General features: G+C 31.5%; 37 protein-coding genes, 1 tRNA gene and 3 pseudogenes (1 of these 41 only partly in view). 11 read left to right on the top strand and 30 right to left on the bottom strand.

The features are described from left to right. Positions 1–261 precede the first annotated feature (261 nt). The 5 genes from DT250_RS28475 to DT250_RS28450 all read right to left on the bottom strand — a co-directional run bounded on the left by DT250_RS28475 (position 262) and on the right by DT250_RS28450 (position 3,814). Positions 262–543: a hypothetical protein gene (locus tag DT250_RS28475; protein WP_179952870.1), complete on the bottom strand. Its 282-nt coding sequence runs from the start codon at positions 541–543 to the stop codon at positions 262–264. 64 nt (positions 544–607) lie between these two features. Further along, positions 608–681 (bottom strand) — tRNA-Ile (locus DT250_RS28470). A 235-nt stretch (positions 682–916) separates the two neighbouring features. After that, positions 917–1,903: a type II toxin-antitoxin system antitoxin SocA domain-containing protein gene (locus DT250_RS28465; protein WP_149214121.1), complete on the bottom strand. Its 987-nt coding sequence runs from the start codon at positions 1,901–1,903 to the stop codon at positions 917–919. 40 nt (positions 1,904–1,943) lie between these two features. Further along, on the bottom strand, positions 1,944–2,375 hold the full coding sequence (locus DT250_RS28460; RefSeq protein ID WP_176535829.1) for a hypothetical protein: 432 nt from the start codon (positions 2,373–2,375) through the stop codon (positions 1,944–1,946). 971 nt (positions 2,376–3,346) lie between these two features. Then, complete coding sequence (locus DT250_RS28450) at positions 3,347–3,814, bottom strand: GNAT family N-acetyltransferase (protein ID WP_149214120.1); 468 nt, start codon at positions 3,812–3,814, stop codon at positions 3,347–3,349. 183 nt (positions 3,815–3,997) lie between these two features. Here DT250_RS28450 and DT250_RS32445 point away from each other — a divergent pair. Further along, positions 3,998–4,178 (top strand): annotated as a pseudogene (locus DT250_RS32445) (ABC transporter substrate-binding protein); the annotation flags it as partial. 502 nt (positions 4,179–4,680) lie between these two features. Here DT250_RS32445 and DT250_RS28440 read toward each other — a convergent pair. From DT250_RS28440 to DT250_RS28415, 6 genes are all read right to left on the bottom strand, one after another. Beyond that, a complete protein-coding gene (locus DT250_RS28440) occupies positions 4,681–6,363 on the bottom strand; it encodes a DNA/RNA helicase domain-containing protein (RefSeq protein WP_149214119.1) in 1,683 nt (560 codons plus the stop codon). A gap of 147 nt (positions 6,364–6,510) precedes the next feature. Further along, positions 6,511–6,840 carry a nucleotide pyrophosphohydrolase gene (locus DT250_RS28435; protein ID WP_149214118.1) on the bottom strand — a complete coding sequence of 110 codons (330 nt, stop codon included), beginning with the start codon at positions 6,838–6,840 and terminating at the stop codon, positions 6,511–6,513. Between the two features lie 68 nt (positions 6,841–6,908). After that, on the bottom strand, positions 6,909–7,271 hold the full coding sequence (locus tag DT250_RS28430; protein ID WP_149214117.1) for a hypothetical protein: 363 nt from the start codon (positions 7,269–7,271) through the stop codon (positions 6,909–6,911). A 57-nt stretch (positions 7,272–7,328) separates the two neighbouring features. Beyond that, positions 7,329–8,252 (bottom strand): HNH endonuclease, encoded by a 924-nt coding sequence (locus tag DT250_RS28425; RefSeq protein WP_149214116.1) that lies wholly within the window; start codon positions 8,250–8,252, stop codon positions 7,329–7,331. Positions 8,253–8,859: 607 nt separating this feature from the next. Continuing rightward, on the bottom strand, positions 8,860–9,606 hold the full coding sequence (locus tag DT250_RS28420) for a zeta toxin family protein (protein WP_149214115.1): 747 nt from the start codon (positions 9,604–9,606) through the stop codon (positions 8,860–8,862). A gap of 462 nt (positions 9,607–10,068) precedes the next feature. Then, positions 10,069–10,452, bottom strand: coding sequence for a (deoxy)nucleoside triphosphate pyrophosphohydrolase (locus DT250_RS28415; protein WP_149214114.1), 384 nt, complete (start codon positions 10,450–10,452; stop codon positions 10,069–10,071). A 122-nt stretch (positions 10,453–10,574) separates the two neighbouring features. On the opposite strand from DT250_RS28415, the pseudogene DT250_RS32745 reads away from it, so the two are divergent. Continuing rightward, positions 10,575–10,799 (top strand): annotated as a pseudogene (locus DT250_RS32745) (aminopeptidase P family N-terminal domain-containing protein); the annotation flags it as partial. A gap of 302 nt (positions 10,800–11,101) precedes the next feature. After that, positions 11,102–11,572 carry a hypothetical protein gene (locus DT250_RS28405; protein ID WP_087983702.1) on the top strand — a complete coding sequence of 157 codons (471 nt, stop codon included), beginning with the start codon at positions 11,102–11,104 and terminating at the stop codon, positions 11,570–11,572. 346 nt (positions 11,573–11,918) lie between these two features. Here DT250_RS28405 and DT250_RS28400 read toward each other — a convergent pair whose 3' ends face one another. Together DT250_RS28400 and DT250_RS28395 are read right to left on the bottom strand one after the other, a co-directional pair. Then, positions 11,919–12,212, bottom strand: coding sequence for an ArsR/SmtB family transcription factor (locus tag DT250_RS28400; protein WP_087983701.1), 294 nt, complete (start codon positions 12,210–12,212; stop codon positions 11,919–11,921). Between the two features lie 1,027 nt (positions 12,213–13,239). Beyond that, the gene (locus DT250_RS28395) at positions 13,240–14,337 is read right to left on the bottom strand and encodes an S-layer homology domain-containing protein (RefSeq protein WP_149214113.1); all 1,098 of its coding nucleotides are present in this window, start codon (positions 14,335–14,337) and stop codon (positions 13,240–13,242) included. A gap of 747 nt (positions 14,338–15,084) precedes the next feature. Here DT250_RS28395 and DT250_RS28390 point away from each other — a divergent pair. Then, entirely contained in the window at positions 15,085–15,552 is a 468-nt protein-coding gene (locus DT250_RS28390; protein WP_149214112.1) for a hypothetical protein, read from the top strand. Positions 15,553–15,797: 245 nt separating this feature from the next. On the opposite strand, the gene DT250_RS28385 is transcribed toward DT250_RS28390, so the two are convergent. Together DT250_RS28385 and DT250_RS28380 are read right to left on the bottom strand one after the other, a co-directional pair. Further along, positions 15,798–17,168 carry a lytic polysaccharide monooxygenase gene (locus DT250_RS28385; protein ID WP_149214111.1) on the bottom strand — a complete coding sequence of 457 codons (1,371 nt, stop codon included), beginning with the start codon at positions 17,166–17,168 and terminating at the stop codon, positions 15,798–15,800. 165 nt (positions 17,169–17,333) lie between these two features. Next, positions 17,334–17,621: a hypothetical protein gene (locus DT250_RS28380; RefSeq protein WP_149214110.1), complete on the bottom strand. Its 288-nt coding sequence runs from the start codon at positions 17,619–17,621 to the stop codon at positions 17,334–17,336. A 484-nt stretch (positions 17,622–18,105) separates the two neighbouring features. Here DT250_RS28380 and DT250_RS28375 point away from each other — a divergent pair, with 484 nt between their 5' ends. After that, positions 18,106–18,519 carry a hypothetical protein gene (locus DT250_RS28375; RefSeq protein ID WP_087995131.1) on the top strand — a complete coding sequence of 138 codons (414 nt, stop codon included), beginning with the start codon at positions 18,106–18,108 and terminating at the stop codon, positions 18,517–18,519. 75 nt (positions 18,520–18,594) lie between these two features. Here the strand turns inward: DT250_RS28375 and DT250_RS28370 are convergent, their stop codons facing one another. Beyond that, complete coding sequence (locus DT250_RS28370; protein ID WP_001167047.1) at positions 18,595–18,810, bottom strand: alpha/beta-type small acid-soluble spore protein; 216 nt, start codon at positions 18,808–18,810, stop codon at positions 18,595–18,597. Between the two features lie 165 nt (positions 18,811–18,975). After that, the gene (locus tag DT250_RS28365) at positions 18,976–20,733 is read right to left on the bottom strand and encodes a methyl-accepting chemotaxis protein (protein WP_149214109.1); all 1,758 of its coding nucleotides are present in this window, start codon (positions 20,731–20,733) and stop codon (positions 18,976–18,978) included. A 1,104-nt stretch (positions 20,734–21,837) separates the two neighbouring features. On the opposite strand from DT250_RS28365, the gene DT250_RS28355 reads away from it, so the two are divergent. Then, positions 21,838–22,317, top strand: coding sequence for a CPBP family intramembrane glutamic endopeptidase (locus DT250_RS28355; protein ID WP_149214108.1), 480 nt, complete (start codon positions 21,838–21,840; stop codon positions 22,315–22,317). A 424-nt stretch (positions 22,318–22,741) separates the two neighbouring features. Here DT250_RS28355 and DT250_RS28350 read toward each other — a convergent pair whose 3' ends face one another. The 5 genes from DT250_RS28350 to DT250_RS28330 all read right to left on the bottom strand — a co-directional run bounded on the left by DT250_RS28350 (position 22,742) and on the right by DT250_RS28330 (position 26,927). Beyond that, complete coding sequence (locus tag DT250_RS28350; RefSeq protein WP_149214107.1) at positions 22,742–23,152, bottom strand: hypothetical protein; 411 nt, start codon at positions 23,150–23,152, stop codon at positions 22,742–22,744. A 416-nt stretch (positions 23,153–23,568) separates the two neighbouring features. Then, positions 23,569–23,982 (bottom strand): type VII toxin-antitoxin system HepT family RNase toxin, encoded by a 414-nt coding sequence (hepT, locus tag DT250_RS28345; RefSeq protein WP_046956013.1) that lies wholly within the window; start codon positions 23,980–23,982, stop codon positions 23,569–23,571. Further along, positions 23,972–24,379, bottom strand: coding sequence for a type VII toxin-antitoxin system MntA family adenylyltransferase antitoxin (gene mntA, locus DT250_RS28340; protein ID WP_046956012.1), 408 nt, complete (start codon positions 24,377–24,379; stop codon positions 23,972–23,974). The genes hepT and mntA overlap by 11 nt, the downstream gene beginning before the upstream one ends. A 368-nt stretch (positions 24,380–24,747) precedes the next feature. Beyond that, the gene (locus tag DT250_RS28335; RefSeq protein ID WP_046956011.1) at positions 24,748–25,095 is read right to left on the bottom strand and encodes a YxeA family protein; all 348 of its coding nucleotides are present in this window, start codon (positions 25,093–25,095) and stop codon (positions 24,748–24,750) included. A 191-nt stretch (positions 25,096–25,286) separates the two neighbouring features. Beyond that, on the bottom strand, positions 25,287–26,927 hold the full coding sequence (locus DT250_RS28330; RefSeq protein WP_149214106.1) for a S8 family peptidase: 1,641 nt from the start codon (positions 26,925–26,927) through the stop codon (positions 25,287–25,289). Positions 26,928–27,279: 352 nt separating this feature from the next. Here DT250_RS28330 and DT250_RS28325 point away from each other — a divergent pair, with 352 nt between their 5' ends. Beyond that, the gene (locus DT250_RS28325) at positions 27,280–27,747 is read left to right on the top strand and encodes an RsfA family transcriptional regulator (RefSeq protein WP_149214105.1); all 468 of its coding nucleotides are present in this window, start codon (positions 27,280–27,282) and stop codon (positions 27,745–27,747) included. Positions 27,748–27,908: 161 nt separating this feature from the next. Here the strand turns inward: DT250_RS28325 and DT250_RS28320 are convergent, their stop codons facing one another. Then, complete coding sequence (locus DT250_RS28320; RefSeq protein WP_149214104.1) at positions 27,909–29,606, bottom strand: helix-turn-helix domain-containing protein; 1,698 nt, start codon at positions 29,604–29,606, stop codon at positions 27,909–27,911. A gap of 1,599 nt (positions 29,607–31,205) precedes the next feature. Here DT250_RS28320 and DT250_RS28310 point away from each other — a divergent pair. The 3 genes and pseudogenes from DT250_RS28310 to DT250_RS32440 form a co-directional block, all read left to right on the top strand. After that, positions 31,206–32,915, top strand: coding sequence for a hypothetical protein (locus DT250_RS28310; protein WP_087983684.1), 1,710 nt, complete (start codon positions 31,206–31,208; stop codon positions 32,913–32,915). Between the two features lie 942 nt (positions 32,916–33,857). Then, complete coding sequence (locus tag DT250_RS31895) at positions 33,858–34,001, top strand: hypothetical protein (protein ID WP_179865899.1); 144 nt, start codon at positions 33,858–33,860, stop codon at positions 33,999–34,001. Between the two features lie 133 nt (positions 34,002–34,134). Next, positions 34,135–34,483 (top strand): annotated as a pseudogene (locus DT250_RS32440) (integrase); the annotation flags it as partial. 340 nt (positions 34,484–34,823) lie between these two features. Here DT250_RS32440 and DT250_RS28300 read toward each other — a convergent pair. From DT250_RS28300 to DT250_RS28270, 6 genes are all read right to left on the bottom strand, one after another. Next, complete coding sequence (locus DT250_RS28300; RefSeq protein WP_149214102.1) at positions 34,824–35,717, bottom strand: helix-turn-helix domain-containing protein; 894 nt, start codon at positions 35,715–35,717, stop codon at positions 34,824–34,826. 291 nt (positions 35,718–36,008) lie between these two features. Next, positions 36,009–36,293 carry a hypothetical protein gene (locus DT250_RS28295; protein WP_087983682.1) on the bottom strand — a complete coding sequence of 95 codons (285 nt, stop codon included), beginning with the start codon at positions 36,291–36,293 and terminating at the stop codon, positions 36,009–36,011. Between the two features lie 680 nt (positions 36,294–36,973). Beyond that, entirely contained in the window at positions 36,974–37,261 is a 288-nt protein-coding gene (locus tag DT250_RS28290; protein WP_087983681.1) for a hypothetical protein, read from the bottom strand. 223 nt (positions 37,262–37,484) lie between these two features. Continuing rightward, complete coding sequence (locus DT250_RS28285; protein ID WP_149214123.1) at positions 37,485–38,411, bottom strand: hypothetical protein; 927 nt, start codon at positions 38,409–38,411, stop codon at positions 37,485–37,487. 9 nt (positions 38,412–38,420) lie between these two features. Further along, positions 38,421–39,404 carry an RNA-binding protein gene (locus tag DT250_RS28280; RefSeq protein ID WP_149214101.1) on the bottom strand — a complete coding sequence of 328 codons (984 nt, stop codon included), beginning with the start codon at positions 39,402–39,404 and terminating at the stop codon, positions 38,421–38,423. A gap of 679 nt (positions 39,405–40,083) precedes the next feature. Continuing rightward, positions 40,084–40,575, bottom strand: coding sequence for an excalibur calcium-binding domain-containing protein (locus DT250_RS28270; RefSeq protein ID WP_149214100.1), 492 nt, complete (start codon positions 40,573–40,575; stop codon positions 40,084–40,086). A 566-nt stretch (positions 40,576–41,141) separates the two neighbouring features. Here DT250_RS28270 and DT250_RS28265 point away from each other — a divergent pair. Then, positions 41,142–42,221 (top strand): hypothetical protein, encoded by a 1,080-nt coding sequence (locus tag DT250_RS28265; RefSeq protein WP_149214099.1) that lies wholly within the window; start codon positions 41,142–41,144, stop codon positions 42,219–42,221. A 155-nt stretch (positions 42,222–42,376) separates the two neighbouring features. Here DT250_RS28265 and DT250_RS28260 read toward each other — a convergent pair whose 3' ends face one another. Continuing rightward, positions 42,377–45,293, bottom strand: the 3' portion of a protein-coding gene (locus DT250_RS28260; RefSeq protein ID WP_149214098.1) for a DNA translocase FtsK. It continues 395 nt past the right edge of the window; only the last 2,917 of its 3,312 coding nucleotides appear in the window; its start codon lies off the right edge, out of view; the stop codon is at positions 42,377–42,379.

Genomic DNA, 45,293 nt, shown 5'->3' with positions numbered 1-45,293 from the left:
TGAAAAATGAGAAGATGTTTTCATATTCCTTTAATATGTTTTCTTTTAGTTCTATCCTAATTTTCGTTTTATATTTTCCTAAGGTAAATAAATCAAATATTTTGAAATAGAAATGTGTAAAATTTTTATACAACACAAAAGAAATTTATCTTTTAACCTTAGGAACTACAGGGATAGCCTAATCAATTAGAATCCACGAGGTTTCCGTACTTAGAAATCTCCCACTTAACGACCTTACAGCCTATAAGAATTGAAAGTAGTTTAATTCTCTAACATGGATTGTGGAACAACCTTTTTTCCCACTACTTTAAATTCAATTTCCCCTTTTTCTCCATATATTAGTTCTATAATTGGAATATTTACCATTAATTTTTCCTTCTTTTTTCTTTCTGTCTCTAAATCAATTATTTTCATGTCACAATCCCCTTTATTTATTATAAACAAGGAGAAAGCACTCATTTGAGTGCTTTCTCCTTGTTTATAAGTGGACCTTGTAGGACTCGAACCTACGACCGAACGGTTCTGTGCATCAATTATTTTCATGTCACAATCCCCTTTATTTATTATAAACAAGGAGAAAGCACTGTGCTTTCTCCTTGTTTATAAGTGGACCTTGTAGGACTCGAACCTACGACCGAACGGTTATGAGCCGTTTGCTCTAACCAGCTGAGCTAAAGGTCCAAAGCATAAAATGTACTTCAAAAGGCGTATTCACATATATCATTTTACCATATAATGTATCAATTCACTTTACTTTTTAGTTAATATGCATATTTACATCGTGTTAATAATGTTTATATTCTACACGCCTTATCCCTTTATAATTAGTACTATCTTTTAATACATTTACATAAGTGCAATTAACAGTAAAACAATTCATATATCAATCATATTAAAAATGATATAGTTACAACACTTAATTGTTTATTTTATCAAATACTCTTATGCTATATTGTCTAATATCAGAAATAGTTACTAAATTATATGCCTGTTTTATTGTGTTAAAGCAATTATTTATCTTTTCTTTTTCTAAGATAGGTTTACACAAATCATTATCTTCTAATTCTAGATCAGCTACTGCCCATGGTAAGTCAAATAGAATCATTTTCTCTAAACTCTTCCCACTATAACACCCTAAAGTATTAACTACACACTCTAATAGTTCCTTTTCTATTTGAGTTAACTGATTTGTACTATCATAATTAACTTCAAGATTGTCGTACTGATATCCTTTGTATTTATCAAAAATAACTCGATATACCGGGCCGTGACTTCCTACTTCACAATCATCTTCAAATAAATATGTTCCAGTAAACACCCTACAAAATCCTTGCGAGTAGTATAAAAGCTTTTGAAGAGCTAAAGGAGTAACATCATCATTTTTATATAACAAATAGTTAGCAACTTCCTCGATTTTTGTAGAAGTAAAATCCTCATTTTCTTGTAGCTTTGCAATTGCTTCTTTAGAGACCCTATATGCTTTTGGAGTAATTAAGTCTTTATTTCTTTCCAAAGTATCTAGCATAAAAGATTGATCCCTACCTAATCTTTTCAATATATCCGAGTACTGCTTTGTCGGAATATCTCCATTTACATACCTTGTTAGGGTAACCTCCCCCCAACCTAAAAGCAAAGACAATGGACGTTTTCCAATCTTATATTTTTCTAAAATCTCTCTTATCTCAGAAATAGTAACTAACTGTTCCTGTTGTCTATAGGCATGATCTAATTGTTCTAAATTATAATCATGAATGTTAGGAACAAATATTTCAGATTTACACTCCTCGCAATTTGCTTCTTTACCTACGTAATGATATTGCTTCCCTCTAATGACTGTCACTTTTGGAACATCTTTAGTAGAATACTTTACCATATCACGACAAAACTCACATAAAACCATCATAAAAATCCTCCCTTATTCTAAAACCATTAGTCACTTATCTTTACCTAAAAAGATAAGTGACTGGTTTATTCCTTTTATGAAAGGAAACAATAATCATGTATTTGTTCCTATCCTTATTTTCAATCAGATTCGTCTTAATATATATGTCTACCGACTTCTTTTGTCCCCAATCATCTAGCTCATATTGTGGACAAAAGATATACAATTTTTCATGAGCAAAATTTGGATTTTTATTATCAACCGCATAACAAAAATCACGCACTCCTATATTAAGAAGAATCTCTTTCACTTTACTAGCGTTAATCTTATTTGCCTCTAAAAATTCACTATTCTCTTTCCTTTTTTCATTTCGAGAAACCGTAAATCGATTATTTTTAATTAACTTTTTAAACTCTAATATGTACTGCTCAATCTCCCCGATTGTAAAATTAGTGTGCTTTTTTGTCTCCCTATTTTGAAAGCTAATATGCATTAAAATTCTTTCCCCTTTCAAATCGTACCTCATATTCACTAGAATTACAACAAAAAAACGTATCAATTGATACGTTTTTTAAGAGAACCCACGTAAACTTCTATTTATCCTTCTAATAATGAGTACGTTTATGTCGTCTACGAAACATCTTTATAATTATTTTTACTGTGACTCGCAAATCAATTATGTATCTATTTTAAAATCACAGTTTCAAGTATCCATGTATACATTTAACGTTAAAAAACTACATATCCCTCCAATTTCCCTGATAAACAAATTAATTACTCATATATATTCTCCCCCTTTATAAACTTCTTATTTTAATCTATCGTTTTATACAGAAATATATATTTATACCTGTTTAAACCTAAACAAAAAAGGCCTCCTCAAGTCGATTAATTGTGCATAGCAAAATAAGCTAAATACACTAATCGGCTCAAAGAAGCCCTTTCAAAATTAAAGTAAGAAAAACACTTACTTCTACAACTCAACCACAACACTTAAGGTGTGGGAATAAACGGAATCAAATAAACTAACAATATACCTATATATTACAAAATACATAGGTTTATATCAAGATATTTTAAATCTATTTCCAAATGATGATTTTTAACGTATTCCCCGAAAGAATTCTCCTTCCTCAAGCTTGTGAAGGACTTAGCCCAACGATAGGTGGGAGATGAATTTCGGTTTGGCATAGCCAAAAACTTTTTGATAAGCTAGCTATATGAAGTTCTTTGATAACTTGATATAGAAGGTTGTAGGAAGAAAATAGAGTGCGAAAGCGAAGCCATTCGGTTCCTGCGTAAAATATCAACCGTACCAAAAGAGCGTCCATACGTTGGACATCTAGGGGTGGAACACCCCGAAGTAACGCTCAGGGAGACGAAAGGTTACTTTCGTCGCGGAACTGAGAAGCTCCCACTTCAAGCTTTGCTAAGTGGTGAGTAGTTCACACTTCATTATATAGTTTAACTATTTGATAAAAGAAAAAATTCTTTTTCAAATCCTGTATTCTCCCAAAAATCCAATGCTAATTTATTATCTAAGTCTACATAGACATGAATCAGAGAGACATTTTCTTGATTCAACCAATTTCTCAAATTTCCGACTAAACTTTGCGCAATTTGCTGTCTCCTATATTCTAATTTTACATAAACTTCCTCTATTTGACCATATAACATATCTGTAACAAGATCTTGTTTTATTGATCCAATTCCATAACCAATTAGATTATTACTTTCATCAGTTACTACAAAAACTGCACCATATCTGGATTGAATCAGTTCCACTAATTGCTCTTCAATTCCTTTTTTATCTCTTTCCTCTAATTTACAATCTGCAGTTTCTATAGCATTTTGATTCCATAATTCTATTATTTCTTTAATACACTCTCGATTACCTATTTTTCCATCTAGTTTTTGGATACTAATTTTCATTTAAAACCCTCCTTTTTTCGTAATAGTCTAATAAATTTCCCATGCGTTTTTACTCCCTTAAAATTATATATTATACCATTTAATACCAATTATAAACAAAAAAGGTTTCCTGCCATGTACTAGGAAACCCTTTACGTGTTATTAACCTAAAAATCTAAAATTCTAACAATCTGACGGACTTTATTAAATAAGAATCTTGAAAAAGGACTGATAGAATCCTCTATTATAATTCCCTTATACTATGATACACGTCAAATTCCTTTTTCATCAAATTTAACGGAATATTAAGATTAAATATTTTGGGTATGTGGATTTTTCTCAACTTTGGATAAGACCTTTAATTCAAAATTCACAAGAAACCTAATCTACTTGTAATCATTATCACCCTATTTAATTTCCCTAATGCCAAAGGGATGTTTTTTAGGAATACCGATACAGCACTATCAGGTCAATTAAACTGGTATCCTAGCGTCAACAAATTAAGAAATAAATAACATTATCTTCATTTTTCCAATATTTTGAAGGACTCACAAAACAAAATGATCATCTCCCCACAGTTATCTATGAGAAGTTAGCCCGTTTTTTGTTTTGGGAAACCACCAATTTATCAGTAGTCATATCTAGAAACGCAAAAAAAATCCATTTAGATGATCTAAATGGACTTTTTTACTTATATAACACTATTTAAAGTTAAACAAATACGTTTGAATAAATATAGACCTCAAGTTTCTTAGTTAGGCTTTTTAAATGCCTTCTAATTGACAGGGATTACTGCATTAAGTTGACACTCTCCCCTAAAGGGGCCAGCTGACTAAAGTCTTGTGTAGTCTTTCCCATATTGTAAATTCTGTAACCTCTTTTCATAATTATTGACTTACTTTTACTATTTCTTTTAAATATCTTTGCATATTTTGATTTACTGCATAGACATAACATCCATTTATCCCTCTTGATAATAATACGTAATAAATACGTTTAATATAGGATGTTAACTCTTCATTATTTAAATCCGTTCCCTTAATCGGAAGGCCGTTTCGATCTTTATACTCTTTTGGATTGACGATGATTTTTGCTTTATTCAAATCATAGTCTCTATTTTCTTCACCTGTGTAATAACAATCAATTTCTGCTCCTAAGATCACTCCAACATAATTTAAATCAGCACCTTGAGTAGTATGAATACACCCTATTTCCTCTACACTGTTTTTAAAATTAATCCAATCTTTTACCTTTGAGTTCCATATAAATGTATTACCTGTAACAGGATCTTTTATATCATATAGATTCTTATCCTTTTGTGTAGCCCATTTCCAAGAATAGCCTGCGACTACACGACATAATTCATATTCTTTATTTAAAGATTTGATAGAATCATTTAATTCTGTAATAGAGTCCATTACTTTAAAGTCATAACCCTGTAATAATCCTTCCTCATAAACACCTACATTATTTGCTATTTGTAGATATTTACGCAGCCATGCTAGATATTGCTCTCCAGATTTTAAACGGAATTGTTTATGTAAGGGATGCCTCTTATAATTCGCTGTCAACCGTTGGAATGCATCTGTATCTATATCTGCAGGTCGAATTGTTTGGTATGGATCATAAACCACAGTTAAGTGATACGCAAATGTTTCTATTAACTCCAACTCAGTTGTATAACCATTATCAGTGACTAAATGTTTTAAATCACGTGCTTGTTTACCAAAATATTGTTTCAGACGATGCGCTTCGTCCACAAAAACATATTTATATTTTTTGTCCCTACTTTTTGCTTGCTTAATAAATTGTGAAGGTGACAGTACTGTAATACTTTGTAGACCTAGTTTGTTCATTAAGCCCTTATATAAATTTAATGAATGATTTTGCGGAACAACAAGTGCTATATCTTCAAAATTTAATCCCTCTCGCGCTTTACCAGTTTCATTGTCATAGGCAAGCGCATATAAGATGTTTGTTAATACAATTGTTTTGCCGGTACCCGGGTCCCCTGTAATCAAATGTCTACTATTTGATGTGCTAATCATTGTATTAAAAATGTCTTTACAGACTTCAATTTGATTAGCCGATAGCTCTTTAAATGGTGAATATTTATAAATAAATTTATTATGTATCTCACCTAACTTCTCACTAGCTACCCCTTCTTCAATTAACTGATTCCAAATTCCCTTAAACATACTCTGAACATTTTCAATCCCGTTATAAGAATGAATCTTTTGGCCCCTTACTTTATTCAGTAAATTAAATTTATCATCTGCAGATAAATATTCAATTAACAATGTTTCAATATGCTTAATTGAACTTTCATTAAATAATTCGCTTTTTATTACAATAACTTCATTGAATGTTTTACTTTCATCACATAAATGTGCAACGAAACGCTCATATATATCTGTGGACTTACCTACATATAAATTTTTCTTATCTCGTTGAATATAGACTACTGGTACTGTATCAATTTCAAAATCTTTCGTACAGCCTTTCTCAAAATCTTTTCGCTTCTTCTGAATTATTTCAAATGAAGATAATTTTGCTGCAACTGATATCAATTAAATGCCCCCAATTTTTAAGTTAAAGAATATTTGAGAGTAATGAATATTGTCTACTATTTAAATCTAATACACACATAATACTCAAAATCCCATCCCTCTTCTTTTACATATTTTTTTCAAAAAAACTGTAAAACAATAATCGTTTTACAGTTCATTATATTTTTTATTTTTCCCAAATGCCTTTTCTACTGGATATTTCTCTGCGTTCTTGAGTAACTTAGCATGTACTGCCTCTTCTAAATCAATATTTAAATTATCACTTAACATCAACAAATAAATCATTACATCAGCAATTTCTTCTTTCATTTCCTGCATTTTAGTTTCTGTTGCTTCTTCACTAGACTTCCATTGAAAAGTCTCAAGTAATTCTGCTGCCTCTAAATTTAATGAAATTGCTAGATCCTTTGCATTATGAAACTGACCCCAATTTCTCTCATCTCGAAATTTTATTACTGCCTTTTGTAAATCTTGCATCACTATTAATCTCCTCTCTTTTTCATACTACCTTTTCAAAATACCAAGCACTATATATAGAACCTTAACTAATCCACCTTAATCCAGATATAATCGTCTTCATATTTAACGTTTAATTTTAATCGGATTCCCTTCATATATTCCTCTAGTTGCTTTGAAAGGCTCTCATCACCGACTTGCTCATATCTATCTACATCTAAATATAATTTAAATACACTTCCATTCGTTAACTCAAATTCCCACTTTAGAAAGTTATGTAACATACTTTCCCTACTCATGTATTCATTTGCTTCCATATATTCAAGTAGCTCATGTAAATTATAATATACTAAGCTACTTGGCCTGAGTTCATGACATTTTGGACAATATTCTCTATACCTATCTTGCAATTGCATAATCATTTCTGTACCACATTGATTACAGTTATACATGTAGCAATCTCCTTCAATTCTCTTATGTTCTTCATACACTTGAGATGATAAATTCTACTATTTTATTTTAAAAATGTTCTTCTTATGCCACTTAAAGTATAATTTATTTTCTGAGTGAATTTCTATCTTAGCTTTGGGGGTTAATCCAAATGTTAAATAATCTGTTTCTACTATCAATGGAGAAATATGCAGTCGGCCTTGTCCATCAAATGTAATAAACCCTTTATCATACAAGGCATCATGATTACAGCAAAGTAACACACCATTATAAGAATTTAATCGTTCCATACTTGTGCTATCTTTCCATGGCTTTGAATGACTCGCTCTTAACAACTCTGGCAAATTTATTCCACATAATGCACATTTTCCGTTCCATAATTCCATTAATGCTTTCCTGAATTTTTGCTGTCCAATTCGAATTGTAGCTTTTACCTCTGATTCCGTTTCAGATATCACAGGGATTAATGTGTTATTATCAGTCCTTCTTACCTCATCAACTGATAATTCTAATTGCTCATTTTTCTTCTCATAAATATTTAAATCACTAATTAGTTCAATTAATTTAAGGGCTAATTCTTCATTACATGGATATAAATATCCTTGATTTCCTTTCGCATCTGATTGAAAAGGTGAATATTTAATTGGCAACAGCTGCGATATCTCCTCAAATTTCTCACGTATGTTAATTGGCTTTTCTAACTCATGATATTTTAAAGATACCAAATAGCCCTCATCATTCCATTGATCATGGCTTTTCATAATCGATGGTTTATTCGATTCCTTACAATCTTCTTCAGCGATACTAATTGCTACAATATTCCCTTTTACATAATGAAAGATTCGATCTCCCTCTTTTACATCCATCATTCTTTTCCATGAATGTGGTACATTACCGCCTCTATCCTTTTTAGGTGACCAAATAATTTCTAATTCTTTTTCCTCTTGATACGTATGTCCTTGCATAACAATAAAATGATTCATATATTCTCTCCTAAAGCGTTTATTTACTACGCTGTATTCTAATTAATATAATACTAAAAAAACTCTTCTATGATTAGCAAATAGCCTGCTTAAATGTATATTACTCATCTATCATACATTTCTTAATTTATAAGATTTTTTCTACTGTTACACTTCATAATTTAAATCCCCTACACAATGGTGTTAATATGTATCACAGAAATATCTACGAAAGTAGCACATACGCTATTATTAAATCACGTGATATAAGTTCTATTTTAATCCTATACTATTCACTCCTGTAACCACTATAAAACTTTGTAAATCCTTTTACTCAAAAATTGAGATTTTTAACTAAATACTCACTTATGAAAGCAAAAGAGTTGACCTAAAAGGTCAACTCTTTTGTTGCAAATTCTTTATTTCTCTTCTTCCTTTTTTTCCAATTCCCGTTCATTTTTAGCGATTAAATCATGAAAATGCTCTTCTTTGTTTTCTTCTATATACTTCATAAGTTCTTTAAATTCCATTCATATCGCCTCCTATACTCATTATATCATAAGCTGTCAGGAGAATATAGAATTTAAATCTTATTATTCTTTTATAAAACTTTTTAGATGTAAATCCTCTAAAAAACAAGAGCTGATTTTTCGTAAAATTGATTATTTCGAGGTTCATCAACAATAATTTCTTTTGCCTGTTTTGATTCTTTAAAGGCAAAAATTTCTGGTTGCTGACCTGTATTATCATATAAGGTATAACAATCTATCAAATCTTTAATTTTACAAAATGTAATTGCTACTTTCATATGGCTTTCTTCAATAATATATTCCGGAACCAATCTTCCTGTTAGTTTAAAACGTATGTTTGATCGTTCTAAAGCAACCTTTATTGGAACATCCACAATGATTGCGTTAATACTAAATTCAGCTTGTCTTAATTGTTGAATCAATTTTTTATATTTCTCTACATTTTTCATTGTACCATCATACATAAAGCTTATTCTTCTCTTTATACAGATTTTTAAAAGTTTCATGGTAATATCACTACTTTCATCATGAACCAAAAAAGCTGCTTTTTTTATTAATTCTGTATCCCCAGTTCCCATTAATTGTTGATATTCTGGTATTTTTTCTTTGACCTTATCAGAATCTATCCAAATCAAATGTTTCTTCTTAAGTCTATACCCCTTACTCACTAACTCTCCTATTGAGCTTTTTCCAGCAGCAGAACCACCACCAAGTAATATGGCTTCCGGTTCTTTTTCTTGCTGTGAATATTTATTTAAAAATGATTCAATAATCTCATTATGTAGAGCCTCACGTTCTATTACATACTCCCCATTAATTACGTATCTTTCTTGAGTTGTTCTCAATTGACCTTCTCCCCTTCTATAAATAAATATTAGGTTCTCTTCAAAGTTAGAGAATTTAGTTTCCTATGTACTTATACCTTTTCTCTCTTGTCTCTACTTAAGATCATTCTTACTGTGATTTCATATAGCTCTTTTAGTTAGATGCTATATGTATTAATTCGTCATTACACATTCTTTCTAAACAACCATATTTCTCTTTAACTTAATACCTACTTTATATATCCACTTAAACAAATAAAAAAGGACTCCTTTAAGTCGATTAATTGTGCATAGCAAAATAAGCTATATACACTAATCGGCTCAAAGAAGCCCTTTCAAAATTGAAACAAGAACACAACTTGCTTCTACAACTCAACCACAACACATAAGGTGTGGGAATAAACGGAATCAAATAAACTAACAATATAATTATATATTACATAATAAAATTATAATTCTCAAGAGTATTTCATTCAAACATTCCTACAGTGCTTCTACAGTAGGAATATCAGCTGGTGCCCACTTTAAATGCTTTAAATCTTTAATACTCATCCATTTTAGCTCTGCATGCTCAAGAGCTTTAGGTTCACCTGCCATGATACTTGCTTTATATGTAGTAAGATGAACAACAATAGTTTCATACTCGTACTCGATCTCCTCCACCTTCTCATCTACAACAATTTTACACCCAAGCTCCTCTTTAATCTCACGAATTAATGCAACTTGTGGCTTTTCTCCCTTGTTTATCTTACCACCCGGAAATTCCCAATAGTTCGGTAACGTCATTTTAGGAGAACGTAATGCACATAAAACTTCATTATTTTCATTAACAATTACCGCACCAACAACTGATATTTTTCTCTTCATACTTACTCACTTCCTTATACAGATTAATTAATACTTACTATCTTATATTAATTCATTTTTTAACACCAAATTTTCCGTCTAATTGATGATTAAACTATCAACTATAAAATCGCTTAAAAACGTTACGAAAAAATATGAAACAAAACAATTTCAATTCTTACATCCTCTCTTCAAAAGGGGATATTTTGTATTTCACAAATATTAAGTATAGCCCTGAGGAGCGACCATTTTTTATTATTGTATCGCAAAGTGATCTTTCCATTTTCATTGTACCTAAATTAGAAGTAAAAACGTATTTTCTATTTTTTCTTATAGAATTCATTTACTCTCTTTTCTACATAATGTGAACTGACTGATCTTTTAATTTTAAAAATCAAGCTTTACTTCCGTAAGGCATAAGAAAAATTATTATTTTAGTAATATATCTATTTTTTGTAAGTCACCTATTTAGATACAAATTTTTAACAGTTCCCCTTCACTTTCTTATTTATAATTAAACCGTTTTCATCAAATTAATTATATATAGATAATAAATCCCTTCAAAAAATTTCTTTCTTTTTATAAAAACTTATATACTTCATTTACCTTTCATGCTAATATACAAATATCGCAATTTTATTATTAACAATTTATAACAGGAGATGAAAAGATGAAAGGACTTGAATTTTCGACTAGCTTATTATTCTTTTGGATAAAAGGTAGAGTAGACGTTGATAATAGGTTTATAAAAACTAATTTATCAAACACATTATTAGGATTTATTCCTGCTGGTAAAGACCAACAAAACATTCCTCTAAAAAATATTTCTGGAGCTATGTTATCTACCAAGTATTTTTTCAAACCAATTATTTTAGGAATTCTAATCTTCTTATTTGGATTAGGTACCTTAAGTGATAGTTTTATTGGTGGGTTAATTTTTCTACTAATAGGTATTGGAATTGCAGGTAGTGGCATTCAAACAATATTAAGAATTGAAAAAGCAGGAACACCTTATCATATTAGTGTCCCATTCTTTGAAAAAGAAAAAATGCAATTATTAAATGATATTATACACAACGCTTTAGCAGATGACACAGACAAAACAGATTTAAATTTATTCTTCGATAAAAAATCACAGTAAATATTATTATATTTAAAATAAAACCTTATAATAGAATTATATTAATTAATTCTATTATAAGGTTTTTGATTTTATCTAACTAACAACTTTTTCTCATATGAATAGCATGTACTTGCTCATAATACAAAACGTTTTTTATACGTAACAGTATATAAAAGCTGACACTTTATGTATGTTGAACAATCGCTTCCTGCCATCCCTTGTTCGAAGCCAATTCATCTCCCACCTACTCACTGAGCAGTGCCCCTTCACACTCCTTGACTAAAATGATAAATGTGGACAATTTGTTAAACATACAAGAAAAGTTTCCTGCTTTATGACAGGAAACTTTTCACATACTATTTATCTAAAAACCTAAGATTCCTACAATCTGACGAGCTTTAGCATTATCTATATAATAATGCATCTCTAATCCCTTTCTTTCTGCACGAAGTACGGTTCCCCTTAATTTTGATAGATGCTGTGAAACAGTAGATTGTGGGAGTTTTAATATTTCCGTTAACTGCGTAACATTACATATTTTATGATGCATTAATTCACTTACAATTTGTAATCGTACCGGATGTGCCATTACTTTTAAAACATCTACGTCTTCTTCGCGGATTTCAGCTAGATCTCTATCAGTTACTACTGTTTTCATTACGCATTCTCCTTTATTATTAATTTCTATTTTTCTTATTATCCTTATAAATAGTACTTATAGATGATTACGATTTGTCCTGTTGAGAAAATTTATTCTCTTCTTAAAGCAAAAAGGAAACCTATCCTGAAAACAGTTTTTCACATAACTTTGATCTATGTTTAACACGCTTTGCTAAGCAAAAGTGCTTCTCCTATCCTTTGTTTAAAGCAAATAAAGAATTCTGCTTTTGCCTTCACGTCCTGAAAAATTGATAAGCAATATCCCCCATCTCACACTCTACAAAATAATCATTTTATTTCTCAACAAAGATACCTGGAATTTAAATACCAAAAATGGTAATATGAAGTCACCTTCAGTTGTCAATTGTGTCCCTTTTTGAAAGGCCCTGTCTATAATGACAAGGCCTTTTAAATTTCCCTAACCTAAAATATCCTTTTTATTTCGTTTTTTAGTTAACCCAAATAATACGAACGAATATAGTACGTTTTATCACTTTTACTTCGCCCAATTATCTTATACCTAATTTTAAATGTATAATCCCAAAATAATTATTAGAAACCCCTTTATTTTTCTATAAAATTGGGCTTACGAATGCTAATTTAACCCCATTTAAATCTCTCTTATAGTAAAAATTGACCTTATACACAATCTAATTAATAAACTGTGATATAACGGGAATAGAAATTAAGTTTATTTTTAAATAAAAAGAAGAGTTAACTTTTGATTAACTCTTCTTTTTTGCAATTTCCCGCTCGTTAATAACAATTAATTTACGAAAATACTCTTCCCTATTTTCTTTTATAAACTTCATCATTGCTATTAGCTTTACTCAAATTAGCTCCTAGAAGTTACATTTTTCATACAATACTGATTCATAACAGGGTTATATGAATCAACTCTACGTTTTTTCATAATTTATTAAAAATCTACGCTACATAGTGAATGTTTGTTTCTATCCAATTACTTGCTTCTTTAATCAAAATACTAACTTCTTCTATCAGTTTAAACTCTTGGAAAATCTTAATTATTCACCAATATAAATGTACCAGCCCTTATAATTAGCCGTTTGTCCCATTTTTATTTTATGTCGGCCTTTATCAAAGGCATATTCTACATTTACATTTTTGACCAATCGATCAATCTCTTTGTCTAGATTTAAATCAGGGTATATCATAGTAACCCATCTTTTCGTCAACTCAATAGATGGGTTATAATTTTCGAAGCTAATAGTAAAATTATTACCGCCCTTTTCATCTATACTCAATGGTCCATACCAATCTTTATTTTCTTTTAACATTTTAGATGAAGCTAAATATAGTACAGCACTTGTCTCCCAATACTTTATATCTAGATTATATTTCTCATTTATCTCCTTAATGAGATTCTGCGCCTCTTTAGATATAGATTTACTATACACGGGAACAATATCCACTAACGATTTATTAAAAGTGAAATCATCTGTCACCATGGATCTCGGTATCCCCAACGGCATTACTTCAGGTTGTCCCGGCTTCTCTAACTTACGCATTGCATTATATAGAAACTGTGCATATTGCTCACGAGTTACTACTTTTTTAGGCTCAAATAAATTGTCACCTGTGCCCACAGCAATTTTGTTTTCTTGTAGGGCACTAATCGCCTCAGTAGCCCAATAATTTTTTTCCACATCATTAAAAGTAGTAATAGATTGTTGCTTTAAATTAAATGTTTTTTGTAAAATGGCCGCCAATTGTTCACGAGTTAATACATCATTTGGACCAAATTCATTATCCCCATATCCATTCATAAGACCAGAACTGACAACAGCATAAATTTCTTTTTCAAACATAGTACCTTTTACATCTTTAAATTGATCTTCAAACCTATCACCTACAAGTAATGGCTGTAGATACACATATAGCAGACGAGCTGCTTGTCCCCGCGTAATATTATCGCCTAATCCAAACATTCCATTTCCATACCCAGCTATCATTTTTTTATCTTTTAGATGCATAATTGCATCATAAGACCAGTGATTTGCAGGAACATCTTTAAATGTTGTGTCTGCTTGTACATTCGTTAAAGATGTTAATGTCGTCGTAGCAAGTGTAGCTCCTATTAAAAGCATTTTTGTTAGTTTCATACTGTAATCCCCTTATTTCTAAAATTTATTATTACAAATAATTTTAATCAGCTTATATTATCTCTTCCTAATATATATTAACATAAAATGTAATAATAATTATATATTAATATATAATTATTATTACACTCGTACATGAATAACCTCTGTTCTACTCTTGGAATACTTCAAAAAAGATTCCATTGAGTATGTATGTAAAAGATTTGTTAATAGCAAATAAAGCAGAATTTACTATCAAAATTATTAAATATTTAATAGCATTAAGGCATTACATGAATCACAAAATACTTAAACTTTTTAACTAACTAAAATTATATAGACCAAAAAGAACCCCGTGATAAGAAAAACTATTCAAAGTGGGAATCTGCAACTTTTGTATAAAACATTTTATTTAATGCCTTTATTTCTCGATAATAGGTATATCAAAGTTATTGTCTCTTGTTAGTAGCTTCCAATATTATGTATAATGAAATTATCATTTTACCAATAAACGGTAATGAAGAGGTGATACATGTAAATAAACCAAACGTATCATCGAGATATTAAAGGATCTATTCAATGTACATGAAGATACATATGTAGGATTTAAGATCATCGAATTTTATGTACAGATTGAATTCCTACAAGATGGAAGATTGGTAGCAAATGTACTCAAGAAAAAAGAGCATTCAATTTGCTTAATGTTATAAAACTACTTGATGTGACATCTGTTGAATGAATTAAAAACATACTCAGGGGGAATTTCAAATGAAAACATTTAGTAAAGTATTATTAGCGGGAACATTGGCTCTTGGCAGTTTAGCAGCAATGAATGTGGAAACACCGAAAGCTCATGCTGATGGAGCGAGCGAATATTGTCGTTACATTTGTGGTCCTAAAGAAACATTAAATAATTTTACAATTCAACTTTCAGATACGAAATACAGACTGGGACAAAATATCATTCTACGAGCAACAAATGATAATGCATATGATGTACATTACACAGCATCTTTTGAAAAACAATACAATACTGGTTGGGGTTATTATGACGCTGATTTTCACTTTGGTTCATTATTACCAGCTGGAACAAATGTATATGAAGATTTTGATGCTGAGACTGGCAATGGTGGAGCAATTTCTGAACCAGGAACATATCGCATGAAAATTGAAGTAACACATGCAGATGGACGCGTTGATACAATGTACACAGCGCCAATTACATTAGCAAATTAAATAATAAGGTTGCTTCATATCTTATTGTTTTTATTATCTATTAAATATTTATTCAAAGTACCTAATCTTTTTATTCGTATTAGGTACTTTGAATAATAGTTTTATTAATAGGTTGCGTTCCCTATTAATAGGTATTGAAGATGCAGAAATTGATATTCAAACAATATTAAGGGTTAAAAAATAGGAATACCTTCTCTTATAATTGTCCATTATTTAAACACTAAAGGGATTCACTATTTACAGCATTAGTTTACTTCTTTCCATAATGACAATGCAAAAATCCAATTTGGATCTCCATTCCCTTGATAACTCTGAATTGCCTCATACACCTTATTCTCATGAACTACTCTATCTCCTGCTTTATACGCTTTACGCGCACCCCATTGTTCATAAGAGTTTTCTTGTCCTTTTGTTATAACTGTGATGGCATCACTTTTCATTGATTCATTACCTGATGTATCGACAGCAGATACAACATACTTATATGCTGTATTCGCTTGCAAATCTTTGTCCATAAATGAAGTTGTATTAGCAGTACCTATTTCTTTCATGGTCCCTCCAACTTCTCTGTATACAATATAATGGCTCACATCTACATTATCCTCCGATGAACCCCACATTAAATCAATACTACTCGTAGTGGTTCCCATACTGTGTAATCCTTTAGGCTGGGTCGGTGCTTCTGTATCTGGTTTTTCCTCTGTTGTTTTAATAACTAGTGCTTCACTTTCCTCAGATATATTCCCTGCAGCATCTACTGCTCTTACTGTATACGTATATTCTGTGTTTGGGCTTAATTTTTTATCAATTATACTAGTACCGACTACAGTATTAATTAACTCCCCATTACGTAACACTTGATATTCTTTCACTCCTTCATTGTCTGTTGCAGGTTTCCAATTAAGTTCTACACTATTTGAAGTAGCTTTTATTACTTTTAATTCAGATGGCTGGGTTGGTGCCTCTTTATCTGGTTTTTCATCATTTATTAGATTCACATCAATCACGTTATAGAAAGCGTTTACAGTATCAGCTACATCCCAAACAGCTAAAATAACATGATACCCACTACGATCAGTTGGTACATTAATTTTATGTGATAAATTATTAGTTGCTTTAGAACCATCGTGTTTTACAGTACCAATTGACTCAAATTCTGCTCTTGTTAAAGGTTTATTTGGATCCCATCCCTTTTTCGTGATGTAGTAGTGCCATTGACTTGTTGAATGAGGAGCTGTGTATTTCCAAGTGAAGGTATTTTCTCCGCCCTTAATCGTATTCTTAAACCATCGATCAGCTGTTTGTTGATCAAGAGTCCCACCAAACAGGCCTCCTGCTGAAGCAATTTTCCCGTCTGCTGGTCCACCCTGTGGAAACCCTTTAGGAGCTTCTAAACTTTGCGGTTCATACATTATATTTCCACAATTAGAATTCAGCGCTCCATAATTTTGACTGCATAAAGCTGCACGGCTACCTGGCTTTTCAACAAACCCATGTGCATAGGCATTTTGAGGAATAAGAGTTGTACTCATAATTCCCACTGCTACTGCAGCAGCACTTAATCCTTTTTTATTTGTAGCCATTTTTCTAAACTGCCCTAGAATTTTTTTATTCATACTACTAGTCCCCTCCTATTGAATTTCTTGCTATATTAAGAGCATGGATGTAAGTGAAGGCTAAACACCTATAACTAAAATTAACAATTGAATACAAAATTTCATACTCAACTATTTATTTACCTCTATTACATTCGAATAACCCTATAGTTGAATTATCACATACTAATTTATTAAAATTTCACAGAAATTATGACAGTTATTGGACTTTTTCCTGTAACCCTCTTTTGTCTTAAAAGTTCTTCTTACTGTAATTTTAGAACAAAAAAACGTATTCTCTCTTACATTTACATACACAAATTTAAGAAATAAATAATTAAAAAGAAAAAATAAAAATACTACAACAAAGAATCTCCATTTGTTTCTTTTCGTAGGTTTTCCAGCATGTTGTATATAAGAAAGCAAGGCAATACCTGCCATAGTAAATAAAAAAATTTGATAATAATCAATCATATGTAATCCCCCTCCATACAAAAATAAGAAGCCTCTTTTTGAGAGACTTCTTATTTTTAATACAAACGACATACATAGGTTAAATATACACAATAAGATTAGGATGCTGAACCTTATTGCAGCTTTATTATAACATATAACCCCTTATTTTGTTTAATAATTCCAAATTAGACAACTTTATCAACAATTGAGTGTTTATTTACATATAATACACAATAAAAAACAACAAAATATTCACTTATAGAACCAACGGTATGTAAAAACCAGCTACCATCCCATTCATAGTTTTAAAAATTTGTCCTATCCTTCTTTTAACAATACTTTAAACTTCGGATAGATTACCGTATATCGACATCTTATGTATGCAAAATTACATATCAAATCTCATTGAAAATCATTCTCGTTGTAACTATAATGGTTTCAAGGGGTGATATTTTCACTTCCTTTTCAAATCTCACAATATATTAAAGGAGGAATTAGCATTATGAAAAAAGTTATTTTAGCAGGGGCATTAGGAATTGCAGTACTATCAGGTATGAATTTACCAGGAGCAGAGGCACCTAAAGCGAGTGCGGCAACTACAAATTTAGACATTCAAGAAGTTACAAAATATTACTCTATGAGTTCCTATGAAGTTTCTCAAAAAGAATCATTTAATCTTAATAAAGGGGAAGAACTTACGGTCTTTGTACAAAATTCCGGGTTCCCAATTTCTTATACAGTCTTTGATGCAGATGATCAAGTAATTGGCACATACAATGCTAATTCACCATACGGTCGCGTATTCAAAGCACAAAAAGACGGTAATATTTCTGTTCAATTTCAAGCAGGAGTAAATTCTTCTTACATGAAGAAGATGAATTTCACAGCCAAATTTGCAGTGTCTAAATTTAACTAGCAGTAAAAATTTTCACTATCCCCTTTAAAGACAAATTAAAAAGGTATATCCCTTCCATGGGATATACCTTTAACTTTAATGAATTTTATATTGACCAGATAACTGCTCTTGCGCCATACGAACTAAACGTTTTGTAATTTCTCCACCTACTGAACCATTAGCTCTTGCTGTTGAATCCGGTCCAAGTGTAACACCAAACTCCTGAGCAATTTCATATTTCATTTGTTCAATTGCACTTGCTGCAGCTGCTATTAAGATTTCGTTTGAATTATTATTTTCGCGAATTTGCATTTTTTAAACACCTCCGTTGAATTTGGTAATATCATGCTCTATTTCCAAAAAAATATGCAAAAATATTATTCGTTTAGCCATTTTTCATATTTACCTTAGCTTTCACTCTTTATATAGGAATAAATAAAGGCATAGGTCATACCTATACCTACCCCTTCTCCTATCCTACTTACTTTTGAATTCCCCTATTAACTCCTGTAACTCTTGGGAGAGCCAATTTAAAGAATTTGCCAACTCTGCAATGTCTTGTACATACAGTTCTTGCTCTTTCATACTTGTCTCTACATTACTACTGCTATTCACATATGTATTTGCAATGTGTGATAATTCATTTACAATCTGAACAATAGTTTGATTATCTTTTAAAATGTCACTTGAATTATTCGAAGCCACTTTAATTTGACTGGCAACAGATTGTGCTGATTCTGAAATCTTTTCAAAGAAAGCACCACTACTTTGGACAAGTGTTATTCCTGATTCTACTTCCTTTGAACTCTTCTGTATGGATCGTACAGCCTCATCTGCTTCAGCTTGGGTTTCATCAATTAATTTAGCTATATCCCTTGCAGATGCCTCGTTTTTTTCCGCTAATATACGTACCTCATCCGCAACAACTGAAAATCCTTTCCCCAACTCTCCAGCACATGAGGCTTCAGTATAAGCATTTACAGCTAATAGACTTGTTTGATTTGACATAGTTGTAATTACAGTAAGAATTTCACTAATTTCCTTAGATCGTGCTTCTAATGCATACATTCTAGAACATACATCTTGAACTGTATCTTGGATTCTTATCATTTGATTCACAATTCGCTTAATCAAATCTTTTCCTACTCCAGAATGCTGTTCCATTTCTTCCGAAGCATTCCTAACTTGTTTTGCAGCTCCTTTAATTTCTTTCATCTTACTTTCCATGTCTTGAACAATTCCTAAACATTTTTGCACTACATATTCATGAGAATGTGCTCCTAAATTTAATCCTGTAGTAGCACTTGCAATTTCTTTAAAGGCTATGCTATTCGCTTTTGTACTTACCGACAATTCCTGTGAGGATGTCGAAACTTGTTCAGCAGTCTGCCTTACTTTATCTATAATCCTATTAAACTTTTTAATAGTGTTATTAAAAAAGATATTAGTTATCCCTATATCATCAGACCTTTCATTCAATTTAATACTTAAATCCCCTTCACCAACTTTACGTAACCCTTCTTGTAAATCCTTTAAAGGCGATAGAGATTTTCGTGAGATGAATATTTGGATTGTAATTGCGATTGTTAATGAAATGATTATAAATAGTAAACCGTGCACTATAAATTCTTTCTTTGTAAGAGGAATAATAGAAGCGTCCAAATCCGCTGCAACAATTGCAATTATATTATTATTTTCATCTGTAATTGGCTCTAAAATTGTTACCCATGTACCTAGTACATCTTCATACACTTCAGTCATTTGTGCCTGTTTCGTTTTCATTACTTGGTCGTATGTCTTCTTCCAATGAGTAGGATGCTCATAATAGTCACCTGTTTTTACAGAACCTAGTTTTTCAGAAACCGTATCTGCTAATTCTGTATCCAAAGCTACTAATTGTAATTCAGCTTTATCATTTAGCTTTGCTCCTGTAACATATGTTTGTCCGACACTTTTCATATTTTTTATAGCTTTATCTAATTGCTCTGTCAATTTTTCTTTCTCCACTCTTTGTGCTGTCGGATCTTTTGCTACATCTCTTACTATTTCCAGATCTAATTGATTTATTAATGTATCTCCTGTTTCAAAAGACTGCCTTTCAAATATAAACATCATACTATTTTGAAACATGTTAAAACTTAACGCCCCCATACTTCCCACAAGCGTCAGAATTACTAATACTGTTAGTAATACATTTTTCTGAAGCAACGATAGCTTATGCCAATATTTTTTCATTGATTTCACCTTCCTTATTTTCAACAATACAAAAACAAATTAGTAACATATTAAAGAGTTATATTTCTTTTATTAACTTAAACATTAAAGTAGCATACTAGTCATTCAATCAAACGTTCCAATTTTTTTCGTTTGATTGAGTTTCTTTCCTTTTATACTGATAGTTTCACTATAATTAAAGAAATAATTTAAAGTTTATTTTCTTCTTTTTGAAGCTCATTCTGATCTATTGTACAAATATCAGTTTTCCCATTTGCAATCGCATCCTTTTAATATATGTCCAGCTACTTCTGGAAATCTATTAAAAGGAAGACGTAATACTTCTACTACCTCATCTCTTCTATTCGTACTGATATTTTCTAAATTGATGTGTTAAAGGCTTTGCCTACAATAATTGCTATAAAATTTAATGGCCTACTAAGAATATGTTAAATTTCATATTTATCTTCTAAAAATTTTACATTAAATTTGTTGGAGTTCCTTCAGTGAAGATTTTTTATAATATCGTTAGTTTTAAATAAAGACAAGAATTTTTAAGAGCCTCATCTTTAGTTATCTTTATCTTGCACAACAATAAAATTTGAAAGTTTAATTCAATCTCCTATTTTATAACTTTTTTCCTTATTTTTCTATAACATTATAATATTTACCTGTACAATCTAAACTTAGACTCTTTTGGCCTTTACTCTTCAATTGTCTTAAATTCATATGAGGTAGCGCAGAAAGTAAATTTTTAATAAAAAACTTTTGTATTAAAAAATGCAAAAATACATACTCCTCCAAAACTATATGCACTTAAATATTCATATAGTAAAATAATCAGTACAAGCGTGTCCTATACAGCATATTTCCTTAACGGGCTTGATATTATATTCATCATAAAATTGGTGTGACCTTAATATCTCACTTAGCTCGTTAATATTTTGATATTAACAATATAGTGTTAATATCTCCCTACTTTATCGCTACACCTACATATAAGCCAAGGATTCAATTACAGAACGGTTTTCATCAATAGTAGACGAAAACATGTCAAACAAAAAGAGACTCAATTATTTATTACTTTTCATATAGATGTAATAAAAGATTATAGGAGAAATATATATGCTCAAAAAAATAAATAGATTTATGTTTGCTTTGCCTACAATTTCTTTTATTTTTCTTATTTTATTAGGATCATTTTTATTTGTAATACCATTAGATCTATTCTTACCTGAAATACAAAAAAACCCAATAACAGAAGCACCTCTTATTCTTCAAGTTTTATTAGGGGTATTAGCGGCACCTATATATGAAACAGTAGTTTTTCAAGTATTTTTATTTTGGCTATTAAGTTGGATTCCTTACATTAAAAATCGCGATTACCTTATCATTTTAATTGCATCAATTATATTTGGATTAAATCATCAATATGGAATCACTTATATAGTTGGTACAACCATAATTGGTCTTTTATATAACTATGCTTATTGGGTATATAAAAAAAAGAATGAAAAATATCAGGTTACAATGTCTGCTTTTTGGGTTGTGTTTTTGATTCACTTATTACATAATTCTATTGCTTTTATAGCATCAAATTTATAAATTTAAAGATAATATAGATTAATGAATTATGTTTGTACTTAGTTAAGGTAAAAGACACGAAATAAAGATTAGAGATTGCCCTGTCAGGTAGACAGTATTTTCAAAGCGCAACTAAGCCACCTGAGTCTATATTTGTATGGACTCAGGTGGCTTAATTTCTTCTAGTTCTTTAATACCTACCGTTTCGAATTATTTCATCAAACGACTTACAATAGGATATTAAATCTCTAATTCTTTCGCAACAGTTTTATCCCTTATACCTTCTTTTAAGTATAAACGCACTTCTCTTTCTTTGCATTTTGTATAACGAGTAATTCTAATTTAACCCATAGAAAAATCCCCTTCATAGTAAACAGGTTAATGTGTTTTCTTTTTCCTATCTACTATAAGGGGAGTATAGCATGACTTCTTTTTTGTAAAAGATCTAAGATTCTAGCGCAGTAATTAATTGCTGACGTTCTTTATCTCTAAAAATTTTAATTTCATGTTTAAACTCATAGTTTCCTTCTTCAAATCTAACCCATTCCTTACTTGTCCAATATACAACATCTACATTCGCATCTAAAATTACAGAACATATATCTACTAATTCTTCTTCGTAAAATGGCGCTTCTTTTGCTAGTTCAAAAGCTAATACTTTTGGATCGTTACTTTTAATTTGAAATTCCCTTGAAGTTTGCCCTAAATACTGCCATGGAGAATCTAGAGATTGCACATGAAAATTTTGAGTTTCTTTAAACTTTGATGGAGAATACATTGTAGCAGCAAATATAGGTTCACTCACTCCTATTGTTGCGCCGAAAGCAATAAAACCAATAATAAGTTTTTTAATCATTTTTTCAGCCCCTTTAATTATTTTGGATATGCTTCCTTTTTATACTACGTTTATATTTGTGTAAATGAAGATGATTTGACATGGTTCATCATTTTTCTCAAAAACTGTATATTAATTAACTGTTGTAAATTTACCAAAAACAAAAAAAGTTTCCATAAGGAAACTTTTTTGTTTTTGGTATACATTATATGTATAAAGATTAGTTTTAAAAATATTTACTTATTTGTTGATAAAATTGTATATGGAAATTTTCCCTACTATTATCTACACACATTTCATGCAAAACTTCACTACAACATGAACAAACTCATCTTATGACTACTTTTCTTCTTACGAAATTAAGTGATTGTTTCAATAGCTGGTTCGGGAGTCATAGAATTACTTTCTTTCTAAGCTCTATTATTCCGTTCTTTCGCCTAAAATTCCAATATCCCCATTACTTCTTTCGTAAATAGTTTAAAATCAGTTAAATGTTTTTCAATAATTTGACGAACAATATCTAAATTTACACTTTGATAATCATGAACAGCAATATTACGAAATCCAACCATTGCCTTTAACTTATTTGCTAGATCAGCGCTAAGTAATCCTGCTGTAACCAATAAATCAAAAGCCTCTCGACTAGATTGGGGTAGTCCCAATTTTTTCCCTGCAACAATATGCATCGCTAAATCAATACTTGCTTCACAAGCTCTTTGTATGTTCAATATTATTGAATCTTGTTTTGTAAAATCCTCTAAATTTTCGGGGTCATTTCCATACACATCTTGGATTCTTTTTATACAACGCTCTACTGTAGAAATTTTATTTAAAATAACCTCATTCTTCATATATAGAACCTCTTTTCTTTATATCATCAAATACTATCTGTCGTTCTTCATTCAATTTTGAATACATTTTTAAGGTTTTCATTTCAAAAATGACCTTACGTCTTTCATCCGAACAAAATATTGTCTTTCCTGTATGTATAATCTGAGCTTGAAAAACTGTAGAAGCTTCGGATAAATCAACTAAATCAACATCCTTATGAACAATGTTAGCTAACTCCTGTGCTAATAAAAAACGTTCATAGTTCCCTAAAGTTGTGTCACTTAAATAAGCTATATCAATATCACTATCTTCTCGTTCTCTGTTCTCAGCCGTTGATCCAAACACAATTATCCAATAGGGATTCACCGTCTCTTGTAATTTTTCTATAATAGCTGTTATCATGCTTTGAAAAATCATCTAATTAATCCCCCTTATTATACTTGAATTTTATTATATCATAACCAATCATAAATCCTTTAAACGACTACAAATCCTTAAACAAAATTAAGACTTTTTAGTACTTAACTCCTTACAAAATTAGAAGCTTATTTCTGGCCTAAAATTATTATAATTCAGGAGTAGGTATATTGTAGCTTTGGTTCTTAAATAATTGTTAATAATCCCACACTTCGCCTGTTAAATGCCTTTTATATTTTCGTCCTACAAAAGTAAAAGACTGACAATAACTGTCAGCCTCTTACTTTTGCAACTCTAAAAAACTTTAGCCTATTTCAATATACATTCTAATAATTTGAGCATATATTACTCTAGCAAGGAATTATATATTAATCCACCTTTAATTTTTCTTTTACCTTTGTAGGGAGTTCGTCTTTTTTAACTTCTTCCCAAGATTTCACACCTTTTTTCTCAGAGTAATATATACGTAAAAACGCTTTTTTACGAAGGTTTTTTAACGCTGTAAACTCCATTTCTTTCTCTTTACCATCCTTATCAAATCCAGCTAATTTATATTCGTAAGTCGTATCCCCATTTACATTTTTCTCTTTTAATTTTTCACCATCCTTGGTAATTTGCACATAATATGTATCTGTACCAAGACGATTTAAATTACACCCCGATAACAACACAGTAAACATCACAAAAACACTACACATAAGCACTATTCGTTTCAAATTATTCACCTCATATCTTTTCTCACAAAAATTATATCCTAATCTATTGGTTGCCAAAATTCATTTCCATTACGCTAACATTACGTTTTTGTAAGGTAGTAAAAATAGCATAATTAAAAGGATATGAATTCATATCCTTTGTTCTTATTGAGTAAACTATTTTGCCTCATTCTAAATAGGAGATATTTCTATTATTCTGGGAAAATGAAGTTAGAGTTTCCCTCACTATTATCGGAATCCTCTTTCGGGAACGTCATAGTGGAACCTTCATTCCCTTTATTTATTTCTTGCTCCTCAGGAAATACAATGGAAGAATCATTACCTAAGTTTGGTGAAAAACCAAGTTTAGATAAAATGGCTTTTAAGTCAGGTAAAACACCAATTTTATCAGAGATTGGATCGTTAGATTTCGTTCCAGTACTAGGGTCACTTAAGATATTCCTAAGCTGGCTTGGTGTATATACTTTTCCCAGATTATTTTTTGCAATTCCTTGAATTGATGCAGCAGCACCAGCAATAATAGGCGATGCACTAGATGTTCCAGCAAAACTAGATGTATATAGATTTGTTGTAAATTCACTTGGTTTAGCATCTGTTGTATCTACTGCATTCCCCCATCCATACACATCCACCCTACTACCATAATTAGAGAAATATGAACGTTTATGAGGAACCCTTGCAGAAGCTGCCCCAACCATAATTGCCCCTGAATCTTTAAAATCAGGACTATTACGATTTAAAACTTGTTTACCATTACGGTCTCTAAATTGATCTAAATCATTTCCGCCGTTTGCACCTGCTTCAATAATAATAATTCCCTTATTTGTTCCCAGACGAATTGCATCAAATAAATCCGGTTTTACTTCTACAGGAAAATAATTCTTATCTCCATATCCATCGTAAGTTGCTTGAGCTTCTAATAAAAGAATATCTCCAGCTTGCATATTGTTAACTGCACTTAATATAGCATCAGCTGTATTATAATTTCCGTTATCCCTAAACTGAGATACAACCTTTACCTTAGCTTTTGGTGCAATCCCAATTCCACCTATGTTATTATCTTCTGCCGAAACAATACCTAAGACTGAGGTACCATGATCATGGTGTTCACTCCTATTCTGTCCGGATATCAATTCAATCTTTTGATTCACTAAATCCTCATGACTAAATAACCAACCATACTCCATATCTACGAAAGTAGTTCCTTTTCCATCTCCACCTTTTATGCTCCAGGCATAAGGTGCATTAATTCCTAATGGTGCTGGTTCAAGGTAACCTTGTCTTGTAAGTCTAGGCTCATCATATGGATTAACAGATAAATTTGGTAAACGCTCTTCTGGTGGCGCCTCTTCCTCCTGTAAATACGCCGTTTCAACAAGAGATAATTTCCCGATTTTTGTAAGTAATGCTTGTACATCAATATCATCTTGAGTTTCTACAATATAATAGTTTAGCAAATTAGAAGAAATATGATCGGAATCTTTTATTTCTTTACCTAGATTTTTAATTTCTTTAGGATTTAAAGAACTAAAAAGTCGATTTATAGTTACATTTGGGTATTCAGCTAAAATTCCAATGAATTCAGGATCTTGTTTTTCTTCTTTAATGAATTTTTCTATTCCATCCTGATATGGTAAATTCGCTTCATTTTTAAATTTCAAAATTAATTGTTTAGTAACTTGCTTATGTATAGTAGAATTTAATTGCTTATTTGAATAATTGTAAGTAGCTGCGTAGGCAACTTCTGATTTTTCACTTGGAAGTAATCCGCCTACTCCATTAAATGCTGTTAATGCAATTGAAGAAACTAGAATTCCCTTAAAAATTTTCAAAACGTGCACCTCTTTAAATTAATATATGATTATAAAAAAATGTATATTACCTAATTTCTTTTATAAAAACGTTTTATATGTAGGACTATATTTTCAACTCCATTCATTCTTTAATACTTTTTTATACATAGTTAATACAACTAATTCATATCAACAATTTTATTAATTAGACCGCATAACTGTAACCATTATAGTTACACCTTTGCGAAATAGTCAACCTAAAATGCAATTTTGCATGTAAAATCATACATACTTCTATCAACTTACTCCTAATTATTTCAAGAAAAGTTGAGATTCTATCATTTGGAGTAATTGCATATATGTAATATAAAACATATAAGGAGGTTAAAATGTGGTAATCTCAAGACAAGACTCCTGGACTGAAGATAACGATTTACTTCTCGCATCAACAGTACTTCAGAATATTCGTAACGGTGGAACACAGTTAGCTGCATTCAAAGAAGTTGCAAAACTACTAGTTAGAACACCCGTAGCTTGTGGATTTCGTTGGAATTCCTATGTGAGAAAACAATACCAAGTAGAAATACAACAAGCAAAACAGGACAAAAAAATTGGAAACAACATTTCACTCTCCCCACCAGAAAAAGAAACAAACTCTTTGTCAATTACATTAGATGACATTATTCTCTTTCTACAAAATTATAAAGATGTGAATGAATTGACAAAGTTACAAAATCAAATTGAAGATTTAAAAGCTGAGAATCAATCTCTTCTACAACGTTTAACTATGTATGAAGAAGAATATCGTATGTTACTGAACCATATTGATAAGACAAGAAATTTAATTGCAGTGGATTAAACAGCATAACTATATTGATCATCTAGTAGGACTTTCGCCCTCCAAAATTATCATTAACAAAGAAAATTCAGGCTTTTATAATTGTATATAAGTAAAATACACATACATAATGTATGTGTATTTTTAATTTGACTATTATTAAAAGAAATATTTAGTCTATGTTACATCTTTTCTAATATTTCTTGTCTTTCACACCATTTCGTTAGCTTTTCTAATGCTTTTTTAGATAAACGTTTTGTTTTATAATTACAAAATCTCGATAATGTAGACGGAGAAATACTAATTTCATCTGCTATTTCACGAATGCTTACCTTTTTTTCATTGTGTACTTTCAGTATTTGGTCACGAATTTTTTTCTCTATTTGCTCGACCGATTCTACAGTCTTCTTTATCTCTTTAACAACTGTTACTTCAGGTAATTGTTCTTGAGGTTCTTCTATACTCTTCTTTCCAATTACCCTATCCATTGATTGTAGCATTTCTTCAGGTGGTAAAATCGTTATTCCTAAGTTAGTGTAATAATTTTTAAACCAATTACGTTTCCCAATTTGTTGTTCATCAAGTGGATCACTATACTCCCAATGAGAGATTACTTTTTCATTTTCTAAATCCATTAGAACATTTTCTAACTGTTCTCTAATACGATTCGGCTTCCAATCTTTTGGGATATCCATTACTGCTAGCAGCCCTTTGTCCCCACCTATAGAATATGGCTTTTTCAATGATGAATACATTTGTCTAATTCTCCATTGCCATGTTAAGTATCGAATTAACCTTTTATGATATTTGTGTCTATAACTATTGTATTCAAGTGCTTTTTTAGACAATAATGCTGTTGTATTATTTGATCCATATAAATAATTGGTTAAAAAGCTACCTGGCTTAATACGACAAGATTCAATACCCATATATTCATTCGTAACACTATGTCTCCACAATACAACCGAATCTAATACAAATAATCGCTTAACAACCTCACGCTTTAATTCTAGTCGTTCCCCTTCATCTTCACGATCATTTAATACTACGACTTCATTATCATCATTTAAATAGATAAAAATACTTGCTAAAGCGGCAATTCTTTTTGCTATTTTAATTTTATCTTCAGCTCGATAATATTCTTTATTTTTAACGACTGTCTTTGGAATGTTGCACATCTCTAAAACTTGCTCATATGAAAAATCAATAAACTCATCTGGAGATTTTGCTTCGTTGATCCACTGTATTGTAATTGCATCTAAACAATCTGCTGTTAAATCATCCATATTACTCATTACATCATCAACAAGGGTATTCCATCGGGCAGCTTCTTCAATATTTGTAAGTCTTAAATCCTCGTCTTTATGTGAAGAAAGTTGAGCCATCCCATTAGAAGACTTCGTTTCAATAGGATATTGTAAAACTTTGGTATTGTCATCCTCTTCAAATTGATTCTTTGCAATTCCATCTCTTAATTTATAATAAACAGCAGAGTTATTTACCTCGTAATAATCCTCATGGTTCACTATATTTGTCTGATCTATATTTTGATCATTTTCTAATATTTTGGAATTTGAAGGTGCTACATTTTGAAATTCTTTGTCTATAAATCCTTCAATTTCTTTATATATTTCTTCCTTATAGGAATCAATTTTGGCATAAATTTGTACTAATGTAGTACCGGATTCTTGCTTTTTTTCTAGCCAAGACACTAATGCAGTAAATGATGAGGAAGCATGAGGTGAGGTTAATACTTTATTATTATTGTTTTCAACATCTTTAAAGTATGCATTCCACTTATTCCATACTAGATCATTCGTTTTATAAATTGGCTCAGAGATTAACAAGGCATCTCGAAACATTTGTAATAAGTTATCCACTTTATATTCCTCCCTAAACCATGGATCATAACAAAGTAGTTTTTATCATAAAATTCTTTACTACTATTTTATTTAATCTATTGTAACAGATATTCATAAGATTTTGCGCCTTTCTTTCCTTAACCCTTTAACTTGCAACATCTTTGCTCTTTCTTTTACCTACTCTTCTTTACTTGCATTTCTTTTGCGCTTTGCTTTCCCTAACTCTTCAACTTGCAACATCTTTGCTCTTTTTCTTCCCTATTTCTTTCAACTTGCACACTTTTTGCGCTTTGCTTTCCTTAACTCTTTAACTTGCAACATCTTTGCTCTTTTCTTATCTATTTCTTTCAACTTGCATTCATTTTGCGCTTTGTTTTCCTTAACTCTCTCACTTGCAACATCGTTGCCCTTTCTCTTCCCTATTTCTTTCAACTTGCATTCATTTTGCGCTTTGTTTTCCTTAACTCTTTAGCTTGCAACAGTTTGCTCTTTCTTTTCCTTATTTCTCCTTACTTACATTCCTTTTGCGCTTTGCTTTCCTTAACTCTCTCACTTGCAACATCGTTGCCCTTTCTCTTCTCTATTTCTTTCAACTTGCACACTCTTTGCGTTTTGCTTTCCTTAACTCTTTAACTTGCAACATCGTTGCTCTTTCTTTTACCTACTCTTCTTTACTTGCATTTCTTTTGCGCTTTGCTTTCCCTAACTCTTCAACTTGCAACATCGTTGCTCTTTTTCTTACCTCTTTCTTTCAACTTGCACACTTTTTGCGTTTTGCTTTCCTTAACTCTTTAACTTGCAACAGTTTGCCCTTTCTTTTCCCTATTTCTCCTTACTTACAGTCCTTTTGCGCTTTGCTTTCCTTAACTCTCTCACTTGCAACACGTTTGCGGTATGCATGCCCTATTTCTTTCAACTTGCAACAGTATAATTTATTTCTCAACCAAGTAATGTAAAAAAATCATGCCATTTTAAAGTTTTTAAGCTATTTTTCTCATATTTTGAATAAGTTACATACATAAAATGCAACATGTTTGCGGTATCCTTTCCCTAACTTCCCTACCATTTTCACTCTAATCCTTTATATACCAAGGGTTTAGGTGCTTTTTCACTTACTTTTATACATATCACCCAACTTGCAACACGTTTGCGGTATGCATGCCCTTATTTTTCTCATAAGATGCAACACTGTTTGCGGTATCCTTTCCCTACTTTCAATCTACAAATACCAACAAGTCCTTTTATATCAAGGATAATCATTACAATTCATTTTTAAGGATTGCGTTCATCAACTTGCAACACGTTTGCGGTATCCTTTCCCTAACTTCCCTATCATTTTCACTCTAACCCTTTATATACCAAGGATTTAGGTACCTTTCCACTTACTTTTATACATATCACCCAACTTGCAACACGTTTGCGGTATCCTTAACACAAAAAAAAATCATAAAATTCTCTTATCCCTTGATACAACTAGCTTCATAAGCTGTTGCAAGTTGCTAATTTTCTTCTTAAAGGAGCACCTTTCGCCAATTTTCGGTTTGCTATAATCAAAATTGGTATATTTTATAGTATTCTGGCATACATTTCGAATTTTGCAGAACGGAGGTGAACAAGATGGGGAAATCATTTGTGATACGTAATCAACGTAGCTTAAATGGGAAAACAACTAATGCAGTGCTAGTAACATTAAAATCTTGGCAAAAATTTGTGGAAACATTTGAGGAGAAGTACTACAGCTATAAAGATACGTATTTAGAAGATATTCTGCAGCACATGACATACGAAGAACGTATTGCTGACGTAGAAGGCTTTGTCGAAAAAGCCAAGCCATCTTTTTCACGTCGCGCAATGTCTGCAATTGCAGAAAAAACAGGAAGAAAACATAAATTATACGGTATTACGAATGCTGATCTTGAAGTATTCTTGTACCTACATAAAAAATGCTATACAAATGGTGTCATTCCAAATGTAACAATACATATGATGTGGGAAGATTACAAGCAATATAAAGAAGAATTTGCTTATATCCAACACTCTCAATTCTATATCGCATTAAAGAAATTAAACTTACATAACGTTATTTCCATCGAAAATGGAGTAGATGGCCGTTATACAATCAAACTCACTCATTTTATGAATGAGGAAACAGAAAAAGCAAATCCTTACGTATATATTAGTCCTGTTGTATTTACAAAGGCTTTCTTTAAGCTATCTGTAGCAGCTAAGAAACTATTCTTAGACATCGCTATGCAACAACATACAGAAACAACTTTAAAACGTTCTTTGGACAAGCAGGATGAAAGAGGCAACAAAACTCACTTTGGTGGGATGTATCGTTTCTTACATAAAAAATATCCGCACCAAATTCATGCGGTTATCGAAGAATTAACAACTGCATTACCATGTACGGGGAATCCCCTATTCAAAATTTGTAAAATGCAAAAAGGTGTAAAGCATACAAAACGATATACAACCTTATACCTATCTATCCATTCAGACTTCTTATGTACGAAAGAATCTGGTGAACAACAACACAGGGATCCCTTTACACCAAGAGCTACCTATGCTCGTAAAGCGAAATTCATCGAATCAGTTCTACAAGAAATGAATATCGGTGAACTGTCTTCAGACATGAATAAGTTCATTCATGTATTAAAGCATACTTGTCATCGTCAAATTCGCAGTGTCATTCGAGGGCTTCGTGACATGGTTGATCGAAAAGAAGGGTATCCAACGAAAATTGTATATACATTGAAAAAACTATTGCATCAAACATCTCAATATCAAATTCTTGATACAGCAGCGAAAGAAGGCATCTACCCTCTTATTGCGCAGCACATACCAAAAGAGAGAAATAGTGACCGTGAGCAAGCTGTCTTTAATTTTGGTCTACATTATTCTATGTACTCTCTTCATACCATTAAGAAGATGTTTAAAAATGTGCATGCACTACTGAAGCAGAAGTTTGCAGTACCAGTGACGGAAGAGTCTTATCACCGCAATTATCTAAAATACCAGGAAGAAACGTTATTTAGAAAATATGCATATGATCAGGGAGTAAATCTCCATGCATATATCGCTTTAGAAATTGAAATGCGTGAAAAACTAAAAGTTCGTGGTCATAAAGAACGCACGATTCCAAGTGATGTGCGTGAATGGTTTATCGAGGCAATTGATAAGCTGCCACAAGAAAAACTTCGTGTTATTGAGCTACCAAAGCAGTTTAATTTACTAGAGTTTATGCGTACCTTCGAACGTTTAGTACGTGCTGGGGTAACAATAACAGATCCTAATCAGGTGCTAACCGCAATAGAAATAAAATAAAAGCAACAAGCTCTCTATTTTTGAAAAAATTAAAAGTAGAGGGCTATTCGTGTTTGTTTCATTAATACCCCTTCCCCACTACTCTATTTATACATACCAAATCAGAAGGACTGCATGTAAAATGGGGTCTTTTTTTATGCAATTCTATACAAATCTTCTTCTAGCTATACAAGAATCCCCACACTACACATTGGGTATTCTTCACGTGTAGTAAAATATTCGATTTTATACCTACAAAAAATCAGAAGGATATTTATAAAAACAGTGGATATGAGGACAAAAATGTTCAAATGTGAATAATATTTTTCCAATATCCTTGATAATACTAGTCTCGTTTGTTTCATCTAATAAAAATCATCAACAATAATGTGAGTTATGTGTAAATACTGATTTATGTTAACAAATATCTACATTTTCTGAACAAAATGTGGATAATTGAACATTAGATACTTTCTCATTTACCAAAATAAAGAAAATAAAGCCTATTCCCATAGTTGGATAAATATAAAGTGATTTGTATTAATTTCTTTCCGATTTCATGTAGAAACATATGATTTTCTTTCTGCTTTTTTGTAGAATTAATAACCTATTAATCATTGAATCTACGGATACATTTTCTACTATTTATGATTTTTTACGTTCTAACATGAAATTTTCCCTTGTGGGAGTAGATCTTTCCCCTATTTTTGATAACCTATAATAGTTTTATCTTTATTTCTTTTTAATATATAAGATATATATTTATAATAGATTTTATTATTACTAGTATGATTGTTAATAAGATGTCAGACCTAATTGAAAATATTTGTTAATTTAGTTATAATAATGGTAATTAAAGATATCATTACCCTCATACAAAAGGACAAACCTACGTATCCCTATCAGGGCCAGGTTTGTCCTTTTTTTTATTGTAGTAAACAATTCTTATTGGGAGGATTAAATATGACTGTACTAAAAGATACAACTTATATAGAAATGAATACGCATAACGAGATTAGATTTTTCAAAGGGATATTTTGGGGAATAGTCTTTGTAGTTCCTTTTTGGAGTATGATGATAGCCTTATTCATTTGGCTTTGTAAATAATATGCCAGCAACCGTGTGTAGTAAAGGGCAGTAGCAGGGCTTCAACCTACGTTCTGTTATATAATATACCCAAAGAAATCAGATGATTATAATGAAGACAAAGGGGTTCATTCAATTATAGGCTAAATTTTGACCTCTAATTATGGATAGAGACGCTTGTATAATCAATTTAATAGTAAACTATGGTTTAACCTTGTAAGAGCTTGTATCGCTTAATATCAGCCATATACAGCTTATTAGAAATACCTTAGTGGTATCTGGAGAAAATGGATTAACTAGGTCTGTTTCCTTAACCATGGAAGATATACAACAGCTTTATAAATATAATACGATTTGAAGTGAAGCGAGCAGAATTAAACAAACGCATTTCTGTACAGCAGATGAGAAACACCTTTATTCTCAATCTTATTAAACAAGAAGTAACTGAAGAAGAGTTGGTAAGTAGGATGAAATTCAAAACTAAGATATCTTTAAAGAGGTAGTATTAATATTTACAATGATCTGTAAATCAACGATCCTATCCTAATTGTATTAAATACACTAAAATGGGGTCCTGCCATATGTCTATCAAGCTAAGATTTTAAAGTCCCCCTAAACGAAAATTTACTTTCTCTACAGGTAGTTACTTTGAGAAGGTAGCTCATTTTTTCGTTTTTTTGGGGGGATTTTTCTTAAGTTGATGGTGATTTGGTGTCCTCCTATAAAAAAGACACCCCAAGGTGCCTTACTCCGACTTGAACCATTTTAATTTTAATAATATAGTTCTAAGTTTAAAAGCTATAGGGATTTTTCCTGTGGGCCTTGTAAGTAGTTTTTACGAAATTATGATTGTTTTTTATTTTGTATTTCAATAAGTTTATCTTTAATCATTTGTATATAATGTCCTTTTTCTGTTAATTCAAATATAAATAATGCTTTTTTCATGTTATTAACAACAGCTTCTTCATTAGGTTGTTTAAGTTTTAATAAATTCGAAGCTTTTAAATAGTATAATTCACCTAATAGATAGAGCGTATTTAGATTAATAGCCATTTTGATGCCCTTATCACTGTATCTTATTGATTCTTCATATTGATCCATTAGATTTAAACATTTTGTTAAATTAAAAAAGACTTTTAATTTAATTTCTTTATCTCTAGGAAAATCTAACTTGTTAAAATTAGTTAAACATCTTTTTAATATATTAATCGATTTTTCGTATTCTTTGTTTTCCGCATACAATATAGCAATTGACTGCATAATATCTATTTCTCTTTCTGATAAACAATCAACATTAGTTATAGTTAGTTTTAATGCAGTATTTAAAAGAGTTAAAGCCAATTTTGTTGTGTTATTTACACGATATATAGCAATTGCCTCATACCATAGAAGAAATTGTTTATCTTCTCTTGATTGGAAATTATTTTCGTTTTTCTCTTTTTTTACTATTTCATAAAGTTCTTTATATTGTTTTTGCTTTGTACAATCCATCATTACATGTTTTACATTTTGTACGTATTTTAATTTTTTGTTTTGAGTTAGTGCAAATATATTATTTGGATCAACACCAAGTCTTTCAGATAATTGATATAACAATATGCTAGATGGATAAATTATACCTTTTTCTATCTTGCTAATTTGACTTTGTGAACATATTCCATCACATAATTCGGATTGTGATATATTTTTTTTCATTCTAAGTTCTTTAATGGTAATACCCAAATCGTTAAATTCCATTTTCCCCACCTACTATTTAGCAATTTATTAGTATAATAAGATTCTCTAACCTTAATGTAATGTAAAATTAATATGGTTGCAATTATTGTTTGTTGTAAAGGTCTTACCGTGTTATAAGATGGTGAGGTTTTTATTATGTACAAAAACGAGGAGGAAGGAACCTTAGTATAGACATTCTCTATTATGTAATTCCTCTATTTTTAATTGATTACGATTTCATTTATATTTAGCTTGTTTAAAGCCTTTTTATAAAAAGACATTGAACCAAATGGTTCAATGTCTTTGCGCCTCTTACATGTTTGTGTACTCAAAGTACAATTTTTCCGGTTTTCCATACATGTTAATTTCATTTTGATATACATCAGCTAATTGCTGAGACATCTCGATGTTTTCCATATAAGATAATGAAGCAGCTGCTTCTATTTGTTCTTTAATTTCATTAGGGATAACTGTGTAAGATAAATTCCCCATCTTACTTCCTAACTTAGTATCGGTAGCAGCTTCATAATAAATTTCGGTAATTAAGACCTCATTATCATCTGGATCATACATATATCCTCGGTTAACTGTAATCATATTATAGTGCTCCTCTCATTTTTCGTTTTCTAATTCCTTGTGCTTTTAGCATTGCAACGAGTACCTTATTTCTATATAAAATCCCTAGTTCTTAATTTGTATATTCCATTCTTTCTCTACTCTACTATAAATTAGTATTTAATATCTTTTTTTAGTTTTGAATTCAAAAAGTCTTAACAATACTAAAGAGTTAGACTACGAATTCATTCTTCACATTGTTTTTTTTACGCTATACTTTGTAAAGTATCATATGATCCCTCCTCTAAATGAAACAAGCACAATATATGTGCTTGTTTCATTTAGCATATTATTAGCCCAAAAGGTCTATTTACAAGTGATTCCTAACTTAAAGACAATATAAAAAGGGCTTCTTTAAGTCGATTGAAAATGCGCATAGCAAAATAAGCTATATACATTAATCGGCTCAAAGAAGCCCTTTCACAATTGAAACAAGAACACAACTTGCTTCTACAACTCAACCACAACCCATAAGGCGTGGGAATAAACGGAATCAATTAAACAATAAACATATTTTTATATTAAACTATTTTCATATTGTATTCAATTGTTTTAATTAAACGAATATAAGAAGAGGTTTTATATGCAGTTATTATATGTATTAAATAATAATGTCCCTGTTTCCACTGCTACAAATCCCCCCTTATTTTCGGTTCTTGGTGTTACTTCATGTACTGCATTTCAAAATATAGTTTTTCTGGTTTTTGATTTTGGTCTAAATAAATAAGTATTTCTCTAATAGTTCCTTTTGCAACTTCAATATTTTCCATATAGGACTTACTTTCATTTTCTTGAACCTTTCGAAAAATAGCAGTGGGTAGTTTTACTGCACCAAATACCCCCATCTTACTTCCTAGCTTTTTATCTGAAGCAGCATCGTAGAAAATTTCATTTACAATTACTTCATTATCATCCGGATCGTACATGTACCCTCTTTGTATGCGTAGCAATGTATTACTCCTTTCTTGTATATTTCATTTCAATAATAACAACATTTGTATATATCGTTGTCGTTAAACCAGGTATCAAATAGTATTATTTCGTAAAATCCGCACTTTGTATAGAGGTAGACACAGGATAATTAGTTTTCTTAAATTGTTTTTGAATATTTCGTGCTTTTTATACAACAAACAAGCCACCCTTTAAAAGAAAGCAATAGCTTGTAAGGGTGGCTTAGTTTATAGTAAATAGCTTTGTATTTAATTGCTTAATCTCTCCCTCTGCAAGAGGCTGATAAAAAGCATGTTGTAATCCTTCTACATGTAATGTTTCTCCTATACATAGCAATACTTTACCAGGAATTAAATCAAGTAGTAGTTCATTATTAATTTGCTTTGCTTGTTTTTCAGTAGAAACATAAATAACTAGGATTGTAGGGTTATTCCTTAAATCTTTTATGATAACATCCTTACCTGACTCTACGAAATCTCTCCATCTAGCAATAATTTGTCTTAAGCGATTCTTTTTATCTGTTAATAAGGTGGAGTATACAACAAAATTAAATTCTTGATTTACTCCGCCCTGCGCAACAAAACTTAAAGGAGGGGTAAAAACCCCTTTACTAATAGATGGATGCATAATATGCCCTATAAAGGAAGGAGCATAACGCAGGTGGCAAAGTAGGTCTATATCATGCCAATAGCGTAGATGAACAAATTTACCGTGATTATCAAGACGCTCTGGAGCAAAGAAAAACATATTACCTTTCCAGTATTTTAAGAGCTTATAACCATTATCGGATAATGTATATGTTTCTTCAAAGATTTCCAAATCAAAACTCTCAACCTGCCATTTTTCAATTAGACGATAGTAAAGTAATCCTTGAAGTGCATCATTTATTTTCTTACGTGAATATTTGTTCTTGAATAAATATAGTAAATGATTGAATCGAACAGATGTATGAACACCAATGAAAGTAAGTATGGCATACTGTTCTTCTGTCAAACGCTGCTTAAACTTAACCAATTCTTCATAAGAATGGAATACATAGGATTTATCCAGTTCATGTATTCGATATATTTGAAGTCCCTGTACATCCTCATTTGATAAATGAGGAATAGATGGTACATAAGTAGACAATTGTTTCTCTATTGTACGCATAATCATCCATTAAAATTGATAAATTGACGAATTAGATTTTTTACTCTGTCCTTGGGGGTAATTTAGGATACGTACAGTTCCTTTTCTATTTTTGGCATCGATATTAAGCAGCTCGCATGTAACAATCGTTTGGTTTATTGCATCTTCCGCAGTTGGGTTGGCAAGATTACGGCTCTTTAGTCCTTTAAATTGAATACCTGGTGCAACTTCTACGAAAATACCAGCAATTGCATCTACCCCTACTATTTTACCTACAAAGCGGTCACGGCGTTTCTTTAGCTCTAATAGCTTATCCATTGGATCTGTTTCTAGTTTCTTTTTATTTCCTCTAAATTCATAACGGCCATTCTTTTCTACTACTTTATCAATGATAAGTTCTACAACATCACCAATTACAATATCCTCTGGGCGTACAAATGAGTGTGACCATTGGGAATACCTTACTCCCACTGTTACACCATGAACTTCAACTAAAACAGTTTGTGCAGATGGAATATGTCCAGAAACAGTTCCTGTGTATACTTTATTCCCCTCTTGTGCTGTTACTTCTTCATACAATCTCTTTTGAAGTGCTAGTTCTCCTGCGGTAATAGATACAACGGCAAAGTTACCTTCTTCGGTTCTTTGGAAGTGCTCAATAATAACAGGTTTTGTCCTTCCTACTAGCCACTGAGGGTTTTTAGGAATATTGATTCCAGCCTCTGTAATGGGACAGTATGCAGTCGTATGAGTACCAATTTCAATTGTAAGTACTTGTATACGCTCTGATGTACCATTTTTAGTTGGAAACAGTTTTTCAGATACGACAGTAATTAACCCTTTCCCTACAGTACGCTCCCGTTTCATACGAGCTAATTCCTCTAGTTCATGATCACGTACTCGCTCAAATTGATTAAAGTTTGTTTCTAACGCTGTGTCACCTTGTGTGTTCTCTGATTCAAAAGCCATTCCAAGTTCCTCTACAGTTTGAGTGTTTGTCTTATCCTCTTTCATTATAGTTTCCTCCTAGAACGTAAAAAAGGACACACCTGTACCGTTGGGATGGTACGTAAGGTGTGTCCTTTACGTGAATTATGTTTTATTTATATAGTTGTTAATACAAATATAATGGTATTTTTACTCAAATGCAAGAATAATTTTAGAATCATAAGTTTGCTATAGGTTGAATCAAAATCTAGAATGCAGTCTTACTAGAGGTACCGCCACATGCCCATCAAGCTAAAATTTTATAGTACCCCCAGAAAGAAATTTTGTACTATTTTGTAACAAAATGCTCATTTTTTCGTTTTGAGGTATTTGCGTTTCTTAGCTTGATAGCGATGTGGCGGTACTCCATATAGAGGAGAACAGGTTATTAATTAGTAAAATAAAGAAAAGGCACTTCTCTCAAAGTGCCCTCTCTCACTACTTGATCTACATAAGTCTTTTCTTACAGCACAAATATATCCGGGTTCCCACCCAATTCTATTTTACTACATTCGTTTATAAAGTTTAATTAATTTAATGCAAATTAATTAAAGAAAAGACACCCAAAGGTGCTTTCCTCCGACTTGAACCACTTTAATTTTAATAATATGTATTGGACTCCCATCCGAATATTATTTTACCATGTTAAGTATTATTGGTCATTGAGAAAAAATAAAAGCACTCATAAGAGTGCTAATCCTTCAATCTAATGTTTTTTACTAGATTTTTTATGTCCTTTATTTCGTTCACAAGCTACACCATCGCCATCACGATCTAAATGTGAAGCATAAGCTGGGCTATCTGGAGTTATATCATAATAACCGGCATTATTTGCATCTGTACAGTTTGCAAAGTGTACTTTCTGTTGTTTAGGTTCCGCTTGTTGCTGAGGTGCTGTATTAGCTGCAGCTTTTTGTTGCTCCTGTTCTTTTGCTCGAGCTGCTTCTTGTTGTTTCTTTTGTTCTTCCTGTTGTCTGTGAGCCTCTTCTTGTTTGCGTTGTTCATCTAATCGCTTTTGCTCTTCAGCCTTTTTCTGTTCTTCGGCTTTTTTCTGTTCTTCTATTTTCTTTTGTTCCTCTTCTTTTTTAGTTTCTTGCTTTGGTTCTTCTGATGTACTTGCTTTATCATTTGATCCACAAGCAGCCAATCCCATAAGTAACACACTGCATGCTAAAGCCATTAATAATTTTTTGCTCATAATTTAATTCCTCCAAGATATATAAAATGTAATATTTCTGGACAATCTTATCAAAATTAACATTCATATATTGTCATATTATGTCGAATAAAATAAAAAAACACCCTAGGGTGCCTTCCTCCGACTTGAACCATTTCGATTTTAATAATATAGGGTACGGCCACATCGCTATAAAGCTAAGAAAATAAAACTACCCCCGGAACGAAATTTTGTGCTAACTTATTTTTTTGGGCAATTCTACATTCTTAAGTTGATAGGCATGGGGTACCGCCAGCATTTCGGAAAACCTCCACGTTAATATTATGCAAGATTTTATACAGTTTTTCGGAAAATCCAGTAACAATCAATAACCCTAAAACCGCGCTAGAATAGGAATGTATAAAAAAATGTATAGATTCATAGAACTAAAAAAGAAAGTTTCCTTGTGAGAGCAGGATTCTCCTTTTTCTTGCTACCGATAATGAGACGTTATGTTAACTATTAGTGTATAGGATATACATACGAAAAAATTGAAGTTATGATAAAATTGAATTATTTGGAAATATTTCCGGAGGTGAAAATACCGTATGCAAAAGTTAACTAACAAAGAAATTGATTATATTTTAAAACAATTAATGATAAATGATTTGAAAGAATTGATACATGTTGGAGAAGGTGCATGGCATGAAGTTTATAGAATAAAAACATTTTCAAATCAAGATTTTGTTATAAGAATTAAAAAAAAGAAAGCATATAATCAGCTTCAAACTTACACCAGACAGCATCTTCTTACAGAATATGAATCATCCAAAACATATTATAACCAAGCCAACAAATGCATTTGGAGAATATGCCCCACCGAATTTAAATACTTTATTGATGAAGAAATAATATTTAATGTAGAAAGCTTTATGGGAGGTAGTCTACCGTTACATAGCTTAGACTATAACAAATCATTATATTTAGGACAGTTGTTGGGAAAATTTTATAAAGAGATGCACGATAAGGATCCTATGCTGAAGGGGTATGGAAATTTAATATGGAGCGAAAACAATATAGAAGGTAAGGAAGCATTAGATATTCAAGAGAGATGGGAGCAAGATAATGACTTTTATCTTAAAGCATTAAAAAAGCTAAGTAACTCAGAGTTAAAATTCAATCGGAAACAGGTTGAATTAAAAATACAGAATATCATTTCTATCCGAAGAAAAAGGATACAAAAGATATCTTTAGTTAATCAAGATGTTACCCCTGAGAATATAGTATTCCACCAGGATAATGTTTCCGTTATTGATCCATATCCTAGATTAGATTTTGATGTAAAGTATGCTGGTTACTTTTACTTTTGTTATAAACTTCTTCTTCCTTCTTATTCCAACGCTCCAAGATATATAGATAGGGGTTATGATAGCAATGTAGACGTATTAAACGGCATAGCAGAGGGTTTTGTTAAAGGGTATGCAGGCAATGACCACTCTCTATATAAAAGACTAATTGATGAATATCTGTTGTGGATCTTATTAGAAATTTATGAACATTACTTACTATTAAAACAAAAGGATTTAAGTTATAAGGTTGAACAGCAAATGGGAAATAAGGATATTTTAAAACAGAGAATGGAAATGTATTTAAAAGAACTGGAGAAATTGATTGAAAATAAGCGATAGAACTTTATAGATTCTCAGAAACATTGACTTCCGACAACGGTAATTATGTAAATAAGCTGTCCATATGGACAGCTTATAGTATTTTTGGCATAGTGTAGTTTTTTCCGAAAGGCTGGCGATACCCTAACTAGGTTTAATTTGAGGCTTACCAACTATTAATCAAAGAAATTGTTCAATTCTTTACTCATTACGTTCGACGTTTTTTGCTTTGGTTTCTCAATTTTATTAAGCAGCGAATGCGTAGTGTTATTCTTATTGTTTTGCTGAGCTTTCAAGTGATCTTGGCGCTCTTTGTAACTCATACGTTTATATTCTGGTTGCTTCTCATCATTTCTCGAATTATCTTCTCTATTTTTTTCTAGGTTTTCATGAACCGTAATACTAATAGATTCATAAACTTTTGCTACATCTTCATCTAGCTTATTTTCTTTGGTATGATTAAGCATTTCTTCAACTGGAACCGTATTGATATCTACATGTGTTTCGTATGACTCTGTTATTGTAACGGGAATTGAAGTAGGTTCTATACTCGTCTTTGCAGTTCCTATTATTTTAATGGGAAGTTCACCAGATGAGAATGTTTCTAGCTGTGGTTCAGTTTCATCAGGAATCCCGGAATGAATATTGGAATTCTTAGCCCAATCTTGCTCTAACATAGTAATAGATAATTCTTGGTTTAGTTCTACTACCTCCATGTTTATTTCAAGGCATTCGTCCATAAGAGATAATTCCATATCTTCTTTCACGACTAGTTCTGTTATTGCAGTGCTTATACTTTCTATATGTGTTTCCTCTTGTACGGTTCCATTGTCTTCGCTTGGAATCGCTACTTCATCTGAAATAGTATTGTCAGATAAATGAGTAGTATTAACACTTGGTTCTTCTGGTATACTACTATTATTTGAAATTAATACTTTACGAGGACCATCCCCTGTGTAAGAACTTACAACTAGATTTTGTTCTAACTTCTCAATACATTGCATAGCTTTCATATAGCCGATCTTGAATTTTCTTTGCAGAATAGATGGCGAGACTTGTTGTGATTCAATAATAAATTCCCTAATATCTTCATACAGCTTATTTTCAACTTCATCATCAATATCTCCCTGCCGGTTCATAGCTGCAGGATCATTAGGTAAGGTTTCATTTTGGGACTTGTGTTCCTTATAATCCTCTAATGATAAAATGTGTTGATGCTCCCCGTTTGTTTCTATGGAGCTATTCTGTTCAATCTCAACTTCTCGGATAGGCGGTAACGGTTGTATTTTCTTCATGTTTTCTGCATCTACATGCTTCATAGGATTTGTTTTTGCAATAGATTCATTAATAAGGCGCAGACGTTCATTTTCCCAATATTGGCCTGTTTCTATATCTACTTGAATGATTGCTTGGGAAAATTCTTCTTTTGGTACAAAGTTACTTGTAATTTGTTGTACAGGTTGCACATGATTATCTTGTACGATACGAGCAGCACAGATGAATGCACCTTGTGCCATGATATCTCCTGGTGACATAACAACTTCTTTTGTTTTCTGATAGGTTGATCCTAATCGACTAACAGGATTCTCTTGCATAGGAGAAATACCTTGTTCAGATTCCGCCTCTTTAAATTCCTCTTTCTCACCAAACATGTCAGAGAAGATCTTTGCATCATATGGCGTTACATCTCCAAATATCATTTTGTTACGGAATGAGCCCAGTAAGGTAAACATGTATTGCTCTGTGAAGTCGAGAGCTAATTGAGATAGTGTTTGGCTAGCGATTGTTAGAATTACTTTATATTTACGAGATTGTGCAGGGAATTCTTTAAACGGCCGTACAACATAATCCGGAAACTCATCGACAATAATGTGGTGGTAAGGTGAGATGTTTGGCTCTCTACGGAATACTGCATTCTGCATACTTAACAATATAAATTTTCCTAATACGTTTGAAAGGTCTGCTAACTCTCCTTTCGCTGTATTCACAAGTAAAATGCCACCCTGCTCTAAATGAACATCGAAATCAAAATCGGATGTTCCAAATAAAACACGTCGTATTAAAACGTTTGAAGCTAAATCTTTTAAGATATTACGTAAACCTTTAACATATTCTTCTTCCTTGTCATAATGCATTGGTTGTCCGCGATATTTCCCTGATTTATAAACTGCCGGTTCTCCTTGGAAACCTGTTTTTTCACGAATGGTATTATCAAACCATTCATCAATACCTTTTATAATTTTATATTCATTTTTTTGGTCACGTGAAGCAGCCCCGCTTTGAACAAAATCATATAACTTGTCTACTTGGACCTTTAAAAGCTTATGCATGCGATGGACACGTTCTACATCATCATACATCTCAATTAAGTCGTCGAAGGTTACGTCTTTTTGTGGGTTGTGTAGTTTTAGTAAATAGATATGTTGTTTAAGGTGGTTACGCTGGGCTTGTTCAAAGAACGCATTGTTAGATTCAGACAAACCTTGAATAACCATTGCGAAAACCTCTGCTACTTTATCAACGGGTCCTCGCAGAATGTTTATATTTTTGGTATCAGGATTAGTTGGATCGATATAGTAAACGGAGCTTGCAGGGATCTTATGTGCTTGTACCAACTTAAATATTTTTTGACATAAATCATTACTTGGTTCAATAACAGTCACACCATTTAAAAATGTTCCTTTTACTTCTTCTGTATCATAGTCATTCTTTTTATACGTTGTTTCAAACTTATTTATGAAACGTACCATCCAGTGTAAATCTTGATTTATCATAGGAATAATTAAACTTGATGTTTTACCAGAACCAATCGGACCAATAATAATTCCATTTAGCGTTCTATCTTTCCCCTTAATACGAACCATTTCCTTATGCTCAATATGAGGTCCAATTTCTACATCAGGATATATTTGTTCTTCTTGGCCATTAAACCATTTTTGTAACTTGTGATTTTTATATTCGTATTTTTGTGCCCACTTTAATATCTCTCCTCGGTAACGAACAATATGGCCACTATACCAAAGTGTAAACAAAATCATAAATACTGTAGGTAAAAATACAAAAATCAAAGTGAGTGTGTGAAAATTTCCTGTT

The organism is Bacillus sp. AR2-1, from assembly GCF_008368755.1.
In the GTDB taxonomy this organism is placed as follows: Bacteria; Bacillota; Bacilli; order Bacillales; family Bacillaceae_G; genus Bacillus_A; species Bacillus_A wiedmannii.
Note: the sequence above shows the minus strand (reverse complement) of the source record. Positions and strands in the feature narration are given on the sequence as shown.

Bases quoted from the DNA above. Each gene is read 5' to 3' on its own strand.
- DT250_RS28475 (WP_179952870.1), bottom strand. From the start codon at position 543: ATGAAAATAATTGATGCACAGAACCGTTCGGTCGTAGGTTCGAGTCCT.
- DT250_RS28465 (WP_149214121.1), bottom strand. From the start codon at position 1,903: ATGATGGTTTTATGTGAGTTTTGTCGTGATATGGTAAAGTATTCTACT.
- DT250_RS28460 (WP_176535829.1), bottom strand. From the start codon at position 2,375: ATGCATATTAGCTTTCAAAATAGGGAGACAAAAAAGCACACTAATTTT.
- DT250_RS28450 (WP_149214120.1), bottom strand. From the start codon at position 3,814: ATGAAAATTAGTATCCAAAAACTAGATGGAAAAATAGGTAATCGAGAG.
- DT250_RS28435 (WP_149214118.1), bottom strand. From the start codon at position 6,840: ATGCAAGATTTACAAAAGGCAGTAATAAAATTTCGAGATGAGAGAAAT.
- DT250_RS28430 (WP_149214117.1), bottom strand. From the start codon at position 7,271: ATGTATAACTGTAATCAATGTGGTACAGAAATGATTATGCAATTGCAA.
- DT250_RS28425 (WP_149214116.1), bottom strand. From the start codon at position 8,252: ATGAATCATTTTATTGTTATGCAAGGACATACGTATCAAGAGGAAAAA.
- DT250_RS28415 (WP_149214114.1), bottom strand. From the start codon at position 10,452: ATGAAGAGAAAAATATCAGTTGTTGGTGCGGTAATTGTTAATGAAAAT.
- DT250_RS28405 (WP_087983702.1), top strand. From the start codon at position 11,102: ATGAAAGGACTTGAATTTTCGACTAGCTTATTATTCTTTTGGATAAAA.
- DT250_RS28400 (WP_087983701.1), bottom strand. From the start codon at position 12,212: ATGAAAACAGTAGTAACTGATAGAGATCTAGCTGAAATCCGCGAAGAA.
- DT250_RS28395 (WP_149214113.1), bottom strand. From the start codon at position 14,337: ATGAAACTAACAAAAATGCTTTTAATAGGAGCTACACTTGCTACGACG.
- DT250_RS28390 (WP_149214112.1), top strand. From the start codon at position 15,085: ATGAAAACATTTAGTAAAGTATTATTAGCGGGAACATTGGCTCTTGGC.
- DT250_RS28385 (WP_149214111.1), bottom strand. From the start codon at position 17,168: ATGAATAAAAAAATTCTAGGGCAGTTTAGAAAAATGGCTACAAATAAA.
- DT250_RS28380 (WP_149214110.1), bottom strand. From the start codon at position 17,621: ATGATTGATTATTATCAAATTTTTTTATTTACTATGGCAGGTATTGCC.
- DT250_RS28375 (WP_087995131.1), top strand. From the start codon at position 18,106: ATGAAAAAAGTTATTTTAGCAGGGGCATTAGGAATTGCAGTACTATCA.
- DT250_RS28370 (WP_001167047.1), bottom strand. From the start codon at position 18,810: ATGCAAATTCGCGAAAATAATAATTCAAACGAAATCTTAATAGCAGCT.
- DT250_RS28365 (WP_149214109.1), bottom strand. From the start codon at position 20,733: ATGAAAAAATATTGGCATAAGCTATCGTTGCTTCAGAAAAATGTATTA.
- DT250_RS28355 (WP_149214108.1), top strand. From the start codon at position 21,838: ATGCTCAAAAAAATAAATAGATTTATGTTTGCTTTGCCTACAATTTCT.
- DT250_RS28350 (WP_149214107.1), bottom strand. From the start codon at position 23,152: ATGATTAAAAAACTTATTATTGGTTTTATTGCTTTCGGCGCAACAATA.
- hepT (WP_046956013.1), bottom strand. From the start codon at position 23,982: ATGAAGAATGAGGTTATTTTAAATAAAATTTCTACAGTAGAGCGTTGT.
- mntA (WP_046956012.1), bottom strand. From the start codon at position 24,379: ATGATTTTTCAAAGCATGATAACAGCTATTATAGAAAAATTACAAGAG.
- DT250_RS28310 (WP_087983684.1), top strand. From the start codon at position 31,206: ATGGGGAAATCATTTGTGATACGTAATCAACGTAGCTTAAATGGGAAA.
- DT250_RS31895 (WP_179865899.1), top strand. From the start codon at position 33,858: ATGACTGTACTAAAAGATACAACTTATATAGAAATGAATACGCATAAC.
- DT250_RS28300 (WP_149214102.1), bottom strand. From the start codon at position 35,717: ATGGAATTTAACGATTTGGGTATTACCATTAAAGAACTTAGAATGAAA.
- DT250_RS28295 (WP_087983682.1), bottom strand. From the start codon at position 36,293: ATGATTACAGTTAACCGAGGATATATGTATGATCCAGATGATAATGAG.
- DT250_RS28285 (WP_149214123.1), bottom strand. From the start codon at position 38,411: ATGCGTACAATAGAGAAACAATTGTCTACTTATGTACCATCTATTCCT.
- DT250_RS28280 (WP_149214101.1), bottom strand. From the start codon at position 39,404: ATGAAAGAGGATAAGACAAACACTCAAACTGTAGAGGAACTTGGAATG.
- DT250_RS28270 (WP_149214100.1), bottom strand. From the start codon at position 40,575: ATGAGCAAAAAATTATTAATGGCTTTAGCATGCAGTGTGTTACTTATG.
- DT250_RS28265 (WP_149214099.1), top strand. From the start codon at position 41,142: ATGCAAAAGTTAACTAACAAAGAAATTGATTATATTTTAAAACAATTA.